Here is a 57,671-nt window from a genome sequence, read left to right on the forward strand (position 1 = left end):
CAGCCCCCAATAGACAAACTCCATTCCACCCAGCATAGGTATACATGTGAGTGGAGGTAATGGCTCCAGTGGCGCTACCGATGGAATAAAATATCATGTAGCCTGCGGTAAGTCGGCTCCGTGCTTCAGGGCGAACGTTAAAAATCAAGCTCTGGTTTGTGACATGTACAGCCTGTACGGCCAAGTCCAAAAGAATGACACCAAGAGTTAAAGCGAATAGAGAATGCTCGGTGTAGCCTATAGGTAGCCAGGACAGCAGCAATATAACTAGTGCGATACCTGTCGTTCGTTGTCCCAAGCCTTGATCGGCAAGCCGCCCTGCTTGTGCTGCTGCTAATGCTCCGGCGACTCCAGCCAAGCCGAAGGCCCCAATTGCAGTGTGTGAAAGAGAAAATGGGGGGGCACTGAGAGGTAATACAAGCGAAGTCCACAGTATGCTGAACGCTGTGAAAATGAGCAGCGCAAGGACAGCACGAATACGCAGAATTCGTTCTTGGACGAACAGTGTGATAACCGAGCGAAGTAGCTGCGCATAGGAAAGTGTGGCGCTTGTGGGTTCGTTCTTGGGGAGCACTCGCAATAGAGCCACAGCCATAAACAGCGTAAGTACAGCAGAAATAAGGTAAACTGAACGCCAGCCTGCCAGATCAGTTAATACACCAGCAACGGTTCGTGCGAGTAAAATGCCGATAACGACTCCGCTGGTTACCAGCCCTACGACCTGCCCGCGTTCAGTCGGATTAGCCAAGGTCGAGGCGAATGCCACGAGTGTTTGAGTCACAACAGCCAGCAGTCCAACCATTGCCATTCCCATAAGCAGTATTGTACGGGTAGGGGCAAAGCTAACCAGGATTAATGCCAGCACAGATAGCAGCATTTGTCCTGTAATCAATCGCCGTCTGTTCAAGAGATCGCCAAGCGGGACGAGCAGCAGCAGTCCTAACGCATAACAAATTTGCGTGACGGTAATAACGATACCGACTGATGAGTGTGTAATGCCAAACTCGTGCGCCAGCGCATCCAGTAATGGCTGTGCATAGTAAATGTTAGCGACAGCCAGCCCGCAGGCTATAGCAAACAAGAGTGCCACAGACCGGGACAGAACCGGAACGGGGGCTATTTCGGCAGTGTTTGCTATCGTTTGATGGGAGAGGGGGAGAGCGTTTTCTTCTGACGTCTTCATTTTCACATACCACGTCGCTTTCTGTGATTTGCATACTGATCAGTATAATATACTGATTGGTATGTAATGATTTTAGGTCAATGTAACTCTCATCCATAAGATTTGTCAAGAGTTTAACCCGTATATATTTGACAGCCGCTTCTGGAGATCATACAATCTTAATATACTGAACGATACGAAAAGAAGGGGAAAAGTATGGTTCGACCACGAGAATTTGATGAAGATCAAGCGTTGGATGCAGCGATGCAAGTTTTTTGGGAAAAGGGTTTTGAGGCCACATCTTTAAGCGAATTAACCTCGCGTATGGGAATACAACGCCCCAGCATATATGCTGCCTATGGGGATAAAAAGCAATTGTTCGAAGCTGCGCTGCGTAAATATACGCAATCTCATGCAGCTTGTGTAAGGGCTAAACTGCAAAATAGTTCATCTGTAAAAGAAGCATTTTACAATTTTTTTGGAGGAGTGGTGGCAGAAGAGTACGAGGAGGGGTCCAATAAGGGATGCTTTTGCATCAATACAATGGTAGAACTAGCCCCTCATGATGAGAGGTTTGAAATTTTAACCAGAGAACATCAGATGTATCTCTCTGCTGTCTTTCAGGAGACCCTCGAACGTGGTATTCAATCTGGGGAGCTTGAGGTGACTATAGATGCACGAGCTTTGGCACACACGTTGGTCTCTTTGTTAATCGGGATAACCGTGATGATGAAGTCACGCCCAGAGCGTTCTTTTGTGGATCATGCGGTTGCGACCGCACTTATGTTGTTGGATGAAAAATAACTTAGGACTGGAGAACACCTGGATGCCACACATAAAAGCTATTCAAACGCCGCTTGGCGAATTGCATGGGCGGGATGCGGTCTATTTGGATCAGGTTCATATGAATTATGCGAAGAAAGAGCTGGTTTTGAAGGGAGAGATTAATGGGGGGGTGGCGTCAGAAGCAGTAGACGATTTTGTACCCTATGAGCTTATATTTACAGGAATCTACTATTTTAATATGATTGAACTGGATGTGGCTTTAGACATGCCTGAGCAGAAGTATACGCAAGGTAGCAGTTTTGATGAGCTTACAGATACGCCATTATTAGCTACAATAGCTAGTGCACGGGGGAAGAATCTAAAACACTTTCTGTTGAAAACCTATGACGATGTTTTAGAAATCGCTTGTAGAGACTATAAGATGATTATATAACAAAGCTGGTTTTTAGAAGAGAAGGAGGACCAATGGATACCCAAATTGAACGATTTAACGTGATCATACGTGTGGTGCAAGGGGATATTACCTGTTGTAAGGCGGATATTATTGTCAACGCTGCAAATACAAGCTTGCTGGGTGGCGGTGGTGTAGATGGTGCAATTCATAGAGCTGGTGGTCCGGCTATATTGGAAGATTGTGTCCGAATCAGAAACAAGCAAGGGGGATGTCCGGTAGGAGGCGCAGTTTATACGACGGCTGGCAAGCTGGAAGCCCAATATGTTGTTCATACTGTCGGCCCTGTGTGGAATGGTGGCGACCATCAGGAAGAAGAGCTATTGGCGACATGCTACCGTCATACACTGCAATTAGCTTTAGAATTGAATGCACGCAGCATTGCTTTTCCCAATATCAGCACAGGCATCTACCGATTTCCGAAAGAAAAGGCGGCCGAGATTGCTATACAGGAAGTGACACGTTTTGTACAGGAACATGCTGGGTTGAATGAGATTATTTTTGTTTGTTTTGATGCGGAAAATGCTCAGTTATATAGCCGTAAGCTACAGTCACCTAAAGATTATTTTTTAGTATACATACTTAAGCTCCTCATTTAACTTAATCCAACGAATGAATTGATGTAAGAGTGCTCAACTGGAGGTGTGTTATGCTGGTTAAGCTGATAAATAAGATCCCGCGGGATTGGCTTGTATTCATGTATAAGCATACGCCGTTCATTCGATTGAAAAATGCATTGGTGTACCGGGCACAACATAAATTTTTAGTTGCTGTGCTGGGCATTTTCACGAACGATGCCGGGGAAGTGCTACTATTAAAGCACGTATACCGGAAGCAACCGTGGGGAATTCCCGGCGGCTGGATGGAGCTAGAGCAGCCGGAAACCGCCTTACGGCGCGAAGTCCGGGAAGAAACTGGGCTGGAGGTAGAGATCACCTCATTGGCGCAAGCCCAGTTTGGCCAGTTGCCGAACCGCGTGGATCTTATTTTTACAGGCCGGGTTATCCCGGGTACCTTTCGACCAAGCGCTGAAATCTCCGACATTTGTTACTGCCGCATAGGGGAATGGCCGGAAGGCTTGCCACCACACCAGAAAAAGCTTATTCAGAAGCTGCTGAAGTAAATGTTCACCTTATGCTCATGTTCAGTTCATGCGATGGAAAATCGGTTTACAGGCGTTTCAGGAATACGCTGATGCGTTCCAGAGCCGTTTCCAGCTGTTCACGTGATGACGCATACGAGCAGCGGATAAAACCTTCGCCGCCTGGGCCGAATGCGGAACCCGGGACCGTTATAACTCCTTGTTCTTCCAACAGTCGTTTGGCAAACTGTTCTGAGCTTAACCCTGTGTGCATAATGGAGGGAAAAGCATAGAAGGCACCATTTGGTTCATGACATGGAAGCCCTGTCTGACAGAGGGCAGCAACGAACCATTTTCTACGTTGATTGTAGGACTCCATCATACGATCTTTTTCCTCCAGCCCGTTGCGCAGGGATTCAATAGCGGCAATTTGCCCGATAATAGGCGCGCACATGGCTGTATATTGATGGATTTTCAGCATGGCCGAAATCAACTCTTTCGGACCGCATACATAGCCGACCCTCCAGCCTGTCATGGCAAATGCTTTGGAAAAGCCGCTGATGAGCAGGGTGCGTTCTTTCATTCCTGGCAGAGAAGCGAAACTTACATGCTGCTGTCCATAGGTCAATTCAGCATAAATTTCGTCCGATATGACGATCAGGTTATGCTCCTCAACCAAACGGGCAATGGGTAGCCAATCCTCATAGGTCATCACCCCGCCAGTTGGGTTGTTCGGATAACAGAGAATAAGCACTTTGGATCGTGGAGTCAGCTTGGATTTGAGCGCCTCAGCTGTCAGCTTAAACTGCTGGTCAGCAGACGTTTCAACCGTTACGGTATGTCCTCCGTTCAAAAACGTAATAGGCGAATACGAAATATAACAGGGAGCTGGGATGAGTATTTCATCGTGTGTTGTGATGAGGGCGCGTAGCGCCAAATCCAACGCTTCACTACTGCCAACAGTGACCATAATTTCATCTGCCGGGTTATAGGATGTGCTGAAGCTGCTCTCCAGATATCCGGCAATTTCCTCACGAAGCTCAGGGAGACCTGCATTGGGTGTGTATGAGGTTTTACCATTTTCCAGTGCTGCGATACAGGCTTTTCTCACATGTTGAGGAGTTACAAAATCAGGTTCACCAACACCAAGCGATACGATATCTTTTCTGCCTGCACTATATTCAAAAAACCGACGGATACCTGAAGGCGGCATTTCCCGTACAGCCGGAGTCAAAAAATCAGTTATAGATACTGCTGTCGATACATTTGTCATGTTGATTCCTCCTTATTGAAAAACAAAAAAACCCGCCCCTGTAAAAGGGACGAGTTTATACCCGTGTTACCACCCTAGTTTCATTCCATAGGAAATGACACTCTGTTCACGTATCCATCAATACGTGTTCCGGTTAACGCTGGAAAGGCGGCAGAGCTTACTTCAGGTTCAGCCCGCTTCTCAGAGATGGCGTTCAGCTACCCTCGGAATGTTGGCTTTCACCTGCCCCAACTCTCTGCAAATCCGCTGTATAGCTTACTCGTTCTCGTCATTGAAATTTGTTGCCGTATCAATTTAGGTGTAATTATAAGCACAACATTTCAGAATGGCAAGTCTTTTTTTATAAATTGTAAAGACAGGGGCATCATCATTGACGACTGGAAGATAACGTATATAGTGGTATCAAGGGGAACTGTACCCCAAAATTCACTGTGTTAAGACTATATTGGCTAGAGAGGGATGGTATCCATATGAATGTATTTGAAGGCTTTAACGACAAGGTTTTGCCTCAAGGATGGGGCTGGATCAACGAACCGACTGTATGGAGCTTCGATGAATTCAAGGCTTTACAAGTATCTGCACCTTCACAGGCAGATTTTTTTAGAGATCCGTCCGGCGCCGTTATCAAATCGTCCGCTCCTTTTTTGCATACCACCCTTCAAGGAGATTTTACAATATGGACGAGGGTTCGTGTCGATATGAAGCAGCCCTATGACTCAGGATGCTTGATGGTGATGGCTGATGATACTCATTGGGCTAAAGTGTGCTTTGAATACTTTGAGAATACCCCCTCGATCCTAAGTGTGGTTACACGGAATACATCCGATGATTGTATATCGGGGGCGATGGATGCTTCTAATCCGTATTTGCGAGTAACACGAGCTGGAAATTGCTTTGCCTTTCATTATTCATCGGATGGTCAGCATTGGAAACTGGCCAGATATTTTGGGATGAATGTTCCCAGCCAGCTAAAAGTTGGGGTTGTCGCACAATCTCCAGTAGGGGAGGGGTGTAATGTTACCTTTGACGCTTTGACAATAACAAACCATGTGTTCGAGGATATACGAAACGTGGAATAAATAAAAGCCCTCTCTATATATGAAAGCGCTATATAAGAAAGTTAAAAAGACGTAAATACGTGTTTTTAGGCAGGAGGTAGATGGAAGTTTGCTGTTAAGAAGGAAGGGTTACAAGCTGCCCGGTTTGTTGGGGGTGATGCTTGTAGCTACATTGGGCTGTTTCGGACTCATTATGTATCTACAGTCCACAAGCGGGACGAGGATATATCAATTTCTGTACTGGGACATATTCCTGGCCTGGGTTCCGGTGTTTATTTCATTGTTAATGGTGGCTTTATCCAAATTACGATATGCAAAAGTGAGAAATATTCTTTTATTTTTCGCCGCATGGGTATGGTTGTTCTTTCTGCCGAATGCTCTTTATCTAGTGACCGAGTTACTACATGCATTCCGTTTTTACGATGTGAACCCTGGTACGCGTTTTTGGTTGAACACTCAATTTTGGCTAATCTTATTTACGTCCTTTTCAGCCGCTGGAATTGGTCTTTTTCTTACATCTCTTTGTGTATTGATGATCCACCGTATGTTGAGGAAGATTTGTTCAGGGTGGCTCGCATGGGTTGTAGTCTTTGTGATGTTGTGGTTGGCCAGCATAGGTGTATATATAGGCAGATTTGCACGCTGGAATAGTTGGGATGTGTTGCTGCAACCGCTGGTGCTTTTTGCGGATCTTTGGAGCTGGGCAGTAAATGCAGGGGAGAAGCTTCATTTACTGTCTTTTAGCTGGCTGGTGTTTGGGATGGTGCTAATCTTTTATCTATTTATCTATATCTCTTTACGTGAGGATTAGGATTGAGGCCGAGGACCTGTATTCAATGAATACAGACTTCGGCCTTTTTATCTGTGACGAGTTAGGAGTTGGAGTTATCTTCTTCGTGTACATCATAAAGCACGCGCACAAGCAAATCTTGGCTGAAATTTCCGAATCTTTTACCAAAAATAGTGAGCCCTCCTTTGTTTTGCGATTGATCGGATACGGATAAACGCAGTGTAATATCGCTTTTGTAATCAAGTCCGATATCGTCTATTGTGACTTCTGATATACGACACCCGTCAATGAAGCTTCCATGTTGATTGATGCGAATTAACTTCAGCATGCCGTACTGATTCAAGTGTGGAGGCCACCAGTCGGGATTGAGGACCCCCGGAACAGCTCCAAAATCGCCTGGGCTCGTCCAGTGACCGATGGCAATACCATTTACATGAAAACAAATATCAGACGGATAGTCCTCACAATAACACGGTGCTTCTGACCCCAGCTCCGCGGAAAATTGAATTTCGGTAAAGGATTGATTCGCTTTCAAGTAGTTAGGAATGCGGTATTCCAGAAAACCTTCTGCCATCCAGATCATTTCAGAGTCCAGTCGCGCGGGATCTGCAAAATAGCGTGGGTCATCAAAATCGCCGATAATGCTGTCTTTGGTCACTAATCCACAAGTAGGAACTGCCTGGTAGTTACTATAATGACCGATGCGAATTTCTACCTCATATACATTTTTTTGTTCTCTGCTGCGCAGATCTACCATTAGCTTTTCCTTATTTAAATAACACATTTTTCGGGTCCCGTGTTTACCGCTTACGGTATTGATTTCCACAAGTCCGCATTCTTCCAGTTTGCGAATATGCATCGTAATGGTGCCGTTACTTAAATTCAGCTTGCTCGCAATATCATTCATACTTTGTCCTTGAACAGCAAGTAATTCAAGAATTTGAATGCGGATTTCCGAGCCCAATGCTTTGAAAATATCTAACCCTGACATTAAATCCTTAATATAAATCATAGCTATAGCCCATCCTTATCTATAAAAAGTGTGATGTAAGCGCTTATATTTTTACTTTGATTTATGTTAAAATAAAATCATAAAGAAGTAAACTGCTTTTATGTAAATTTTTTTTACTAAAAGAAGAAGAGAGGAAATCGTGTTCTAAAATAAAGCCTTTTTTATAAAATAGATCGCATTTAAGTTTTTTTAATTAGATTTTATTAATAAAAATACTTAAATGCGATTTAATTTCACTTTTTAAGTTAATCCAATCTATGTTTTATAATTATTTAAAAAGATTGAAAAATGCATTGACGAACCGTAGAATGGCGTGCTATATTTTATTTGTAAACGAATTCATTATTGATAAAGGTAAATGTTAATTATACGGTACATGAGAGGGATGATAATCACAGCGGCAATCAACAACGGGTTGTGTACCGCACAGTTAAAGATTAGGCCGAGTAGTATGAAGTTAATTTAACACTTAATGTATGCGGTTTCATTTTAATTTTAGGAGGGGTCGCGTTGACAAAGAAAAAAGGTTTTGCGCTAACAATGGTTGTTCTGTTGTTAATGGTTGCTGCACTGGCAGGCTGTAGTGGAGGAAGTTCCAGTAGCGATGGAAGCAAGGAATTGACTTTCATGTTCCGTGGAGGAACGGATGAGCAGAAGGCTTATAAGGATGTTATCAAAAAATTTGAAGAAGAACATCCTGGTGTGAAGGTTAAAATGGTTGTGACGGCAGCAGATCAATATGCTACAAAGCTTAGAGCTGCAATTACAGGTAATAATCTTCCAGATATTTTTTATTTTGCCCCTGGGGATTTGAAAGCTTATGTTAACAGTGGGGTGTTGAAGGATCTGACACCTTATATTGATAAGAGCAAGGATATAAATCTGGATAACATCTGGAAATACGGTGTGGATTTGTATCGCTATGACGGTAAAATGGCCGGTCAGGGAAATATTTACGGTATGCCGAAGGACTTGGGTCCATTCGCTTTGGGTTATAACAAAACCATGTTTGAAAAAGCAGGTGTTCCATTGCCTGACAAAGACAAACCATATACATGGGATGAGTTCATTAAGGTTAACCAAGAGCTGACCAAAGATACCAACGGTGACGGCAAGCCAGATCAATACGGAACAGGCTTTAACGTTCAGTGGGCATTGCAAGCCTTTGTATGGAGTAATGGTGCTGATTGGCTGGATGAGAGCAAAACCAAAGTAACAATTGATGATCCGAAATTTGCGGAAGCGCTTCAGTTCTTTGCTGATATGCAAAACAAATATAAAATTACACCTGGTATTGAACAATCACAAACATTGGACACATATCAACGCTGGATGAAGGGCGAAATGGCTTTCTTCCCAGTAGGTCCTTGGGATATGAGTACATTTGAAAAACTGCCATTCGAATATGATTTGTTGCCTTTCCCAACTGGATCGACTGGCAAACCGGCAACATGGATTGGTTCTCTGGGTATCGGTGTTTCCTCTAAAACAAAATACCCGGATGAAGCTGTAGAACTGGTTAACTATCTGACTACTTCCAAAGAAGGCATGAAGCAGCTCGTAGATGCCAAGGTACAAATTCCGAATCTGCTCGATATGGCTGATGAATGGGCCAAAGACACAAAAACAAAGCCTAACAACAAACAGGAATTTATTGATATCGTAAATGACTATGGACGCTCATTACCAGGTAACTATACGTATAACGCAGAATGGTACGATATTTTCTTCACAGATATTCAACCTGTGCTGGATGGCAAAATTACGGCAGCAGATTATGTGAAACAAGAACAACCGAAGATGCAGAAACTGCTGGATAAAGCGGTGGAGCAAGAGAAAAAATCACAGAAATAATGCGCAAATAGAGGAAAAAAGGATGATGTTAGTGGCTGAATATCATGCTGCTAACATCATCTTCATTCCAAATCAGAAACAGAGGTGAGCCCTGTGATAACCAAATCTAATCTCTACCGCAAAGAGAAGATATATGGATACTTATTTATTCTTCCGCCTATTCTCGGTCTGCTAATCTTTACGTTGTTCCCGTTTGTCTATTCGTTATACGGCTCTTTTACAGACTGGGACGGATTAGGACAAATGAACTTTATTGGGTTCGACAATTTTAAGGATTTATTTAGCGATGAACTCTTTTACAAATCGATGTACAATACTCTTTTCTTAATGTTGGGTATTCCAATTGGTCTTGTACTAGCTTTACTGCTGGCACTGGGGTTGAATCGCAAGATTCCAGGTACGACGACATTTCGTGTGATTTATTATATTCCGGTCATTTCTTCGTTGGCTGCTGTTTCTATTATGTGGAACTGGGCTTACAACGGAGATTATGGTTTGGTGAACCAATTCCTTGAACTGTTCGGTATTAAAGGACCTAACTGGCTGATGGATAAGGATACAGTCAAACCGGCCTTGATTCTCATGACTGTATGGAAAGGTCTCGGATATACAATGTTGCTGTATCTGGCTGCACTGCAAAGTGTATCTCGCTCTTATTATGAAGCAGCAGAGCTGGACGGAGCTAGCGGATTCCAAATGTTCCGCAATATTACATGGCCAATGGTGAAACCAGTAACCTTCTTCCTGGTCGTTACCAACATTATTGGTGGTTCGCAAATCTTTACTGAAATGAACATTATGACACCTACAGGAGGTCCGGAATATTCATCCGCCTCAATTGTCTTCTATATTTGGGATAAGGCATTTAAAAACCTGCAAATGGGATATGCCTCCGCGATGGCTATGATTCTCGGCATCTTCATTTTTATCGTAACTTTGATTCAATTTAAAATGAATGAAAAATCGTCCTTTGATGGGGATTGATTTTCGCGGAAAGGAGTGAAGCTGATTATGTCCCATAGTCAAAAAACGAAAGTTACCAATATCATTATCTTTATTGTACTGGCGATTGGAGCGATTGCGATGATCGCGCCGTTGCTTTGGATGTTGTCCACTTCGGTAAAAGAAAAGCAGGATGTCTTTGCACTTCCACCAGTATGGATACCAGAGGTGTTTCAGTTCGGTAAGTACAAGGAAATTTGGGAAGCAGGTCCTCTGTTAAGCGGGATCAAGAACAGCGTGATTGTGGCTGTAAGTGTCACGGTTGTGGGTACCTTCACATCTAGTGTGGCCGCTTTTGCATTCGCAAAGCTGAGATTCCCTCATAAAAATAAACTGTTTTTGGCACTCATCGCATCCATGATGATTCCTTACCCAACAGTTATGATTCCACAGTTTATGATGTTCTCCAAACTTGGCTGGATAGATACGCTGTTGCCTCTGATCGTTCCCGGCTTGTTCGGTAATGTAGTTATGATCTTTTTCCTGCGGCAGTATTTGCTCAGTGTACCAGATGCTATTATCGAAGCTGCTAAAATTGACGGAAGCTCTTATTTCCGACTTTATTCGTCGATTACGTTCCCACTCATTAAGCCGGCAGTTGCTGCACAGCTGATCTTATGGTTTATGGGGATTTGGAACGATTACTTGGCACCGATTATTTACTTGAACTCACCAGAAACGCAGACATTGCAGCTGGTTATCGCGAATTTTAATGCGACTTACGCCATTCAGACAGACTATCCGCTTATTATGGCAGCTTCCATTATAGCCTTGTTACCTGTGTTGATTATATTCCTAATCTTCCAGAAACAAATTATTGAGTCGGTTGCCATTTCAGGTGTCAAGGGTTAATTGACACTCGCACTTGGACGATTTGGATGAATGATGGAACGCAGTCACCATATGTATTGAGCAAAGGAAGGAGGAGAATAACAGTTATGGTTATGCTGCTAATGCTGGGCCTATCCGGCTGTGGGGATAACACTCCGGACCCTGTATATCCGCAGGCTCCGCCTCCTGATCACTTGTATGATCAAAGCACGGTAGACGATGAACAGCGCTGGACTATTAACAATGCTCATGACCCAGCAATTATCAAAACAGATCAGGGATATTATGTCTATTCGACGGATGTAAAGACAGGTGGAGAACTGAGGCCGGGTGTCATGGTGCGCAAATCGACCGACCTGATTCACTGGAACTGGGTTCAATATGCTTTACCCGGCATTCCAAAGGAAGCGGGGGCATGGTCATCAGCAACGAATCTGTGGGCCCCGGACGTCATAAAGATGGGTGATACCTATCGAATGTATTATTCTGCCTCTACATTTGGCAGCACACGATCAGCCATTGGGTTACAGACATCCCATTCCCCAGAAGGTCCTTGGAAGGATGAGGGACTGGTTGTTAAAACGGATGAGCATGACAAGCTGAATGCAATTGATGCTAATCCGGTATTGGATGCTGATGGAAATCCATGGATGGTGTACGGATCTTTTTTCGGCGGGATTTATATTACACCGCTTGATCCGCAGACTGGAAAGCTCAAAGAATCTGGTTATGGTAAAAATATCGCTGCCAGAGATCGGGCAACCGAGGACGGGGCTGTGGAAGGTCCGTACATTGTGTACAATCCTGTGTTCCGCAAATACTACTTGTTCGTCTCGTATGATTCTTTGTTCGAGGACTACAATGTTCGCGTAGCCCGCTCGGATTCCATCACAGGCCCGTACGTAGATATGAATGGACATGATATGGCAGATACCAGTTATTTGCCTCAATATGAGATTGGGACCAAGGTACTGGGCGGTTATCGTTTCAGTGAAGGAGAAGGCTGGGTTGCGCCAGGTCATAATTCCGTGCTGAAGGACGGAGACGATTACTATATTGTTCATCATGCGCGGGGAGAAACGGATAAGAGCTGGCCTTACTTGCATGTGCGCAAAATATTGTGGACGGCTGATGGCTGGCCTATCGTATCGCCGGAGCGGTATGCGGGCGAAAAGGAGCAGGATATACCCAAAAGATTATTATCCGGCAACTGGGAGCGCATCGTGATCAGGCAAGAAGTAGACGGTCAGGTGGAAGCTGAACCGCTTCGTCTGGAAGATGGAGGGCGGGCAACCAGTGGTTCTCTGGAAGGTCACTGGAGTTTTGATGGTAGACGTACTCTAACAATGAATTGGAGCAATGCGTCCGAAGGGTCAAAGGAGGAATTGCTATTGCTTCCTTCATGGGACTGGGAGCTTGGTCGCCATACTCTAATTTTCACGGGTATGAATGAAAATGGAATTTCCATCTGGGGAAAACGTATCAGCGATTAATCCTATGAACTACATATTACACATAGAGGAGAGAAAAACCATGAATCAAACTGTATCCTTTAATAATCCGGTCATTGAGCAACGTGCAGACCCTTGGATTTACAAGCATAGTGATGGGTACTATTATTTTACCGGATCTGTGCCAGAGTATGACCGCATTGAGGTTCGGCGGGCACGTACTATTCAAGGCTTGAATACAGCAGAGCCAGTGGCAGTGTGGCATAAATATGAAACAGGTCCGTTAAGCGCGAACATTTGGGCACCGGAAATTCATTATATTAACGACAAATGGTACATTTATTTTGCAGCAGCTCGTACCACAGAAACGAAGGAAGGTCTGTTCGACCATCGGATGTTCGTGCTGGAAAATGATTCAGCTAATCCTCTGGAAGGCGAGTGGGTGGAAAAGGGACAGATCAAAACTCGCTGGGAGACGTTTGCTCTCGATGCGACAACCTTCCAGCATAATGGCGTTTTATATTATGTATGGGCTCAGAAAGACCCGGACATCGTAGGCAACTCCAATCTGTATATTTCAGAAATGAGCAATCCGTGGACGCTGCGCGGTGAGCAGGTTATGATCTCTACACCAGAATATGACTGGGAAATCATCGGTTTTAAGGTGAATGAAGGAGCAGCGGTTCTGAAACGGAACGGCCGGATTTTTATCAGCTATTCAGCTAGTGCTACGGACCACAATTATTGCATGGGCCTACTAACGGCAGATGAGAATGCAAACTTACTTGACCCGAAATCGTGGGCAAAGTCTCCTGCGCCGGTATTCTGTACGAATGAGGAGACAGGTCAATTCGGACCTGGTCACAACAGTTTTACTGTTGCTGAGGATGGTAGTGACGTTATCGTATATCACGCCCGCAATTACAAGGAAATTACAGGTGACCCGCTGTATGATCCGAATCGTCATACACGTGTTCAGCCGTTGAACTGGAATGAAGATGGAACACCTAATTTTGGTATTCCAGTGCCAGATGGCGTTTCCGTTAATAACTAAGCAGAATATATGCTAGACGATTGACGTGTCATACAGCGACGCTATAACTTTATAAAACATCGCAGGAAAATGATTTTGCTGCGTCTAACAATAGCAATGAGATATCTTCGGCCTTAGGCTGGAAGGTATCTTTTTGCTTTTGGGAGGGAGAGACGTCTCGGAAACTATGGGAACTTTAAATCAGGTTATGTGAAGCCTAGAACATGTCAAGCGATTAATTGATACAAATGTTTAATATTTTCCACGAGATGGAAGCTACAAATGTATGGTAAAGTGTAGGGTATACAAGATATTTTCCAAAGTCTCCTGTGCATACCGAATCCGAATCACACGAGGTGAGAAAAATGTTACAATCGTTAAAAGCCATTGCTAATTACAGGAAAGAAAGTGATCTGGCTTGGGATACACCGACTTGGCTAAAGCTGCTTGTTTCGGCTGAGGAGCGTATTGTAAATTTGGAGCGCATTCGATCCATAGGTGAGTTAAAGGATGCCAATCCTGTACTGGATTATGTGGAGCGCACGTTGCTTATTTTGGACGGACTTCCATTGTCATTCTGGGTTAAAGAGCTACTGGAGGATGTATTGGTATGGTCTGAGACAGCCAAAGGAGGCACAGTCCGCGAACGGCTACGCTGGCAGCATGAGGGCATTAATTTATTTGTACATAATATTGGCTCCTCCCAACTGTATGTCAGACAGGCTCAAGCAGAGTCCCCTGCCTACCCGCGCAACAGCATGACTCGAATTTTGATTGAGACGCATGGATTGATCGGACAGTATATACGGGGAGAAATACCCTTTGCAGAAAATCGACTGCTGCTCGAAATCACTCGTAAGGGCTGGCTGAGCTCGGAGGAATTGGAGCTTGTGTTACGAGCACTGAACGAATGCATTATCGCCGGTGTAGATCCTGCATTATGGGAACAAGTACGCGGTGAAGTGGAGCAGCTAATCGGCTGGATTGCCTGGGATAACGCACCTGTAGTCTGGAGTGTAAAGGAACGACTGGAGAGATTGCGGTCGGTTTCGATTCATGAAGGTGAGCCGTTTGAGCAGGCTTACGCCGAGCTGGAGCGGGAGCTGAATGTAGAGAAGGCGCTGGCTCCGCTGGAGAATCGTACACTTTGGTATGTAGAATCAGCTTTGCAGGATTTTTCACTTCAAGAACTGGTTAAGGTATTTTTACTCACATTGAGGGATGGCACAGGGCAGGAACAGCCTGCAACGGTACGGCATATCAGTTTTGAATCACTTATGAATACGATGTATTATGACTATCGTGGTGTTAAGAAAATTAACGTATACAAAAAACGAATGATAGAAAAATATTTAAGCGCACTGTCTTGGCAGGATATCACAAAAGGAAAACGGAAGCATAATCCTCATTTGAGTGTAATCGTGGAGCATAAGGAGGAGCTGCCAAGTACCGTGTTTTTTAATTTTGTATTTTCATCAGCTGCTGAAAAATTGATCGACTTTTGTATTGAGGCAGAAAAGACGCCTCTGTATGACAAAGCAGTCCTGCTGCTGTTTGATCTGTTCGGATTACGGCGCGATGCTTATGATCGCTTTCACAATGAGGAGACGTACCTTACAGATATGAACCAGACCGCAGATTTCAAAAGGGTCATTCTGGATTACGTGACTGGAACCCGTATACTGGATATCGGACCCGGCGGGGGCGTACTGCTGGACCTGATCGAGCAGGAAAGACCAGACTCCAAGCCGTTGGGTCTTGATATTTCTGTGAATGTGATTGAGGCTCTTAAACGCAAAAAGCAATTGGAGCACCGTCGTTGGGATGTCATCAAAGGTGATGCGCTTCGACTGGAAGAATTTGTGGAAACGGAGAGCATGGACACGGTTATTTTCTCTTCGATTCTTCACGAGCTGTATTCCTACATCGAACGAGATGGAAAAAGGTTCAATTCACAAACAGTGGAAGCTGCTTTGCAAAGCGCTTATCGTGTACTTGCACCCGGCGGACGCATTATCATTCGTGACGGTATTATGACCGAACCAGTAGAGCAGCGCAGACGCATTCGATTTTTGGAGCCGGACGGAATGGAATGGCTGATGCGGTATGCGCAGGATTTTGCGGGTCGCCCCATTGAAATAGAGCGTATAGGTGAGCATGAGGCTGTTTTGCCGGTAAATGATGCAATGGAATTTCTATATACCTATACATGGGGAGCGGAAGCCTATGTGCATGAAGTGCAGGAGCAGTTTGGTTATTTTACTCCGTCACAGTATGAAGAATGTATTCGTAACACACTTGGTTCACAAGCGATTATCCGGGTGAGTCGCCACTATTTGCAGGAGGGCTATGCCGAAGCGCTGTCCAGTCGTGTTGAGTTCATGGATGAGCAGGGACAGCCGGTACCTTTGCCGGACAGTACCTGTCTGATCGTGATTGAGAAGCCAAATCCTAGGGATGAAGCAACTGAATGATTTTTAATTTGAACAAGAGAATGCCTTCTGAGGTGTGCCAAACGCACTGGGAAGGCATTTTTTTGAAAAACGAATGGAGGTGCGTTCATGTCCAAGCAGGTAGTGATATCCGAATATAATCCGCAGTGGGTAGCAGAGTATACACGAGAACGAGCAAAAATGATAGAGGCCCTCGGAGACGTATGTGTCGGCGTAGAGCATATTGGCAGTACATCCGTTCCTGGTTTGGGAGCCAAGGCTATTATCGACATTATGGTTGGAGTAGAAGATTTGGCGATTATTCAATCCGAACAGCGAGAGCGTTTACTAGGTATTGAATATGAATATGTACATAAGCCTGATTTTCCAGAGCGAGCTTTCTTTCGCCGTGGAGAATGGGGAGCTGGGACCCATCATTTGCATATTTACAAGTATAAAGGAGAACATTGGGAAAACCATTTATTGTTCAGAGATTACTTGAAAGCGCATCCTGAGAGCCTGCGAGCGTATGAGACTTTAAAAAAAGATTTGGCGCATCAATTCAAACATGACCGCGCAGCGTATACCGAAGCCAAGGGACCTTTCATTCGGCAGATCGTTGAGCAAGCGAAGCTTGAAAGACAAAAGCAGAGACAAATGGAATTTTAGTACGCATGGACAAGGTGGAGGTATGATGAAGAATATGATGCTTGATGCACAGGTAACGCCGAATGGTTTAAAAGAGAGAATGATGCTGCTGTCAGCGCTGGATATTATATTGTCTCCAGAAGATTGGTTACGCACGTATCGTATGCAGTCTGAATGGTCTGGTGATGTGTGTCTGGGTGAGGTGAACAACGGCGCTGGAGATACGATTCATATGCTATGGACACGTGGAGGTGTGTTGTTGAAGGGTTTTGACCACGAATCCCCTGTAAGTCCTCATGCAAGAGACGAATATGAGGTCTGGCCGGGCATGTACGACGGTGTGCCTGATGATATGATGGAGCTTTTGGAAGATGAAGCGCTAGAGAAAGAGGACGTTACCTTTTGTATGTGGAGGGAAGCGGGAGATAAGGAGTGGCGTATGGGCAACACGAACTTTCCTGAGGGATATGACGATGGCTCATCCTTTTTGCTGGGGAAAATTTTAGTTACACCGGAGGAATATCAGGATTGGGCTGAAAGTTACTATGAGCTGCCGATTTCTCTAGGGGTGGTAAGCCAGATTTTCAACGGCGTTCCGATCACTGCCCAGATGATCTCTGCGCTTCATCCACAGCGTAACGTTACGGAAGTGGTAAAGGAGCTAAAACAGCTTGGCATTCAGGTGCATGAAAGCTAAGAATGCAGATTTGTTTATCTTGACAAGTTTTGTATATAATACAGGAGAAATGGCTGGGTTAATCACCTCGAATTAAAGGAGCTGTGTTGAAGATGTCCAAACGTTTGATTCCTTACATCACGCTGGATGGAAATGCACGAGAAGCAATCGAATTTTATGAAGAGGCATTGGATGCCCAACTGCTTTTTATTCAAACCTTTGGGGAAATGCCGGAAAATCCCGATTTTCCCATTCCCGCAGAGGTCAAGGAACGTGTGGGACATGCTACCCTTAAAGTAGGTGAGACAGAGCTCATGTTTTCTGATACCTTTCCCGGCTCACCGTTTAGCAGCGGGAATCAAGTGAGTATCTGTATTACAACCGATAGTGTGGAGCAAGCTAAAAAAATGTTTGATGCTTTACAGCAAGGAGGACAGGTGGGAATGCCTTTGCAGGAAACCCATTTTAGTCCAGCTTATGGGAATGTAACAGACAAGTTTGGTGTCACCTTTCAAATGTTCACAGAAGCTCGATCGTAGTAAATAGAAAACGGCCCGATCCGCTACTATAGCGATCTGGCCGTTTTTTTGCGCGCATGTCCTTCGTCTGAAAAATAAATATACATACATAAAGGTATGGGGAGTGTTTGGATCTCTTTTTTTATGTATCGCTCAATTCCTAAAATAATCATTTTGTTATTGTTGAAATGGAAATAAAAATATATTATATTAAATTGTTAATGCACCAACGGGTGGGGGGACAGTCCATGAACAAAGAAGAACAGGTCATAATGGGTTTCAGGGACTTGTATAACAAGATGGTTTGGCTTAATAAGGATAAGATGGAGGACAGTCTTAAGGGTCATAAGCCTTCTGAAGTACATTGCATGGAATACATTGAAAAAAATGTACATTCCAACGTGACAACACTTGCAGAGTCCCTTTATATGACTAGCGGTGCCATAAGTAAAATAACTAAAAAGCTCATAAAAAAAGGCCTTATCGAAAGCTACCAGAAGCCGGATAACAAAAAAGAAATCTATTTTAGGCTTACTGAGCAAGGGAAAGTAATCTATAAAATCCATGAGGAACTGCACAAAGAGTTTCAAGAGCGGGATAAAGCCGTATTTGAGCAGGTAACTGATGAGCAATTTGACAGTATGCTTAGCTTCATAGATAAGTATAGCAGGCATTTGGATGCAGAAATAAAGAAAAAGGGTAACGATATTAAGTCGAAATAAAATTTGAATAATGAAAATCAAACCATAGGCAGCCGGGCTCTATTGAGAACGGACTGCTTTTTTTTATTTCCTGGGAAGGAAAAGTATGATACGATAATTTTGTTTCCTGGGAAGAAAAATCGCGACTTTTGAGGGGAGAATTGGAGTGTTCAAATTTAGATCACATAATGAACAGACCACAGAACAAACCGTAGATAAACACGCTTTAATATTCGGCCTTATCTCTGTGTTTCTTTGCGGAATAGGCTTCAGTATCATAACACCTGTCGTCCCATTCTTAGTGCAGCCTTATACAAGCAGTCCGGAAGAACAAGCCATAGTTGTTACGCTACTGACCTCTGTTTATGCATTTTGCGTGTTTTTTGCGGCTCCCGTACTTGGAGCTTTGAGCGACAAATATGGTCGTCGTCCATTGCTCTTAATATGCCTTTTGGTTCCGTAATCGGGTACTTAGTTTTTGGTATAGGAGGAGCTGTATGGGTACTATTTGCTGGACGCATCATGGAAGGTATAACAGGTGGGAGCATAAGCACGATCTTCGCATATTTTGCAGACATCATTCCTCCAGAACAGAGAACTAAATACTTTGGATGGGTGAGTGCGGTTGTAGGTGTCGGCACGGTCATTGGCCCAACCCTAGGAGGATTACTTGCCAAGTTTGGTTATTCTGTACCCATGTATTTTGGAGCAATAATCACTTTATTGAATGTTGTTTATGGATTCTTTTTTATGCCGGAGAGCCTTGACAAGAAACATAGACTGAAAGAGATCACCTTTGTAAAACTGAATCCATATACACAGCTTGCAAACGTACTTTCCATGAAAAACTTGAAAAGGCTACTTTTCTCAGCGTTCTTACTCTGGATACCCAACGGATCTTTACAGGCAGTTTTTTCACAATTTACAATGGATACCTTCGGTTGGAAGCCTGTATTAATCGGACTTATGTTTTCGATTATGGGATTCCAAGATATCATTTCACAAGGTTTCATCATGCCAAAGCTCTTGATAAAACTTAGTGATAAACAGATAGCAATTCTGGGAATGGTCTCGGAGATTATAGGCTATGGTCTTATTACGCTATCTGCTTTGTTCTCATTCTATCCACTTATTATCGCTGGAATGTTTATATTTGGTTTTGGCGATTCGATCTTTGGACCTTCATTTAATGGGATGCTCTCCAAGTCTGTCAATTCTAGTGAACAAGGAAGGATTCAAGGAGGTAGTCAATCTATTCAGGCTTTAGCAAGAATGATTGGACCTATCATTGGAGGTCAAATCTATGTATCATTTGGTCATGCCGCACCCGCTTTTATGGGTATGATTCTTATAGCGGTGGCCATACCAGTTTTATATAAGAGAACGCATGCGAATATGTAAACTACCGCTCGAAGCTTTCCGTAACCACCTGCATAGCAGGTAGTTTTAAGAAAATAATAGGGTTTCAGAACTTAGGAATAAGTTCTGAAACCCTATTTGTTTACAGTCTGAGCCATCCGCATGTGGATGGCTCTTTATAGTATCGCCTTTGCTAAATTCATTTTACGTATGTGTACTTATACGCCAAAGTTAAAATCATCATCTGTTAGCGGCTCTACATTCATCGCCCGCACATAGCCGTTTCCTTTTTTAGAAAAGAAATCGTGCTGCTTGGTGTGGGTGCTGATGCCGTTGAATACAATGGGATTGACTTCTTCTTCTTCAAAAAGTGGATCAAAGCCCAGGTTCATCATGGCCTTGTTGGCGTTGTAGCGCAAGAAGACTTTAACATCGTCTACAAGTCCAATAGGGGCATAAATTTGCTCGGTATACTGTTCTTCGTTATTGTGCAAGTAGCGCAGCAAGCCTACCAGCGTCTGGTAGAGATCGCGTTGTTCTTCCTCGTCCAGTTCCGCATAAATCTCCTGTGCCAGTACACCTACGTAGACACCGTGTATACTTTCGTCCCGCAGGATCAGATCGATAATTTCCCCGCTGCATGTCAGCTTGCCCTGACCCGCCAGATAGAGAGGGTAGAAGAAGCCGCTATAAAACAAATAGCTTTCTAATAGCACCGACGCTGCCATCGCGAGATACAGGTCTTTCGGTGTATGAATGTTCATATAATACTGACGAATGGTTTCTGCTTTCGTTTGGAGATGCGGATTTTCTTCCACCCAACGGAATACACCGTCAATTTCTTCCGTGGAAGCCAGGGTTGTAAAGATGCTACTGTACGACTTGGCATGAATTTGCTCCATCATCGCCATAAAGCTTAATACCGCTTTGCGTTGCAGTCCGTCCACATGCTCCATAATTTGCGGCATTCCCACGCCGCCTTGAATGGTGTCCAGCAGGGTCAAGCCACCCAGCACCTTCATGTAGGCTTCTTTTTCAATATCACTAAGGGTTACCCAGGACATTTTATCGTCAGACAGCGGAATTTCATCATCCGTCCAAAATTGCATAATATTCTGGTTCCAGAACATCAGTGTGAAATCATCGTCCGAGCGGTTCCAGTTTACAGCTTGTATACCTGTCATTGTTAGCATTCTCCCTTCAGCTTGCGAGATTCCCTGGAAACACACATTGAGAGGTTACCGGAGAGTCATCGTATGCTTGACATACGGAAGCTGTATCCGCGAGGGTCTTGTTCAATCCTGTAAAGGTCTGAACCACGCGCTGGATACAGCTTCTAATGCCAAGCATTCATATCTATTCAAAATCTCATTTTATTCTATAGCTTGTTACCATGTATGCATTAGATGGAGCAAGTGAGGCACTCTTCCACAGACAGTTTTTTGGTACGTGTGTAGTATAACGATTTAAGTCCTTTATGTGCGGCGTACAGATAGCAACGTGCTAACTGACGCGTAGTCACATCACTGTTCACATGAAGCACAGTCGAAATTCCTTGGTCCACGTGAGGCTGGATTTCAGCAATCAGATCAAGCACTTTGAATTGATCCATTTGATAAGCGGATTTGTAAAAGAATACATTATCCTTTTGCAAATACGGCATCGGATAGTAAGTTGTCGAATTCGCATAGGTACGAGTTTCAATCTGTTCGACAATCGGCATAACGCTGGACGTTGCATTTTGAATATACGAAATGCTGGCAGTGGGAGCAATCGCCATACGATAGGCGTGATACAGACCGTTCTTCATGACGTCTGCTTTAAGTGTGTCCCAGTCTGCTTGAGTCGGAATATAAATATCCTTGAACAGTTCTTGCACACGTGCCGTTGTCGGACGATAATCTGTGTTCAGATATCGGTCAAAATATACACCTGTCGCATAATCCGATTCCTCAAATCCATAAAAGCTTTGTCCGGCTGCTTTTGCGATTTCCATACTCTTTTCGATGGAATGATAGTTCATCGTCATGAAGAAGGTACGGACAAAATCCTTCGCTTCATTGCTTTCATATGCAATCTTGTTCTTGGCAAGGTAGCCGTGCAGATTCATGACACCCAGACCAACGGAATGCATTTCACGGTTCGCTTTCGCAACACCTGGTGCATTAGCCACTTGGGTCATATCGCTGACCGAAGTGAGAGCAATCATACCCTCGTGAACGGACTCGCGGATTTTGCCGTGCTCCATCACATTTACAATGTTCAGGGAAGCCAGGTTACAGCTTACATCCCGGCGAATAATATCCTGTTGTCCATAATCGGCAATCTCAGAAGTTTCCTGTAGCTGGAAGATTTCCGTGCACAGGTTTGACATTTTGATTTGGCCCACGTTTTTAAGAGCATGCGCCTGATTTGCGTTACTCTTATTCATAATATATGGATAGCCAGACTCCAACTGAATCATGGCAATTTTCGTCAGCATATCACGTGCGCTCATCGCTACTTTTTTCTTTACTCGATCGTCGGCGAGCAGTGTGTCGTACATTTCATCCAGATCCATGTCGTCCAAATGCGTTCCATAAGCCTTGAACACACTATAAGGTGCAAATACATGCAGAGGTTCATTATCTTGAGCCAGCTTGTAGAAGCGGTTTGGCACCAGCAATCCGATCGAAAGTGTCTTGAGACGTACTCTTTCATCAGCATTGATTTTTTTACTATCTAGGAACTCCAGCACGTCCCATCCGAATATGTTGTAATAGGCAGCGCCAGAGCCTTTACGTTGCCCCATTTGATCCGCGTAGGAGAAACCATCTTCCATCAGCTTCAGCACAGGCATAATGCCTTTTGCTGCGCCTTCTACACCTTTAATCGCCTCACCGCGTGACCGCAGCTTCGACAGGTTAACCGCCACACCGCCGCCAATTTTGGACAATTGCATGCAAGTGTTCAGTACATAGTTGATTGAGTTCAAAGAGTCGTCCATTTCGAGCAAGAAACAGGATACCAATTCCCCACGACGGCTTTTGCCAGCGTTCAGGAAAGTTGGTGTAGCTGGCTGGAGACGTTGCTCCATCATCGAGCGGGACAACAGGCGGGCCGTATCGGCGTTGCCGCGTCCCAAATGCAGGGCGACAGCAGCCACCCGGTCAGGGTAGTGTTCCAGGTAGACTTTACGGTCATTACTCTTCATTGCATAATCGGTATAAAACTTGGATGCTGCCATATAGGAAGGAAATTTAAAATTATAGCTATGAGTGATATGGAAAATATCATTAATTTCATCAGCCGTGTAGCTGTTATAGAAATTTTCGTAATAATCATTCTCAATCATATACAGCACTTGAGCAGCTGTGTCAGCAAACTTCAAACTCCGTTCTTGAACTTCCTTCATAAATTCTGCTACAGCCTCTTGGTCCTTTTCCAATTGGAAAAAGCCGTCTGTATCGCGTTTCATCAACATGTTGTTCAATTCAATATGCCGCAACTCGGCTCACCTCCTGTTTAAAACGCTCTACATCTCCGAACGTTCCAGATAATTCAAATTTGCTAATCACGGGGACATTATAATGGTCGGCAATCAAATCCGCACTTTTGGCAAATTTATCACCCCAGTTACGGTTGCCGCTTGCAGCTACACCAACAAGGTTTTGTGCATTTTTTTTCAAAAATGAAGATACCCTCTCAGGTATCTGTCCAAACCCGGTTGTATATGTAATGAGTACGTAAGGTTCTTCTATAGTCATTTGTTCCTCAATCTGAACAGCCGGAAGCTTGAGCTTGTTTATAAATCTTTTTACATTGCCGGTCTTGGAATCATAAGCAATCAGCATGGTGTGCAACCTCCTTAACAATTAACGAAAAAAAGAAAACGGCATTGCCAAGAGACCCATTATAGCTGTAATCCCTTGCTGGCTGCGCCATTTAAGATTTTTGACTCTATATTTACATGTATTTTCATACCTTTATCTTCAAGATATCGGGCATAAATACGTTTTTTACACTATATTTAGAGTACATTCTCTATTTTATATCTATATATAGTTTTGTCAATCGGTCTAGAGAGGCTCAGATGACCTAGATCCGGTGTAAGTCCAAGCAGGGTGCGGAAAAGAGCGAAAGAACTTTTTTTTCGTAAGTATGTTAAAAAAGTATTGGAGTTTTTGAGGCTGGAGATGTACGATTTGTCAATGGGCAATAGAATGTAAAATTTACATTTTACTGTAGAAAGGATGAAGTGGCTGGAAAGTGGTTTTATGGAGGGGGTGAACGTAAGGAGCTGAAGGTAAAGGGTTCGGATTTCGGAATGATTGTAATCGGGGATCGCGGGGAGGTTCATTATAAAGGTACACGTTTTCTGGAGTTTGTGAGATTAATGGGAGCGTAAAGGGATGGCGAGGTGTTAGAGTATTACCAGAACAAATACATATAGGGAGGAAGCTGACGATGCCACATATCATTGGAGCACAAATTGTTTTAAGAGAGTACCGTCAGGAGGATATACCTGATATCCGAAGATGGGTCAATGACCCGGAAATCACACATGGTTTAAGCGACGTATTTATCTATCCGCATTCACTGGCTAATAGTGAATCGTTTGTACAGATGATGATTGACGGCAACTCTGAGATCAAGGGCTTTATCATTGCTCATAAAGACACATTGGACTATATTGGACAACTCGATTTATTCAAAATTAACTGGGTGAATCGGCATGCCACCCTTGGGATTGTAATCGGGCGTGACGGTGACCTGGGCAAGGGCTATGGGCGGGAAGCAATCCGGCTGATACAAAAATTTGCGTTTCATTCGCTGAACCTGCATCGGCTGGAACTGGAGGTGTATGCGTTCAATGAACGTGCATATCGTTGCTATCTGGCATGTGGCTTCAAGGAGGAAGGGCGGCTACGGGAAAAGCTATTCAGGGAAGGACAGTACTATGACATTATTCAGATGGGAATGTTGCGAAGTGAGTATGAGGCTGTAGAGAAAACAAAGGAATCCTGAAAGTGAGGCCACATAAGCTATTTTACTCCGTCAGCTTTCTGCAATTTTTTATGAGTGAAATCACGGGAACTACGCTTATTCTATTTCTATTAGCTAAAGGACTTTCTCTGCAAAGTGCGAATTTCTTGCTGGTTGTATTCTTTGTAAGTATTTTTCTGTTTGAAATACCAACAGGGGCTATTGCAGACAAGTATGGAAGGAAAATTTCTGTTGTTCTGGGGCTTTGTTGTTTTCTAGTCTACAGTGTGTTGTTCGTTTGGGTAGATCACATGTGGCTGCTTGTGTTCGCACAAGTCTTTGGGGGTCTGGCAATATGCTTGCAATCAGGCTCGTTGGAATCCTGGGTTGTGGAAAACAGCGATAAGCCGATGGAAGTTCTTTTTACAACCTCTAACAGTATACAGTACATTTCGGGATTTATTTGCGGTCTGTTGGGGGCCTTCCTCGCAGCTTTTAACTATTCACTTCCCTGGGCAGCCAGCATTGTATCTATTATCCTATGTATATTTCTATGCTGCTTTTATATGGATGAGAAGAATATTATCCATCGAAAAGCATCAACTACTCACATTAAAACGATTATCGGGGAAAGTGTCCGTATCGGTTTTGAAAATAAGTCGATCTGGATTGTGTTTATCATTGGTTTATTTATCAGCTTTTCAAACTCGGCGGGGAATACATTTCAACAGCCACGTCTGGTCGGTCTTTCTGAACAAGGGATTTGGATTATGGGATTGATCAAGGCAGGTTATTCACTATGTATGACTTTGGGAAGCTATCTGGTTCGAAAGCTAGGCGCCCGTTATAGTGATGTACATATACTCATGTATGCTTGCGGGATGATTGGGATATGGCTCATTTTAGCGGGTGCTTTCAACACGTTTTATCCTGTACTGCTTACCTTTTTAATCTATGAAATTGGGCGAGGGATGTATCCGGTTGCCAAACAAATTTTTCTGAACAAAAGGATCTCTAATGAGTATCGTTCAACACTGCTATCTCTGGATTCTGCCATTTCCCAACTAGGCATGTGTATAGGTTTAATCGTGACAGGCATCGTAAGCCGTAATTTTACCAATCTTGCTTCAGATCAAACACCTATTCAGATATCGTGGATGCTGTGTGGCGGGATCGCATTGATCCCAACTTTTTGTTGCTTTATGTCCATCGGGGGTCAAGGAAAAATAGTTCTTGGAATGAAAAAGCAACAAAGCAGAATGTTTAGTGCAAAAAGGGCTAAACAGGTTCTGGCTGTCAGCCCCTATGCACCTTCATTAGCAATCAGACTCTACTTCTCCCCGTACCATAGCTTCAGACGATTTTGGATCAGGCCAGTGAAGATTTCTTCAGCCTTTGGTACACCCGCCTGATCCAGCTCTTGGAGCATGCGGTCATACACGGCATCGAATTGATCTGGCTTGGCGAGTACGGCCTCAGGAATCCGTTTGCGTACAATGTCCTGCGACTTTTGATAAATAACATTGTAATTTGTATTGGTCGGAACAGGCATGTTGTAGGCGGCTCCCCACTCTTTTACCGGAAAATCCTTTTCGTTCGGGAATAAGTCTTTCCATGTCCGGGCTTTATATGCCTGAAGGGATTCTTTTTCCGCTTGACTATAATTTTCGGTAATCATCTCCGGATAATTGGTTGTGTAATAGTTGCCAGTAGGGTCTTTAACGCTATCGCCGTAATGTGGTCCCCATATCCAATACAAACCGATACCTGACTCTCTGCTAAAAGAAGCATTATCTTTGTTTTTGCGTTCTTGCACAGCTGCAGGAATGACTCGTTTGCCATTCTCTACATTGTAATGCTGGCCTTCAATTCCCCAATTACGCAAAATTTGTCCTTCGTCCGAGGCCAGGAAGTCCAGAAACTTGATCGCTCGCACCGGGTTTTTGCATGAAGTTGTGATGCCGATCCCGGACGCAGTATCGAAACCAATGGGCTGGAGGGAATGATCCTCGTATTGCTCATTTAAAGTGACTGGAAAGTGGGAGTAGGTGTATTCATCCTTACCTGCTGCCTTGAGCGCATTTTCGGCATCCTGGTAGTTCCATTCCTGATCAATCAGTCCAATGACACGACCTGCGGCGATTTTGGATTTGTACTGATCGCTTTTTTGTACAAAAGTATCCTTATCCAACAGACCTTCATTGTACATATGGTTTAACCAACGGAAATACTCTCGCTCTTCTGGGCGTTTGTAGTGAAGAGTGGCTTTGTGTGTTTTAGGATCAATATAATATTCGCCATCGTCTGGTCCACCTGTAGCCGTAACTGCCGGGTTTGTCACAGTAATCTGCATTTTCCAGTCCTCGGCATCGAGCGATAAGGGAATGGTAGGCTGGCCATTAGTAGTAGGGTATTTGGCGACATAATCTTTAAGTGCTTTTTCAAAATCTTGAACGGTGCGAATTTTGGGGTATCCGAGCTTCTTAAGGGCTTGATGCTGGATTTCGAAGCCTGCTTGTGCATCAAACGCGATGTGATCTACGCCCAAATTGGTTGGGATGGTGTAAATGGCGGGATCTTCACTACTATATTTAATACGGTTAAAATAATCTCCATACACTTTCTTAATGTTAGGACCGTATTTATCAATCAGGTCGGTTAAGTCAATGAGTGCTCCGGCATCGACCAGCTTTCCAATGTCTCCTTTGGGGTACACGAGATCAGGGTACTCTCCGCTAGCAGCCATTAAAGCAAACTTTTCCTCGCCTCGACCGTTGACAGCATGTTCGGCATTGAGTGTAACACCCGTTTTCTTGGTTATTTCCTGCCCGACAGCGTCCTTCATGTTGTTCCAGTTGGAGCTTGAGTCACCGCCAAAGAACGTAAATGTAATGGGACTGGTGTCATTGGGGTCTTCCTTTTCTGCCGTACCGCCTTTGCCATTCGCGCAGCCCGTTGTAACAAGCAGCAGCAAAGCCAGGAGCAGGATAGAGCATTGTTGTACCGACCTGTTCGTGAACATCTGCAAATCCCCCTTAATAAGTATGATTTACACAATGTAAGTGCTTTCAATAGTAAATTGTAGGAAATAAAGAACCTTACGTCAAGTTATTTATGTTTATTTGTTATGTGTTTTGTTTTTTATTAAGCAAACATATTTAAATGAAAGGTGTGGATTTGTGCAAATCCATCGTTTGATGATCTAAAACAAAGTATGCTACGATGGTACCAGTTTATAGGCATACCTGTATATTTAGAAGACTAAGGTAGAAAAAGATTTCGAATAGGGTTGGGTGAGGAGATGCGTGGAAAAGTAACATTACAGGAAATTGCGGATGCGGCGGGCGTTTCAAAGTTTGCTGTTTCGCGTGCACTGTCAGGCAAACCCGGTGTGAGTGAAGAGACAAGGGCGCTGCTGGTTAAGCTTGCTGCCCAGATGGGCTATTTTCGCAGTCATCCCAAAATGACTGGGGTAGAGCCTCGGGACACAGATGCCAGAGAATGGTCGGGTACGGTGCTGGTGTTATTTCCGAATATTCGACACCAGAATCGGGAGTCCAAGTACTGGGGACCTGTATTTGAAGGGATTTCCGAGCGTCTGAACCGCAGGGGATTGGATATGATCACGCTAACGGAGCCTTCAACTGACGATATGTTTTCTTTACTGAATCCAGAGGCCATTAAAGGGATTATCACTGTAGGAACGATTTCAACTACGTTATTGCTGAACATTTATCGAATGGGTATTCCGGTTGTCATGGTGGATCATTGGGACTCTGCATTTTTAAGTGATGCGGTGTTCACGGATAATCGCACATGCATGAATGAATTAATGAAGGATTTGCTGTGCAGGGGCTATGCCCACTTTCAGTTTGTGGGTCATATTGATGACGCTCACAGTTTCTATGAACGTTGGGAAGCTTTTCGGTCTGCACTGGAAATGAGCGGAGTAGAATTACGGCAAAACAAAGCCCTTATTTATGGGGGAGCGCAGGCGCTTGCTGAGGAAATGGACAAGGTGCCCGAGGATGAGCTGCCAGAGGTTTTTGTTTGTGCTAATGATGTGACTGCTTCGCAAGTCGTGGAAGTGCTGAAAGGAAAGGGGATTGACGTGCCGAGGCGGTGCGGGGTGACCGGGTTTGACGATACGAATGATCAAATGCCGATTTATGCCACGGTGAGAGTGGATAAGGAACTGCTGGGGATGCGGGCGGTAGACCAATTATTATGGCGCATCATGAACCCAAACTCACCTGTGGAAAAAAAATTGCTACACGCTGATTTACTCGTACGGGAAGTTCACGCGCCACGGCTCAGCCAGGAAAATGATGATCGTGATCGTCCCTTTAGCACAATCAAATATAGTTGATGTCCGGATATGTGGGATGAATTCGATCCACAGTGAAGACGAGGGAAGTCGCTTTTAGCCTGTTTAGGGGTAGAGGGCGACTTTTATTTTGTGTTTTACCGATTGTTCCAAAAAAACAATTGACTGATTTGTTAGCTTGGTGTTATTTTTGTTATGTTAATGAGTGATCCAGATGTTCCCAATCATCCTTATAGGAGGCTTGCGACGATGATTAATGTGATAGGGTTGGATGGCTGGAGGTTTAGGGTTGCACATAGTGATGAGTGGCTCAGTGCGAAAGTGCCGGGTTGTGTGCATACCGATCTTTTGCGACATGGCAAAATTCCTGATCCTTTTATCGGTATGAACGAGATGGAGGTACAGTGGATTGATAAGCAGGATTGGATATATGAAGCCTATTTTGAGATAGATGCAAATCAGCTTCAATGTCAATGTGTAGAGCTGGTGCTGGAAGGTCTGGACACATATGCAGATGTAAGAGTGAATGGTCAAACTGTCTTATCGGCCAATAATATGTTTCGGGTATGGAGACAGGATATGAAGGCATTTGTTCAGCAAGGGAAAAATCGGCTTGAAATCCATTTTCGCTCTCCGATTGCGGAAGATGTGCCTAAGCTGGAAAGGTTGGGCTATGGACTCCCCGCACCGAATGATCAGTCCGAGATAGGTGGCTTGTCCGATAAAAAAGTAAGCGTTTTCGCTCGTAAGGCTCCCTATCACTATGGTTGGGATTGGGGACCGAGGCTGGTGACGAGCGGGATCTGGAGAGAGGTCCGAATTGAAGCTTGGTCTGGTTTGGTCATAAGAGACTTGTTTATTCGACAGGACAAAGTGAGTACCGAGAGGGCTGAACTCACAGCAATGGTAGAGATTGAAAGTGCAGATGAGATTAGAGATGCCGAGTTGTGTATTTCTGCTGATGGCAGGGTGTGGTCCAAGCCGGTTCGTCTTCTGAAGGGAAAGCAAACAGTAGAGCTGGAGCTGGATATGAAGGATCCGAAGCTGTGGTGGTGTCGTGGGCTGGGGGAGCCGCATCAGTATACGTTTGTAGCCGAATTGAAGGAGCAAGCACAGGAAGCAGTAATTGCGGAAAAATCAGTGAAAACGGGACTTCGTTCGATCCGTCTTATACGTGAGCGGGATACGGCAGGGGAGAGCTTCTATTTTGAGCTGAATGGAATCCCCGTATTCGCAAAGGGAGCGAACCATATTCCGAATGACAGCTTTGCTGCCGAAGTTACGTTGGAACGATACCGGCATGAAATTGCCAGTGCGGCTGCCTCACATATGAATATGTTGCGGGTGTGGGGTGGCGGTATTTATGAAGAAGACGTATTTTATGACCTTTGTGATGAATACGGCTTGCTCGTGTGGCAAGATTTTATGTTCGCATGCAGCATGTATCCGGGGGATCAGGCTTTTTTGGATAATGTAGCGCAGGAAGCCGAAGATAACATCAAGCGTTTGCGCCATCATCCTTGCATTGCGTTATGGTGCGGCAATAATGAGATTGATTCCGCATGGGCGCATTATGAAGAGAATGCAGGCTGGGGCTGGAAAAAGGCCTACACGCCTGAGCAACGGGAGCGTCTATGGGAAGATTATGAAACGCTTTTCCACCGGATTTTACCGGAGGCGGTAAATGCCTGGACTCCGCAGACGGCATATTGGCCCTCCTCACCGCTAATTGACCTGACCGGAGATCGAAACCAGCATGCTCATCCGTCCTCCACAGCGGGAGACATCCATTATTGGGGAGTATGGCATGCGTCTGAGCCGTTTGAAAATTATCACGTACATGTGGGCCGTTTTATGAGTGAGTATGGTTTTCAGTCCTTTCCTGAATACAAGTCTGTTCGCGCTTATGCGGAAGAGAAGGATTTGGAACTGGAATCTGAGGTGATGCTGGCACATCAGAAGAACGGCTCGGGCAATCGCCTGATTCAAGAATACATGGGACGGTACATGCGGCAACCCAAGGATTTTCCATGTTTTCTGCTCATGAGCCAGGTTTTACAGGCAGAGGCGATGAAAATGGCCATTGAGGCCCATCGTCGTCACAAGCCCTATTGCATGGGGACATTATACTGGCAGATGAATGACTGCTGGCCCGTTGCTTCCTGGTCAAGTATGGACTATTTTGGTCGTTGGAAGGCGCTTCAATATACGGCTAAACGCAGCTTTGCCGATGTGCTGTTGAGTGCAGTAGATACGGAACAGGGGAGTAAAGAGCTGCATCTGGTTAACGATACGCTAGAGCCGATAGCGGGTACGCTGCAGCTGACACTTTTGCATATCCGTGGCAGTCAGGCTATTCGTGAAGAGAACATTAAGGTAGAACAGCAAGCAGGCGGCGCAGGGATCGTACATATACTGCCTACTGACAAATGGCTGAATGGCCTGGATCGTACGGAGCATATGCTGGTCGCACGTCTGATACAAAACGGTGAACAGGTGGCCGCCAGCGAAATTTATTTTGCAGGTACGAAAGAGATGGATTTACCGCAGGCGAAAATTGAAGTGACGGAGATACCGGGAAGTGGAGGCAGTAGGTTCACGCTTTGTTCGGATGTACTTGCCAGACATGTGTGGCTGACCGCAGAGCAGGAGGGGATTTTCAGTGACAACCATCTGGATCTGGCTCCCGGTGTTCCTAAAACCGTGGAATTTCTGGCCTTGCGTAACGGTGCCTCCGCATTTGAGGTAGCAGCGCCAGGTGCATTGACGGTACAATCATTGGTCAATTGGATACAAGGTTAGAGGACAGTTAAAGCTCATCCGCCTTGAAGTAGATGATGGACAATGAAGTTCCTCTTCATCCGGCCGGCTGAGAGCATGTAGAGAAATCCGTGAGTAGTGTTTGAGCAGGGGGAGCTGAATTACAGCATTACCCGGGAAATGCTGCCTAAGATTGAGCCTATTGGAGGGCTCCTTTTGATCAGAAGATCCGCATTCGTATATCGCTTTACCTGTGAAATGAAGTCTGAAATACAGTAAGCATCTGTCTCCCAGGGACATGAGGTCAACCCCGGGAGAATAGATGCTTTTTTATCTTCATTTTATGCAGAGTGGAGCGCTTCCATTGAGCTTGAAGCCATTGTGGTGTACACTGTCCAGAATAGGTGTAAATTGGAACGTCAAGAAGGATGGACGGTTACAAGGAGGGAAAGAAACATATGTATGACCGTTTAAGATCGTTAAATTATCCAGTTAAACTTTATATTTTTATTGCACTGGCCTTATGCTCCGTAATTAGTACATTGTGGATCATTAACGTGCGACTGCCCTCAGGGGGCCGCCCTTATCTTTTTATTTGGTGGAATATGATGCTAGCCTGGATTCCTATGCTGTTGACGCTTTTGCTAGATGTCATTCATTGCTCGTGGAGAAGGGGAACAAGGACATTTTTGCTCTGGGTCATAGGGGCAGGTTGGCTTTTCTTTTATCCCAATACGCCTTATTTGATCACAGATTTGCTGCATGTATTTGCCAGGTATCCATTTCTCGGAGAGCAGCGTTTCTGGGGCAATCCGTACTTTTGGAATCATGCATTAGGGATGCTGCTGGTAGCTGTGCTTGGTCTCACCATGGGGGTTGTATCGCTTGAATCTGTACGACAGTTGGTGCAACGTGCACGGGGCGGGCTTGTCAGCTGGTTGTTTATGCTGGCGGTACTCCTGCTAAGTAGCCTAGGTATTTATATTGGCCGTTTCTTTCGAGGAAACACATGGGATATTGTGTCTGCACCGTCCCAGTTGTACACACAAGTATCCTCCATATGGGCGGATTCCTTGCAACGCACTCATTTTGTGGAGTTTAGCGGGATGGTCTTCGTTATTTTGCTCGTTAGCTATATATCCATGATGTGTGTGGCCTGGATGGGGAATAGCCGCCGGGACGAATGGCATCGCTGGTGATTACGATGGGGCTGAGTGGCTAAATATCATCATAAGATAAAATGTAAAAGCAAAGGAGGAATAGCTACAATGAACGGACAGAATCGATCTGATATCCGCGCTGGTCTTCAGGTGGATATTGTGCTTAAAAAGGATCAGCCTACGGGTAAACTGACGCGAGGAACGGTGAAGGATATATTGACCAATTCTCCACGTCATCCGCATGGAATCAAAGTGCGTTTGGTAGACGGACAGGTTGGACGTGTCAAACATATTGTAATGAATGAAGGATAAGAGCTTTGGGCTTAGGAGGAATAATGTATGAATGAGGCAACGGCATGGTCTAAAAATGATCGTTATCCGCTTATTTTACTTGTACTGCTGGTGCTTGCTCTCATTTGGTCCTTGGTTCGTCCGGCGGATTATTTTACATGGGTACTGGAAGTTCTCCCAGCTGTTTTAGGAGCTATACTGCTGGCGGCTCTTTACCGTCGATTTCGGTTTACCAATCTGGTATACACCCTAATCTGGCTACACGCACTCATCCTGATTGTCGGGGGGCACTATACCTATGCCGAAATGCCTCTGTTCAACTGGATTCGGGATACGTTTGGGCTGGAGCGCAATTATTATGATCGACTTGGGCATTTTGCGCAAGGTTTTGTGCCTGCACTCATTGTCAGGGAAGTGCTGCTGCGTAAGACGGCTTTGGGAAGCGGGAGCTGGCTCACTTTTCTAACGGTTAGTGTGTGTCTTGCGATCAGTGCTGTGTACGAACTGATTGAGTTTGCCGTAGCCAAGGCAACCGGTACGGCGGCAGAAGCCTTTTTGGGGACACAGGGAGATGTATGGGATACTCAATGGGATATGCTCCTTGCGTTCATCGGTGCCCTGACAGCGGTGATTTTGTTAAGCGGGGTACATAACAAGCTGCTCAAACAGCTAAAGGTATAGCAGGGTTTCTTTTTAAGCCGCTTTTTATTACCGTAGTTTTAAATTTTTTTTAGGGTTATATTCGCGTCACAGGGCGGCTGTCGAGATGCAGGGTCGCTGCATCCATGTAGCTGTCCAGTAGCCGCTCAAAAATACGGTCCCACGTCTGCTCCAGACTGTATGCTCTACCAGTTCTGGACAGAAAGTCGCGAAGTGGGACATCCTCGTACAACAGGTGTACAGCTTTGGCAAAGGCAGCGGCATCTCCAGCTGGACACAGTAACCCCGTTTTCCCATGGATTACATTATCTTTGACCCCGCCTTCATTGGCGCCGATCACGGGTGTGCCGGAGGCCATAGCCTCCAAAACGACGTTACCGAAGGTTTCCGTAGTGGAAGGAAAGAGGAATACATCGGCTGCAGCGTACAGTTCAGCTAATTCCGGTCCTTTTACAAAACCAAGCCAGTGAACTGCGTGCTCTGGCACTCCGATATCTGCTGCAGTTTTGAACTTAAACAATGGGCCATCTCCTGCAATGACCAGCACTGAGGCTGCGCGGACGTCGTCGGGCAACTGGAGATAGGAATCCAGTAACGTGTCTATCCCCTTTTCCGGTGCTAGTCTGCCCACATACAAAATCACAAATGCGTCTGCACGAACGCCCCATTTTTCCCATATCGCTTCGCGATTCACTGTGGGCTGGAAGCGGTCGGTATCAATTCCTCTACCCCAGATTTCGAGCTGTCCCATTCCTTTATTGCGTAACAATTCCATGGTTGACCGAGAGGGGACATATACCCTTTCACAATGTCTGTGAAACCAGAGTATGTATTTCCATAACGCAGGTTCAAGCCAACGAAGCTTGTAATATTCGAGGTATTTATCAAAGTGGGTGTGATAGGAGGCGACAAGTGGAATATGGTGTTTGGCAGCGTAGCTTGTTCCATACAGGCCAAGGTTAAACGGAGTAGCGACATGAATTAGATGCGGGGAAAAGGCTGACAGGCGCTCGTTGATTTGTTTGGCGTTAGGGATCGCTAGTCTACATTCCCGGTACAATAAAAAGGGAATACTTCGAAAACGCTCCACGCCCGGCCCCGAGGACAGATGATGGTCTGCCTCCGGTGCGAAGACAAGCGTAGATACCCCGTGTGTCTCCAAATAGCCAATCCATCGTTCCAGTGTCAGAGCAGCGCCATTGACATCAGGCGTATACGTGTCTGTAAATAATGCGACTCGAAGCATGCCTTCATTCCTCCCTCGCCATTCTCATTTATCCTATGACGTTCCAGGGGAGTCCGCTTGGAGGCTCCGGCTTTTATTGTGTCATAATTTTGTTTACGGGCTTGCCGGGTTTTGTAAAAGTTGCCCTGCGGACGGGCGCTCTTCTCAGATTTTACTAATCCATGGCACGATGAGATCCTTCTGCGATGTTGATGCAGATAGGGAAATTCTGTTGATATGTATCCTAGCAGGAACTATACATTTCATAAATATTCCTGATCTCCGATGGTTTTGGGTAATAATAAAACATGGACTTTGTCTTGAAATTTCATTATAGTAATTCGGTATGAATAAATTTGAAGGGTAAGCAGGAGGGATGGCTTTGGCTTTTGGAGCACGGGTGTTAAAAACGGGAATCGCAGTGACGCTCGCCCTTTTTCTGAGCACGCTTTTGAACACCCATTCGCCTGTGGGGGCAGCGATAGCCGCTATTTTTGCCATGCAACCGTCGATATATAGGTCGTGGCGTTATTTTCTGGATCAACTCCAAACAAGCACATTAGGTGCAGTCATGGCGTTGCTGGGCGGAATGGTATTTTCGAATGAGCCGATTGCGGTCGGACTGGTATGTGTATTGGTACTTATGATATGTCTGAAAATAAACATGGCTGATACGGTTGGATTGACACTCGTGACCGTTGTTTCTGTCATGGAAGCTTCAGGGGACTGGAAATTTGCAGTAACCCGCTTTGCGCTGACTCTGATCGGGATTGTGTCTGCTTTTGTCATCAACATTACTGTTTTTCCTCCCAAACCGAAAAGGCAGTTTATCAATCAAATTCAAAATGTATTTAACAGCATGTCCTTGCTGCTGCGAACTGCCATTTCAGATGAGATTAAGGAGTCTGTCTTTAGAGAGGAAAAGGGAAATTTGCAGGGAGCTATTAAATCACTCTCGGACAAATATCATTTGTTCGAAGAGGAGCAGAAAAAGCTCAAGCGCACCAAGTTTAGTCAGACCAGACAAATGGTCGTATACAAACAAATGCTCGAAAGTTTGCACAAAGGATACGAGGTCTTGGATGCGGTTGAAAGGCACTACTTCCAGTCTTTACGTCCAAAGGGAACAGATGCGTTTTTTGACGATCATCTGGAGCGGCTGATTCGTTTTCACGAGCACGCTCTGCTGAAATTCGAAAATAAACTGAAACCAAATGAGGATGAAAGTGAATTGTTTCAGCAGGCCAACGGCGATTTTATGAAGCATGCCATTACACGTTTTGACCATTGTGAGGAGGGAATGCTGCGGCTTTCCATCGTAGCTGCGACGATGTACGACTATGGTCATCAGCTGGAGCGATTAAGCAGACTGGCCGATCATATTCATCCTGTGGAAGAGAGTCGATAGGCAATTTCGAAAAAAAAAGAAAAAGCGACCGCATTCATCAATCAGATGGACGGTCGCTTTTTTATGTCATGAATTCAAGGATGTAGGAACAGGCTAATGGAAGATTGCCAGAAAATACAAAAAAAGCCCACTGGTTGCGAACAGGGACTGAACTTGCTACAATAGAGGATGCTATGTTTTACATCGTAAAACCGTATTGCATAAGTTGTTAACACACTTCTTGTTACATTATAGCATGCTTCAAAGGAATAGTCAATTTTCCCGGATCAGGGGGATGCGATGAGTATGCCCGGGTCCATAATAGAGCATAGTTTGTACGCAAGGGAGCCCTGCGCGGAGCAGGAGGAAACGGAACAGGAGCGATGTCAGTGACTACTGAGCAGCAATGGAATGAGGAACAACGAAGAGTAGAAGATGTGACCGCAGTCATTAGCGGGCGTATTCGGAAGCTGGAGACAGAGGTTGGTTCTGTGCGCGGCGATGTCGTCGATATGCGTAAAGACTTCTGGGATGAGGTAACGATCAATTTCAGTGAGGCGGATGATGTGGGAGAGACGTCCACCAGTTTGCGTCAGCAGTCTGAGATTTTGTCTGAGCGGGAACGAAGACACAAGCATTCCACTGAGGCGCTAGGGCGTTTGAAAAAGTTGCTGGACTCACCCTATTTTGCACGCATTGATTTTGCTGAGGAAGGGCAGACTGCGGAACGCATTTATCTGGGGATTGCCTCCCTGCTGGATAATCAGGATGAGGAATTTCTGATCTACGACTGGCGTGCGCCTATTTCGAATCTTTATTACGATAACATGCCAGGTCCCGCTTCTTATAAGACCCCAGAAGGGGAGATGGAAGGAGAACTGACTCTCAAACGCCAATTCTCAATCCGTGACGGACAGATTCGCTTTATGTTCGATACAGGGGTGACCATTGGAGACGAACTCCTTCAAGCCGTATTAAGCCGGAGCTCGGATGCTCAAATGAAAAGTATTGTCGCTACCATTCAAAAGGAGCAGAATCGCATCATCCGTGATGACCGAAGCCGTATGCTTATTGTTCAGGGAGCGGCAGGAAGTGGCAAAACCTCTGCAGCGCTTCAGAGAGTAGCGTATTTGCTGTATAAGTATCGGGATCGCTTGCGAGCGGATCAGGTCGTGTTATTTTCGCCAAACCCCATGTTTAACAGTTATGTTTCGACGGTATTGCCTGAATTGGGTGAGGAAAATATGCTTCAGGCCACGTTTCAGGAATATTTGGAACGACGTTTGGGCCGGGAGTTTCAGTTAGAAGATCCTTTTGAGCAGCTGGAATATGTGCTATCAGCGTCGTCACAGCCTGGGTATGAAGCTAGGATGGAAGGTATCCGTTTTAAGTCATCCAAGACGTTCTTACATGTGATTACAGGCTACAAGGCGCATCTGGAACAGGAGGGAATGCGTTTTAAACCTGTTCGTTTTCAGGGACGTGAGGTGATTTCAGTAGAGCAAATGGCAAGCAAGTTTTATGAATTCGACTCGGCTGTGCGGCTGGCGAACCGATTGGAACTGCTACGCGATTGGATGCTCAAAGAGCTGGCCCGCTTTGGTAAGGAAGAATGCTCCGCTCCTTGGGTGGACCAGCAGATGGATCTGTTGGAGCCGGAGGATTATCAGCGTGCATATAACCGCATGCGCCGTAAATTCAAGAATAAAGGCGATACCTTCGACGACTTTACACGTGAAAGAGAAATATTGGCGCGTATGGTGGTCAGTGACCGCTTAAAGCCCTTGCGCAAGTGGATTAAGGCACTCCGCTTCGTGGATACAACCCGTCTATACAGCGAGTTGTTTATGAACGAGACGTTATTAAGCCAACTGTCGAATCATGCAGAGCTACCCGTCAACTGGAGTGAAATTAGTCGGCAAACTCTGAAACGAATTCAGGCTGGAGAATTAGCGTATGAGGATGTGACGCCCTTTTTATATTTGCGTGAGCTGATGCTGGGCTTCCGTTCCAATAGTAACATCCGTCATGTGTTTATTGATGAGGCACAGGACTATTCACCATTCCAGCTGGCTTTCTTTAAACGATTATTTCCACAGGCTAAAATGACGGCACTCGGCGATTTTAATCAGGCCATCTATGCCCATGCTTCGGTGCTTCAGGATGCAGAACCATTGTATGACCTGTATGGAGCAGACCAGACCGAGATGATTTCCCTGACACGCAGCTATCGCTCAACACAGGAGATTGTAGAGTTTACCCGGGGGATGGTAGCAGGGGGAGAGCATATTGTTCCGTTTAACCGTAAGGGTGAGAAGCCTCTGGTAACCGAGGTGAACTCGCGTGAAAAGCTACACCAACTGATTGCCGGGAATGTTACAAAATTGCTGGCAGAGGGTTATGAATCCATCGCAGTGATCTGTAAAAATGCTGATGAAAGCGCGGCAGCCTACGAAGCACTGGAAGGACAACTGCCAGTAAAGCCAAAATTAATTAAGAAAACAACCCCTGCTTTTGAAAAGGGGATTCATATCATTCCAGCCTACCTGGCGAAAGGCGTGGAGTTTGATGCGGTTCTCATTTATGACGGATCAGTCCAAGAATACCAGCGTGAGAGTGAGCGTAAATTGTTCTACACGGCCTGTACGCGAGCGATGCATTTGCTGCATATATATAGCATAGGGGAGATTACGCCATTCGTGAGTTCGCAGGAATCGGAGACGTATATCCGTAAAGTGGAATAAAGTGACCATGTTCTTTAGGGGCGGCTGGCATTGTTGAGCGTATTCCAGTAACATAAGCAAATAAGCCAAACAGGTAAGAAGCATAAACGGAGGTTACAAACGTAATGGACATGAAGAGAGTATTTCAACGCCCGCCGCTGGCGGACTGTGTACCCGAGTTGATAGCTACAGCTAGAGGGGAGCGCAAGGCATCGCTGGTGATCCGCGGAGGAACGCTGGTCAATGTGGTATCGGGCGAATTGTTACCGGGCATGTCTATTGCTGTGCAAGGCTCTCGTATCGCATATGTCGGTAGAGACGTTAGCCATACGATTGGAGAAGACACCGTAATCATTGAAGCGGAAGGCCGCTATATGGCACCGGGTTTGCTGGACGGACATTGTCATATCGAAAGCACACAGCTCACCGTAACTGAATTCGCGAAGGCTGTACTGCCGCTGGGCGTGACGGGCGGTTTTTTTGACCCACATGAAATTTCCAATGTGCTGGGTCTAAAAGGGCTTCGTCTGATGCTGGACGAAGCCCGCACGACACCGCTGGCTGCTTACATGCAGGTAGCTTCGTGCGTGCCTTCCACAGGCCCAGAGCTGGAAACGACAGGTGCCTCTTTCGGTCCGGCGGAAGTCGCAGAGGCTCTAAGCTGGGGCCCGGATATGATCGGGCTGGGCGAAGTTATGAATTTCCCTGGCGTCGTCTATGGCGACGACGTGATGATCGGGGAAATTCAGGCCACGCTGCGCGCCGGCAAAGTGGCGGATGGCCATTTTACATGGGCCTCCGATGATTGGCGGCTGCCGGTCTATGCAGCCGCAGGAATTACGGGCGATCACGAATGTGTCACGCCCGAAGATGTAGCCGAGCGTATCCGGCTCGGCATGTATGCCAAGATGCGGCAAGGCTCCGCATGGCATGATGTGGCCGAGACGATCCGTGCCAGCACGGAAATGGGTCTCGACACGCGCCGCATGATGCTGGTGACGGATGATCGCAGCGCCGAATCCTTGCTCCATGAAGGGCAGATGGATTTCGTTGTCCGTCATGCCATTGCGCAGGGCGTTAAGCCAGTGACTGCCTTTCAAATGGCAACGCTGAATACGGCAGAGCGCTTCGGCGTGGCACGGGACATTGGCTCGATCATTCCCGGTGCGATTGCCGATATTATCTTGCTTGATGGCCGCTTGGCCGAAGTGAATGTGACGGCTACCATTGCAGCGGGTCAACTGGTGGCCGAGTACGGTCAAATGGTCGCCGACTGGGACGGCTTCGTTTATCCTGCGGAAGTAATGGACACAGTCCATTTGGGTCGAGAGCTGAGTGCCGCAGATTTCCGTATTGTGGCTCCAGTGCAGGAAGGGAATGTACCTGTACGGGTAATTCGTGTCACGGAAAATCATGTAGATACGAAGGAAGTGCGGATGACCGTTCCGGTGCGTAATGGTGAAGTTGCATCAGATCCTGCGCAGGATTTGTGCAAAATCGCCGTTTTCGAGCGACATCATGCCAGTGGCAGCCACGCGGTGGCACTTGTGACAGGCGTCGGCTTCACCGAGCCAGCCGCAATTGCCATGACCGTCGCGCATGATAGCCACAACCTGCTCGTCATCGGCAATGATGACGAGCTCATGACCCAGGCGGCGAAGCAGGCCGTTGCCCTGCGTGGCGGCGTGGTGGTCGTATCCGCCTCGGGTGAGACGCGCTTCCCGCTTCCGATCGCCGGGCTGATGTCCCCAGCTCCGTTTGCTGAGGTAGCTGCGCAGTCCGAAAGCATCAGCCAGGCACTTCAGCAATCCGGCTGCATGTTGAACAACGCGCTAATGACACTGTCGCTGCTCGCACTGGTCGTAATCCCTGAAATCCGCCTGTCGGATCAGGGTCTTGTCGTGATCGGAGCCGACGGTATACGCAAGGTGTCTCTTTTCGTGGAAGAGGATGCTTCGGAAGCCTGATAGAATACATCACTGGGGTTGTCCTGCAGGTCTACCCAGACCTGTGGGATAGCCCCTGTTTTCTTATATAGTCCTAAAGGTATCTTTGATTCCTTAATCAACGTTTTGTGGGGTGGTGAGGAGATGCAATTATATTATCGTTCATTAGAAAATATGGCTCATCAAGCCTCAATTATAGATCAGGATTGGAACAGGTTTGTAGAGCAAACCCGTGTGAGGCATGTTCAGCAAGGGACATATCTTATTGAAACAGGGGAACCTGTGAAACACGCTTATTTTTGTTCGGAGGGATTATTCCGTTTGTTTTATACTTTGGCAGATGGCAGAGAGTATAATGTTGGTTTTTCACCAGAAGATGATTATGTAACCTCTTATGGCGCTATGGTTCAAGGTAAACCATCCACTTTTACGATTGAGGCCATGGAAGATTCGGTTGTTATTGAAATTCCATATTACGTATTAAAGGAGCTTATGGATACAAGCCATATGTGGGAAAGATTCGTGCGTAAAAGCGTAGAAAGACTGTACATTCGCAAAGAGGAACGGGAACGCGAATTGTTATATCTTTCTGCTAGGGAACGTTATGATGCCTTTCTTCTCAAGTATCCCGGGTTAGACAAACGAGTTGCACAATACCATATAGCTTCGTACATAGGTGTATCCCCCGTCTCACTTAGTCGTTTGCTGCGCAGCAAGCCGCATTAACCTATGTTAATGCGGCTTGGCAGACAAGCAGCGTACAATAACGATAAATCCATTCAAGCTTCACTAAAAAGGAGATAGGCATATGCGTTATATGATGATTGTATTATTGGAATTCTACCCTTCTTGGTTGGCTCTTCCTCGGGAAGAACGCCGCAAACATGCGGGGGCCTTGCAGGCTCGTATTCAGAAGTACAGCGAACATGTTCAGGTTCGTTTTTTCGATGCAGAAGCACTGCCCGGAAAGGACTATACGGATTTCGTTGTATGCGAAACAGAGGATATGAAGCAATATCACTATATGTGGGAAGAAATTCGTGATTCGGAGCCGTATACCAAAGGATATATGAAGATTAAAGATGTAGTAATGGGGATGGAAAATGCATTTCAGTCCTATGAGTCCGAAATGCTACAGATGGACAAATAACTCCCCGTACTCCTTTACTATGTAAAAGTAGGAGTTGAGCTTGTACAGGTTTTAAACAAGGCGAGTTCCCATGCTGTTTTATTCAGCTGGGAATTCGCCTTTTATCTAATAGAGACGATAATAAGATAAAATCGTATTATGCAACTGTATTACTTATAACCGTCATAAAACCATTATTTGTAGCATTATTAATTAACTGATTAATAGATTTTGCTGCGCTATCGCTAAACAAGTACCACTCATCTTTGGATACGTCATGAATCAAAAACTTGGGATACCCGATTAAAACTTCGGATGGAAAGGACTGGATTAAAGAATACACATCAAAACGAGCTAAGCTTTTCCCTTTTTGGTCTAAAAAATCGTATTGTGCATTTTTATAATAAGACCCAGGTGTGTCAATAGTGAGTCTCCAAGAATAGTTTTCAGGTGCTTCGACTTTTTCGCCTTTGTTTTTTGCAAAAATATTATAAATGGCTTTGTTATATGCATTGCCATGAATATGCTGAACTACGCCGCCCATAATCATATGGTATTCCTGTTGAAGTGCCTTTACTTGTACACCGTCTATGAGCAATGGTTCAATATTAATAGTCACTGCAAAGTTGCTGTAATTGACATTACAGCCAAATGTCTCTGCAATAAAACGAAGTGGAACATATATGTTGTTATTTTTCAAGTATGGTTTTACATCAAGCTGTATCTTTTGACCGTTTTTCTCCGCTGTGCTTTTGTTTACTGCTAATTTTACTTTCATATCGCTTTTAGCGAGAATAACCTCGGAATCGGACCATTCGACGTTAGCCCCCAAACTTTCGCTAATAACACGTAGAGGCACCATTGTACGTTTGTTCTTCATTTGTGGCTTTGCATCGGTTGCTATAGCCACACCGTCAATTTTGATTTGATTTTGTGCTGCATAAGCAGTGGACGATGAAATACATAAAAAGATAGCAAGAAAAGCCCCAAAGAATGCCTTGTTCATAAAAGATTGCTCCTTTTTTTGATTAATTTGTTGCACAGTAACTTTCCCCCATATTAAGACGCGACTGGATAAAAATTTGTTGCGTTTTCCTGTTCATCAACTTGACGTAACAACCAGTTTGTACTATTCAACTGAATTCCGATATTTACCACCCAAAAAATTCTAATCTTCCTGGGGAATTATGTCGATAACATTGAATATTGTTCATAAAATTTACAAAGTAAATCCTTAGGGGGAAAGTTAATGAGAAAACAGCTAAAAGTTGCGATTTCTCTAGCATGTTTAATGATGTTTATAGGTTGTTCAGCATCACCAGTATCACAGCAGACGACCAAGATTACATTTTTGAATTCTAAATCTGAAATAAAAACCCAATTAGAAGAAGTCGCAAAACAATACAATCAAGAGCACCCTGAAGTATCTTTAGAAATTATAACCGCTCCAGAGGGAACGTCTGCATATCAAAAGCTGATGTCGATGTACGGCTCAGGAAGCCCAGCAACGATGTCGATGCTTGACCCGGGTGACACGCAGACATTCCTGGATAAAGCCGTTGACTTAAGTAAAGAGAAGTGGGTAGCCGATACGATAGAAAATGGACTTGATGCAGTTAAGAAAAACGATGCTGTGCTGGGATTCCCATTTGCAGTGGAAGGCTACGGATTAATCTATAACAAAAAAGTATTGGACAAGGCAACAGGGGGTCCTTTTGATCCTTCTTCGGTCAACAGTAGAAGCAGCCTGAATTCATTAATGGCTAAAATTCAGAAGTCGGGAGTAGCACCAGTCATGCTTTCACCAATGGACTGGTCTCTTGGCTCTCATCTTCTGGCTCTGGCTTATTCTGTTCAACCTGGAGGTTTTCCAGAGTTTGTTAAAGGTATGCAGAACAACTCCATCGATATGTCCCAAAACAATGTAATGTCTGGATGGGTACAAACTTTAGATCTGCTCAAGGATAACAACATCAATAAACACGCGCCTTTGGACAGTACGTATGAGGATGGATCCAAAGCTTTGGGAGAGGGCAAGGTAGGGCTTTGGTTTATGGGCAACTGGGCTTGGAATGGAATAAAGAGCAATGATACGGCAAATGAGGAATACGGGTTCTTGCCTCTTCCGCTAAACGATAATACAGATGATCCCAACAATTCAAAGATCACAGTTGGTGTGACAAAGTATGTATTCATTGACTCCACAGCTACTACGCCACAGCAGCAAGAGGAAGCAAAGAAATTTTTAAACTGGCTGGTATACGAAAAGTCGGGACAGGAACTTTTGGTTAACAAGGCTAATGTTATACCAGCCTTTAAGAATATTGACTTAGTGCCTTCCGATCCCTTGAGTAAATCGATCAAGTCATATATGTCGAACGGAAAGACGCTGCCGTTTATGGCAACCCTTCCACCTGATCATGGGGCCATCACAGGAGCATCTATCCAAAGCTATATCAGTGGAAAGATAGATAAGGCTGAGCTCTTACGCCAAATACGCATATACTGGAAAGCTCAGCAGGGATGATACGAGACCAGTCACGGGAGGAAGATAAGGGTGTTTAAATTAACATTAAAGAAAAAAATAATTAGTGCAGCGCTCATACTGGTAATCGTACTGTCCCTTTCAAGTGTTATAGGCGTCATTAAGATGTCGGAAATGGGGGAGGCTTCTGATAAGGTAAATAACAGGTCGTTACCTGCGGTTATTCTTCTTCAAGGTATGGATAAGCAGATTACAGAAATCGATAGACTCACCGTTCGAATGATACTCGAAGAGGATGCAGCTGCTCGCAGCACTTATCAAGAAGAACTAGCCAAAGCTACAGATTCAATGGATAAGAGTGTAAATAAATATCAAAGTTTGGCCTCTACGGCAGAGGAAAAAGAACTGTTCACCAACTTTTATGGTCAGTGGGCAATGTATCTTCGCCATCTAAAGGTGGTTTCTGCGGCCATGGAAGAAAACGACAAAGTGATGGCCTACATGATCATTCATGGAAATTCTTCTATTTATAAGGCAGCATTAGACGATGTAAATAAACTGAAGCTGCTTAATGAGCAGTATGCCACTGAGGCAGCTAATCAATCGAGTCAATCTTACCATTCAGGTAGACTTTTGATGATTTCTTTGACTATCATATGTACGATCCTTGGAATTATCGGTTCTTTTTTATTGGCTCAATCGTTCACTAAGCCCATATTAAAAATAGCAGAACAGATAAAGCTGGTAACGAGAGGGGACCTGCAAGTGGAACCCCTTAGGGTCCGATCCAAAGATGAGGTCGGGGAGCTGGCATCCGATTTTAATGAAATGTGCGATTCGCTACGTAACCTTTTAAAGGAAGTTGTGGATAATTCCTTACTGGTTGCCTCTACGGCTGAACAGCTAACGGCCAGTGCAGAACAGACAAGCATTGCTACCGAGCAGATAGCTATAAGTGCCACTCAGGTTGCGGAGGGTTCTCAGACACAGCTTGCAGATATAGCTGAAACGCTGAATTACACGGTAGGCGTTTCTAAAAGTGTAGAGAGCATAACCAATCGCTTTGTGAATGTGGCGAACCTCACAACCCAAGCACAAGAAAAAGCAAACAACGGGAAAACCCAAATGTCTTCCACCGTCTCTCAAATAAGAGATGTGCATACCAAGGTAACTCAATCCGCTGAAGTGGTAAATATTCTAGGCGAAAAATCTGCAGAGATTAGACAGATCACAGCTATGATTAGCGATATATCTGCCCGAACCAACTTGCTTTCACTCAATGCGAGTATAGAAGCTGCACGAGCGGGAGAGCAGGGAAAAGGATTTGCGGTTGTCGCTTATGAAGTACGTAATTTGTCGGCACAAGCAAGTGAAGCAACGGGCAAGATTTCCTCTCTGGTCAACGAAATCGCATTAAGAACAGACGAAGTTGTGATTTCGATGAATGAAGGTGTTCAATCTCTAAATGAAGGTATGATGCTTGTCGAAGGTGTCGGTAACGTCTTTTCTGAAATTGTCGGTGCCGTGGAAGAGGTGAGCGGTGAGGTAGATACTGCGGCTGTAGAAGCAAGATCCGTAAATGAAGGAACCGTTTCTATGGTGGAATCTATGAAGAAAATTGCCGAAATCTCCGAACGTGCAGCCGACTCTACTCAAACAGTCGCAAGCGTAGTCGAGGAAACTACTGCCTCCATGGAGGAAGTGTCCGCAGGTGCTAACATGCTTGCCAAGCGGGCGGAAGAGATGAATCAAACGGTGTCCGTATTCAAAATTTAAAGTAAGTTAGCGGTAGTCTTGGACGAGAAAAACAAGTCCTAGACTACCGCTGTTGTATTCAACTCTTGTGTCTGATTTAATTTGCGTATAATTACGAATGAACTGCTTCAGCTTGTTTAGCAGCTTTTTTCAGATTCTGTTTGCGGCGTTCCTCTAGATATCGTTCTCCATTTTTCTTGTCAGCTGTTAGCGTAAAGCAGGAAATGATGGTGAACAGACCTGCAATGGAACCCAAAATAACATAAGTGATTGGGAAATTCAGAACTTCATACATATGTCCGACAATAGGTGAGAAAACAGATACCACCAGGGAGCCCATAAACAAATACAGTAGGTACATGGTGGACGATAAGCGCTGGTCAAAGTTGACGGTAATGTACTTGAAGATGGCTACCAGAATCAGCGGTTTTTCCAGGGAGTGAATCATCTTCATCGCAGCCACCCATATGGAACCGAACGGCAGCGAAGAACCGATAATACGCAACGACATGATCGTTCCGGCAATAATCAATGCCCATTTGGCAGTCGTTTTGTTCACAAACCATGGGGTAACAAACAGGAACACAAATTCCAGGAATACCTGTACAGCACTTAAATCGCCAAGGAATTGATTTCCTTCTGCTTTGGAACTGAACTGAGATACGAAATAGGTGGCAAATTGCTGGTCATATACCTCATAAATTTGGGTCACGCCAACCATGAATAGCATAAGAAACCAGAACTTTGTGGTGCGTACGAGATGTAGTACGTCAATGAGCTTCAACGATTCAGTTTTCTGCTGCTCCTGTCCAGAAATTTCGACTTTGGTCAAGAAGATGCAGATCATGGCAACAACAGCAGATACGGAGGCAATCCAGAAGGTCAGATTTACATTGATGTTGATGACCCGCCCCGCAACAAAAGTAGCGGCCGCCCATCCGAGTGAGCCCCACATACGAACTCGTCCGTATTCAAAGCCGTATTTGCGCGATACTTTGTCCATATAGGAATCGACGACACCGTTACCTGCATTAAACACCAGACCGATAAATAGTGCACCGACAATGGCACCAATGACGAACTGCGTTTGAAGCAATGGACCGTACACATAGATAAAAAAGGGTCCGACGAGCAAAAGGATCGTAAAGAGTATGTACAGCAGATGTTTTCTCAAGCCCAGCTTGTCGGATAAGTACCCAAACAGGGGTTGCATGATCAAGGCGACGATAGAGTTAGCCGCGTATAAAAACCCTGTGTAGGTTTCTGAAATCTCCAGGCTTTGTCCTAGCCAAATGACAAAAAAAGACATGGCGGCAGACCATGTAAACAGATAAGCGAAGTTAAAAACGCTCAAAGACCAATAGTTGCGTTTTGCCAAATTCCTCATGTTTAAGCACCCCTTCAAATTGTAGCCGCTCAATGTGTTGACAACGTCATTAAGAATTGTCTGTACTATTAATTGTAAGGATGATTCAATTGAATCCATAGGGCATTTTCCCAAGATTTCCTGTGCTTATTGCAATCAATTCTAGATGGGTTATACAGAGCTTTTATTATCTTGTAAGAATTAAGTCCTACGTGTAAAATTGTTCATAGTTCATTAGGCTCATTTAGTAGGAGGAGAAACATGGCAAGAAGCAGAAGTGTTCTAAGGTCTGGCTGACATGGTCATACTGATAGCATAATAAATTGTTAGAGCAAGGGGATGAAGTGGTTCTTTTGCAAGTACAAAGTTACTTGAAACCGTGAACGTATATAGAGTATTGTGTAATGATGAGTTATCGAAACTCACATCTTGGATAATGTTCTTACACCGATCGGGAAGGGTTAGCGAATGGCTATCCCTACTTGGTGCTGCTATGCCCTATTGACATGTACTATACAAAATAAAAAGAAAATGAATGATAACAAATTGTTGTGATTTCATGGTTGGAGGATTTATTATGTCAAAAAGTGTTTCTTCGTCCTTTATTATTATTATAGGATCGATGCTATTTGCCTTATTTTTTGGTGCAGGGAATCTAATCTTCCCACCTATGCTTGGTCAAATGGCTGGAGAGAATGTATGGATAGCCAATGCGGGTTTCTTGGTTACCGGAGTTGGTTTACCGTTACTAGCCATCACTGCCTTTGTTTTTTCAGGCAAAAGCAATTTACAAACTTTAGCGAGTCGGGTACATCCTGTATTCGGGATTGTCTTTACAACGATCCTTTATCTAGCCATTGGCCCTTTATATGCAATTCCAAGAACCGGTAGTGTGTCGTTTGAAATTGGAGTAAAACCTTTTTTTTCAAACCATACTGATCATCCTGTCGCACTTTTTGTATTTACAATTCTTTTTTTTGGAGTTGCATGCTTGTTATCACTTAACCCTACAAAAATTATTGATGTGATCGGAAAGTTTTTAACCCCCATTAAATTGACATTCATTGGAATCCTGGTGGTTGTAGCTCTTATTCACCCCATAGGAGCCTTCCAAGCACCTGCTGAAGGCTATACTTCGCACGTCTTTTTCAAAGGTTTTCAAGAAGGTTATTTAACATTGGATGCTCTTGTAGCCTTTATTTTTGGAATTATCATTGTGAATGCAATTAAGGAAAGAGGAGTTACTGCCAAAAAAGAGCTGATGATTATTTGTGCCAAATCGATAACCATCGCGGTTGTCCTCTTAGCATTTATCTATACGTCTCTTGCCTACATGGGAGCTTCTAGCGTTGAAAAACTGGGTGTTTTAGAAAATGGTGCTGAGGTGTTAGCCAAGGTTTCATCCTATTATTTTGGATCTTACGGCTCCATTTTATTAGGCTTAATGATTACAGTAGCGTGTTTAACGACAAGCGTAGGGCTTATTACGTCCTGTTCTTCCTTTTTTCATACCTTGTTTCCGAAAGTTTCTTATAAAAGAATTGCTCTCATGTTATCCATATTTAGTACCATTGTAGCCAATATAGGTTTAACACAGCTCATTAAGGTTTCAACGCCAGTGTTAATTGCAATATATCCTATTGCGATTTCTCTAATATTTTTAACATTTTTACATTCCGTGTTTAAAGGAAAATCAGAAGTATATCAAGGCAGTTTAATATTAACCTTCATTGTTAGTCTATTTGACGGCTTGAATGCTGCTGGAATAAAAATTAAAGTAATTAATGACTTTTTCACTCAAATTCTTCCGTTATATGATGTAGGATTAGGCTGGTTAATTCCCTCTGTTTTAGGAGGAGTAGGAGGTTATATATTCTACTATATTAAACGAAGAAAAATTGTCCTTATACTTATGAAGCCAAAAAATAAATGATTTGCTTATTCGGTGAATTGGACATGTATAACAAAAAAGAAAGAACGAACGGAGAACTGGATCTTCCGTTCGTTCTTTCTTTTTTGTAACTTTACTGGCTGCGATTCAAATCAAAATCATGCTTTTTAGTCTGTTATAGAAGGGACAGCAGGCGCCTGATCTGCTTCGTGCTGTTTGCGGTATAGCGAAGGAGTCAGACCGTTCCATTTTTTAAAGGTTGCAATAAAATAGCTTAGATTTTCAAATCCCACATCCAGCGCAATATCAACTACTTTGCGGTCACTTTGCTCTAGCAACCTGCAAGCCTTCTGAATCCGCTGATAGTTGATATATTCAACCGGACTTTTCTGCACCATTTGCTTGAAGAAACGACAGAAATGTCCCTCGCTCATCCCAACCTCATCTGAGATCTCTCGCAAACGAATGGGCTCATGCGCATGACTGTTGATGTACGCCAGTGCTTTTTTGATCCGTTCGACCTTGTTGCGTTGACTCGCCATAACCACGTCTTCTCCGTTAGCCGGAGTCATATGCGGGAACAGGCAGGCGATTATGCTATAGAGTTGTGCTTTGGTGGTCAGCTCACGGGCAGGCGCATTCTGTTCATGGCTGGTGATAATACGTTTCAACGCGGTCAATAGCTCCTGCTCCCAAGACTGTACACCGCGAATGTGAGGGGGAGGGACGAGCTTTTTATGGATAAACGGTTCAATAAACTGGGTCTGAACTGTATCTTGCGTGCGGCTGTGCAGCATGTCCGGGTGAAACACCACCGCAGAAAATACACAGCGAGGACTTTTTTGTAAATAACCGGCGTGAAGCTCGCCACTGTTTACAAAAAGGGCTTCACCTTCGCTAACCTCCGTATAGACCATATCCGTCTGAAATACAGCACTCCCCTGTTCTACTACGATAAACTCCATTTCCTCATGCCAATGGGACTCCAATATACGATTTCCGTTCAATTGCTCTATACTAGGATATACGCTGACTGGATACATGGGATTGCCGTGAATGCGGTTTTCTCGTAACATTTCCTTTTGCATTTCATTGATTCCTCTCGGCAAACTGATTTATATAGGAAACATCAAAATATTGATACTAAACGTCAAAATAAAAGAAGTAAACCCTTACATAAATCAATATTATTATAGTAAGGATTTCGAAAAAATCCAATAAGCGATTTGGGAACAAGGAATATAAAAGTCGAGACGGAGGAAGAGACAGATGAAATTTACTGATGGCTATTGGTTGGTTCGCAAGGGCTATGAAATACAAAATCCTGCTGACATCCGTGATATCGTGACGGACGATGCTTCCATGACGGTATATGCAGCAACCCACCGGATCGAGCACAAAGGGGATACGCTGAACGGGGCGTTATTGAAAGCGACCTACAGCTCTCCCATGCCGAATGTTATTCGGGTGCGTCTGAACCACCATAAGGGACGGGTGCATCATGGACCAGATTTTGAAATTCACACCTTGCCGACAGAGGTGGCTATTACGGTGGGTGAGGATGTAGCGGTGCTGAAAAGCGGCGATCTGAGTGTGCGAGTCGGTCGTGGAAAGAGCTGGGACGTAGGCTTTTATGTCAAGGATCGTAAAGTCACAGGCAGTGGGCATCGGGGACCAGGCTATATTACGGACCCACAGGGTCAGCCTTTTTTCCGGGAGCAGCTGGAGCTGGGCATGGGAGAGTACGTATACGGTCTTGGAGAGCGTTTCACTCCGTTTGTGAAAAATGGTCAGGTCGTTGATATTTGGAATGAAGATGGCGGGACCAGCAGTGAACAGGCGTACAAAAACATTCCATTTTATTTATCCAATAAAGGGTACGGTGTATTCGTCAATCATCCGGAAAAGGTATCCTATGAGATTGCATCGGAAAATGTTTCGAAGGTACAGTTTAGCGTTTCTGGCGAATCGTTAGAGTATTTTATTATTGGTGGAGCTAATCCTAAGGAGGTACTGGACAATTATACCAAGCTGACAGGCAAGCCTGCATTGCCGCCGGCCTGGACCTTTGGTTTGTGGCTGACCACTTCGTTCACGACTGATTATGATGAAGCGACAGTAAACCATTTTGTGGACGGGATGGCTGAACGGGATCTGCCACTCTCGGTATTCCATTTTGACTGCTTCTGGATGAAGGAATACCAATGGTGCGATTTCCAGTGGGATCAAGATATGTTTCCAGATCCGGAAGGCATGCTGCAGAGATTGAAAGCTAAAGGTCTCAAAATTTGCGCATGGATCAATCCGTATATTGCAGAAAAGTCCATATTGTTTGATGAAGGCATGGAGAATGGCTACTTGGTTAAAACAGCCGATGGCAGTGTGTGGCAGTGGGACATGTGGCAGGCGGGAATGGGGCTGGTTGACTTCACGAATCCGGCTGCAGTTGCCTGGTATCAGGATAAGCTGAAGGTGCTGATCGATCAAGGCGTGGATTGCTTCAAAACCGACTTTGGTGAGCGTATTCCAACAGATGTAGTTTATTTTGATGGCTCTGATCCAATGAAAATGCATAATTACTATACGCATTTGTACAACAAAGCTGTGTTTGATGTGCTGGAGGAAAAGCTGGGCAAAAATGAAGCCGCATTATTTGCACGTTCTGCCACAGCCGGGGGACAACAGTTCCCAGTTCACTGGGGCGGAGACTGCTCGTCCACGTATGAGTCGATGGCAGAATCCTTGCGGGGCGGATTATCGCTTGGCTTGAGTGGTTTTGGCTTTTGGAGCCATGATATTAGCGGCTTTGAACTAACGGCTGCGCCGGACTTATACAAACGGTGGGTACAGTTTGGACTGTTATCCTCCCATAGTCGTCTACACGGAAATGTGTCATATCGTGTTCCTTGGCTGTTTGACGAAGAGTCAGTCGACGTAGTGCGCAGCTTTACCAAACTCAAATGCTCGCTGATGCCACACCTGTATGCAGCTGCTGTGGAATCCTCGGTGAAGGGACTGCCGATGATGCGGGCTATGGTATTGGAATTCCCGCAGGACCCTACCTGTGCCACGCTGGATCTACAATACATGCTGGGGGATTCCATTTTGGTAGCCCCGATCTTTAATAAAGAAGGCAATGTACAGTATTATGTACCAGAGGGTCAATGGACGAATTTGCTAACGAATGAAATCGTATCTGGCGGTCGTTGGGTCAACGAGCATCATGATTTTACAACCTTGCCTGTGCTCGTGAAGCCAAACACATTGCTGGCCATTGGTCATGAGGATCGTCGTCCGGATTATGATTATGCAGATCAAGTGACGCTTCATTTGTTTGAGCTCGGTGAAGGGCAACAGGCCCGCACGGTCGTCGTGAATACATCAGGTGAAGAAGAGCTAACGGTTACTGCCAGCCGCAAGGATTCTGTCATTAGGGTGAAGGCCGAAGGGGCCGTTAAACCGTGGTCGTTAGTACTGCGCGGTATCCATGAGGCTGTTCAAGTGAAGGAAGGCAGCAGTCTGGCGGGAGAACAGGGGTTAATCATTACACCAGCCTCCAGCGGACAGCAAGAGCTCACTATTCACTTGGCCTAGGTTAGGAGTTCATCCGTGGATGGATAGATTATATTGTAGCGATTATCTTGCAAAAAAAAGGGCTTGCCTGATACAAACAGGCAAGCCCTTTTTGATGTGGCATCCGATAAAGAATATCTTCAACTTTAGCATTGATATCATACCCTATGCATTTTGCTGAAGTAGTAGTGGTACAAGGTACTGCCGGAAAATATCCACAGGAGTCCGTTTCTTTTTAAATTTATCAGCCGTGAGGACAACTACCAAGTCATAAGAGGGGACCACAATAATGTATTGCCCACCAAAGCCGAGTGCGTAAAAAAAGCCTGTTTCCGTTCCTGTCTCTCTCTCATCTGAAAAGGAAGAAGCCCACCAGTGACAGCCGTAATATGCTTTTTGTGGTTTGGAGGCTGGAAGAAATGGACGGGTCGAATATCGGACGGTCTCTGTCTGGATGATCTGCCGTCCTTCCCAGCTTCCTTCGTTCAGATAAAGTCGCCCGAATTTGAGCATGTCCAGCGGTCTGAGATGCAGCCCAAAGCCCCCGGTGTGAGTGCCTTGCGGATCGGTTTCCCACTGATAGTTATCGATACCAAGTGGCTGGAATAATTGCTCCTCGGCAAATTCAGCAACGGCTTGTCCAGAGGCAGAACGCAGCAAGGTGGCCAAAAGTTGAGAACAGCCAGAGCTGTACTCCATTCGCGTACCTGGTATATCCGATAATGGCTGTGAAAGCACAAATTGCACCCAATCGGACGTTTTGCTCATGGTAGGAAAAGAATTTTGTCCCCCAAATTCCGTCCAGTTAAAGCCAGCAGACATTGTCAGCAGGTGTTCAATCGTAATATCACGCTTTCGAGGGTCACTGTCTTTGGCTAACTGGGGGAAAAATTCGAGGATCGGTGTCTCTGGTTTGGGTACCAGTCGTTGATCCATAGCAATACTAACTAATGCAGAAATCACACTTTTGGTACAGGAATTTATTTTATAGAGTTCGTTGGCGAATTGAGGCTCACGGTAGTAATCCATGATCGTATGTCCCTGTTGCTCAATAAGACAGCTACGGGTTTCCAACTCGTTAAGCACGTGAAAAAGTGGTTTGAGCTCCAAACTTTTCATGCAGATCCTCCTTGAGGCTTATAGCATACCATTACATAGTATATCATTTTTAATCATCCGAATCCGACAAGTATAAACGAATAATGGTTCTTATCTTTTTCCCTAATTTGAATTTTTTTGTTTTTTGATATTAATAAATATATATATGTTCACTAAAAAGACACAAATATATTTGAAAATCTATACACTTTTTCGGTTTCATTTAAAAAAACAGATCAATAAAACGATATATAGTAAGTTGAACATTTTATTTTGAAACAACTGGGGGACCAATTCATGAACTTAACAATTAAGACCAAAATGATTCTCAGCGCGATACTGATCCCAAGTGTGATTGCTGCCATGCTGCTGACCAATTACATTTTAAGTGTACATAGTGAGAATGAGTACAAAGATATTATGAACCGTGAAGAGGCGATTGCGTATAACTCCAAGTCTCTGCAATTTTTGTTAAACGGGATATCCAATGATGAGCGGGCATATTTGTTGACTCGTGACGAACAGTATGGGAACGAGATCGGAAACAAGCAAAATGAAGTTGCAAAGTTGTTACAGGAGACAGAAGCTCTGCTCAATACAGGCAATGAGGATACAAAGAAGAAGATGACTGATCTCAAAACAGGGATTAATACCTATATGAATCAAGTTCATAGTCTACTGACTACAGCGGGGTATAAGAGTACAAGAGATGATGCCTTCCCGCCATTTTCTGAATTGCTCGATGATTTTGAAAACGAACGGGTTTTGCGCAAGCAACTTGATACCAAGGTGGTAGCATTTGTCAAAGCGCAGGAAGATATGGTAACGGTGAAAATACAGCAGGCGCATCAAACGATGACGAATACAACCTTAATTACGAGCATTGTAGGGCTTTTGGTTATTATTTACAGTATTGCTCAATCTATCGTTTTGATTCGTTCTATTCGTCCATTACACCATATGAATGAGCAGCTGTTGCAAATGTCTCAAGGTGGAGGAGATTTGCGAAGTAGACTGGATATTACGTCCAAAGACGAAATCGGTATGATTGCGAGCTCCTACAACAAGCTTATTGAAGGATTCCGCAATATCATTGTGGATGCTCAGGATACGGCTCGTACATTAACTGTAACCGCAGAGCGTGTTAACGTGAGTACTGAGGAAATGAATCAGGCCAATCGTCATACCTCCGGTGTAATGGAAGAGCTTGCGACGGGTATGGAGCATCAGGTCGATGATATTACACAAACTACAGATACCATAAAAGAGCTTGCCAACGAGCTTGAACGGATTGCTGCCACAAGCGAGCAGGTATATGAATTGTCTGATACAGCTGCTAAAGATGCAGAAGCAGGGGAACAATCGATTGGTAAGGCTATGCGTCAGATGGAGAAGGTAAGCGAAAGTGTAGACAGCTCTGCACGTGCTGTACGTTCACTTAGTGAACAGGCGGAGCAGATTGGCATGATCGGATCTGTTATTACCGGATTTGCCAAACAGACTGGAATGCTGGCGCTTAATGCGTCCATTGAAGCGGCAAGAGCGGGAGAACAGGGCAAAGGATTTGCTGTTGTGGCCTCTGAGGTAAGAAGATTGTCCGAGCAAGTATCGGTTTCAGCAGCAGAAATCACACAGTTTGTGCAAAATATTCAGGAGCATGTTGGGCATGTCGCTTCAACCATGCAGTCTGGAACAGTTGAAGTGCAATCTGGCGTAAAGGTCATGCAATCCGCTGAAACTGCATTTCGTCAGATTGGAAGTTCCATTCAACAAGTCAGCGAGCAGATTCACAGTGTAAACCGGTCTGTAGAACAAATGTCCGGTGGATCTGAGCGAATGGTGAAGGCCGCGGAACGCATCCGTGAAGTAGCGGAGCAGACGGCGGGAGGAACCCAAAGCGTCAGTGCGGCGGCTGAAGAGCAACTGGCTTCCATGGAGGAAATTGCATCGTCCATTCATACTGTGGCGGATATGTCGCAATTGCTAAACGCAAGGGTCGGTGGTTTTAAAGTATAGCCGTATAAATTCCCACCAATGTAAACACAATAACATCTGTTGAACGAATCTGGACAGCTGTGTGTTATTACTTTTGCAAAGGTGGTAACGGGATGCAACAAAATAAAGGGAATCTGGTTGCATTAGGTTCCATCCCGCTGATGATGACGCTGGGTAATTCCATGCTGATTCCGGTTTTACCGGAAATCGGACGTAAGCTACATGTAAGCTCCTTTCGGATTAGCATGTTGATTACAGTGTATGCGGTGGTGGCCATTTTACTGATACCGATTGCGGGCTATCTATCCGACCGATTTGGCCGTAAAGCAGTGATTGTTCCCTGTCTGATTCTGACTGTGATCGGAGGGGGAATTTCTGCGGTGGGAGCATGGTTGCTTCATGACCTGGCAGCATACTGGACCATTATTGCAGGTCGACTACTTCAGGGCGCAGGAGCTGCAGGGGCTTTTCCTATAGTCATTCCGCTTGTGGGCGATCTGTACGAGAACGAGGATGAAGCCAGCAAGAACCTGGGGGTAGTCGAGACCTACAACACATTCGGTAAAGTATTAAGTCCGATTCTCGGTGCTGCGTTGGGCGCTATGCTATGGTTTTTGCCATTGGCAGTGATTCCGGGTCTCTGTCTGATTTCGCTTATTTTGGTCATTTGGCTGATCCATGTGCCCAAGCGTAAAAATCAACCGATTATGTTTCGAGAATTTGTGGGGAATGTGAAGCAGGTGCTTGCCGAAAAGGGACGCTGGCTCTACGCTATTTTTGCTATGGGCGGTATTTGCATGTTTGTCATTTTTGGCGT

47 protein-coding genes, 1 pseudogene and 1 other annotated feature (2 of these 49 running past the window's edge) are annotated in these 57,671 nt (G+C 44.8%); of the genes and pseudogenes, 36 read left to right on the forward strand and 12 right to left on the reverse strand.

Annotated features, from left to right (window positions below):
• A protein-coding gene (locus tag ACU1JV_RS10680; RefSeq protein ID WP_090735665.1) for an MFS transporter crosses the window boundary here: on the reverse strand, positions 1-1,183 show its 5' portion. It extends 53 nt beyond the left edge of the window; the window shows 1,183 of its 1,236 coding nt (coding positions 1-1,183); the start codon lies at positions 1,181-1,183; the stop codon falls past the left edge of the window.
• Between the two features lie 195 nt (positions 1,184-1,378).
• Between ACU1JV_RS10680 and ACU1JV_RS10685 the strand changes: the two genes are divergently transcribed.
• The 4 genes from ACU1JV_RS10685 to ACU1JV_RS10700 are packed head-to-tail and all read left to right on the forward strand — an operon-like array spanning position 1,379 to position 3,522.
• The gene (locus tag ACU1JV_RS10685; protein ID WP_413985925.1) at positions 1,379-1,966 is read left to right on the forward strand and encodes a TetR/AcrR family transcriptional regulator; all 588 of its coding nucleotides are present in this window, start codon (positions 1,379-1,381) and stop codon (positions 1,964-1,966) included.
• A gap of 22 nt (positions 1,967-1,988) precedes the next feature.
• Positions 1,989-2,381 (forward strand): hypothetical protein, encoded by a 393-nt coding sequence (locus tag ACU1JV_RS10690; RefSeq protein WP_040101636.1) that lies wholly within the window; start codon positions 1,989-1,991, stop codon positions 2,379-2,381.
• A gap of 32 nt (positions 2,382-2,413) precedes the next feature.
• On the forward strand, positions 2,414-2,998 hold the full coding sequence (locus tag ACU1JV_RS10695; protein WP_413985926.1) for an O-acetyl-ADP-ribose deacetylase: 585 nt from the start codon (positions 2,414-2,416) through the stop codon (positions 2,996-2,998).
• 50 nt (positions 2,999-3,048) lie between these two features.
• On the forward strand, positions 3,049-3,522 hold the full coding sequence (locus tag ACU1JV_RS10700; RefSeq protein WP_413985927.1) for an NUDIX hydrolase: 474 nt from the start codon (positions 3,049-3,051) through the stop codon (positions 3,520-3,522).
• Positions 3,523-3,568: 46 nt separating this feature from the next.
• On the opposite strand, the gene ACU1JV_RS10705 is transcribed toward ACU1JV_RS10700, so the two are convergent.
• Entirely contained in the window at positions 3,569-4,753 is a 1,185-nt protein-coding gene (locus tag ACU1JV_RS10705) for an aminotransferase class I/II-fold pyridoxal phosphate-dependent enzyme (RefSeq protein ID WP_413985928.1), read from the reverse strand.
• Positions 4,754-4,795: 42 nt separating this feature from the next.
• Positions 4,796-5,034 (reverse strand) — a binding site (T-box leader).
• A gap of 189 nt (positions 5,035-5,223) precedes the next feature.
• Here ACU1JV_RS10705 and ACU1JV_RS10710 point away from each other — a divergent pair.
• A complete protein-coding gene (locus ACU1JV_RS10710; RefSeq protein WP_413985929.1) occupies positions 5,224-5,832 on the forward strand; it encodes a DUF1349 domain-containing protein in 609 nt (202 codons plus the stop codon).
• A gap of 88 nt (positions 5,833-5,920) precedes the next feature.
• A complete protein-coding gene (locus tag ACU1JV_RS10715; protein WP_413985930.1) occupies positions 5,921-6,622 on the forward strand; it encodes a DUF1361 domain-containing protein in 702 nt (233 codons plus the stop codon).
• A 61-nt stretch (positions 6,623-6,683) separates the two neighbouring features.
• Here ACU1JV_RS10715 and ACU1JV_RS10720 read toward each other — a convergent pair whose 3' ends face one another.
• The gene (locus ACU1JV_RS10720) at positions 6,684-7,613 is read right to left on the reverse strand and encodes an ArsR/SmtB family transcription factor (protein WP_013370546.1); all 930 of its coding nucleotides are present in this window, start codon (positions 7,611-7,613) and stop codon (positions 6,684-6,686) included.
• A 510-nt stretch (positions 7,614-8,123) separates the two neighbouring features.
• Between ACU1JV_RS10720 and ACU1JV_RS10725 the strand changes: the two genes are divergently transcribed.
• The 11 genes and pseudogenes from ACU1JV_RS10725 to ACU1JV_RS10775 all read left to right on the forward strand — a co-directional run bounded on the left by ACU1JV_RS10725 (position 8,124) and on the right by ACU1JV_RS10775 (position 20,160).
• Complete coding sequence (locus ACU1JV_RS10725) at positions 8,124-9,467, forward strand: ABC transporter substrate-binding protein (protein WP_013370547.1); 1,344 nt, start codon at positions 8,124-8,126, stop codon at positions 9,465-9,467.
• A gap of 93 nt (positions 9,468-9,560) precedes the next feature.
• On the forward strand, positions 9,561-10,451 hold the full coding sequence (locus ACU1JV_RS10730) for a carbohydrate ABC transporter permease (protein WP_013370548.1): 891 nt from the start codon (positions 9,561-9,563) through the stop codon (positions 10,449-10,451).
• 27 nt (positions 10,452-10,478) lie between these two features.
• A complete protein-coding gene (locus tag ACU1JV_RS10735) occupies positions 10,479-11,321 on the forward strand; it encodes a carbohydrate ABC transporter permease (RefSeq protein ID WP_013370549.1) in 843 nt (280 codons plus the stop codon).
• Positions 11,322-11,407: 86 nt separating this feature from the next.
• Entirely contained in the window at positions 11,408-12,793 is a 1,386-nt protein-coding gene (locus ACU1JV_RS10740) for an arabinan endo-1,5-alpha-L-arabinosidase (RefSeq protein ID WP_413985931.1), read from the forward strand.
• A 40-nt stretch (positions 12,794-12,833) separates the two neighbouring features.
• A complete protein-coding gene (locus tag ACU1JV_RS10745; protein WP_058829425.1) occupies positions 12,834-13,805 on the forward strand; it encodes a glycoside hydrolase family 43 protein in 972 nt (323 codons plus the stop codon).
• A gap of 344 nt (positions 13,806-14,149) precedes the next feature.
• On the forward strand, positions 14,150-16,258 hold the full coding sequence (locus ACU1JV_RS10750) for a class I SAM-dependent methyltransferase (protein ID WP_025676900.1): 2,109 nt from the start codon (positions 14,150-14,152) through the stop codon (positions 16,256-16,258).
• 87 nt (positions 16,259-16,345) lie between these two features.
• On the forward strand, positions 16,346-16,885 hold the full coding sequence (locus ACU1JV_RS10755; protein WP_165080125.1) for a GrpB family protein: 540 nt from the start codon (positions 16,346-16,348) through the stop codon (positions 16,883-16,885).
• 22 nt (positions 16,886-16,907) lie between these two features.
• The gene (locus ACU1JV_RS10760) at positions 16,908-17,561 is read left to right on the forward strand and encodes a hypothetical protein (protein ID WP_413985932.1); all 654 of its coding nucleotides are present in this window, start codon (positions 16,908-16,910) and stop codon (positions 17,559-17,561) included.
• 92 nt (positions 17,562-17,653) lie between these two features.
• Positions 17,654-18,079: a VOC family protein gene (locus tag ACU1JV_RS10765; protein ID WP_013370555.1), complete on the forward strand. Its 426-nt coding sequence runs from the start codon at positions 17,654-17,656 to the stop codon at positions 18,077-18,079.
• 227 nt (positions 18,080-18,306) lie between these two features.
• Positions 18,307-18,780 carry a MarR family transcriptional regulator gene (locus tag ACU1JV_RS10770; protein WP_040101624.1) on the forward strand — a complete coding sequence of 158 codons (474 nt, stop codon included), beginning with the start codon at positions 18,307-18,309 and terminating at the stop codon, positions 18,778-18,780.
• A gap of 145 nt (positions 18,781-18,925) precedes the next feature.
• Positions 18,926-20,160, forward strand: a pseudogene (locus ACU1JV_RS10775) (MFS transporter).
• Between the two features lie 176 nt (positions 20,161-20,336).
• On the opposite strand, the gene nrdF reads toward ACU1JV_RS10775, so the two are convergent.
• The 3 genes from nrdF to nrdI form a co-directional block, all read right to left on the reverse strand.
• Entirely contained in the window at positions 20,337-21,302 is a 966-nt protein-coding gene (nrdF, locus tag ACU1JV_RS10780; RefSeq protein ID WP_013370558.1) for a class 1b ribonucleoside-diphosphate reductase subunit beta, read from the reverse strand.
• Positions 21,303-21,520: 218 nt separating this feature from the next.
• Positions 21,521-23,605, reverse strand: a complete 2,085-nt coding sequence (gene nrdE, locus ACU1JV_RS10785) for a class 1b ribonucleoside-diphosphate reductase subunit alpha (protein ID WP_192443059.1) — start codon at positions 23,603-23,605, stop codon at positions 21,521-21,523.
• The gene (gene nrdI, locus ACU1JV_RS10790) at positions 23,592-23,951 is read right to left on the reverse strand and encodes a class Ib ribonucleoside-diphosphate reductase assembly flavoprotein NrdI (protein WP_013370560.1); all 360 of its coding nucleotides are present in this window, start codon (positions 23,949-23,951) and stop codon (positions 23,592-23,594) included. The genes nrdE and nrdI overlap by 14 nt, the downstream gene beginning before the upstream one ends.
• Positions 23,952-24,355: 404 nt before the next feature.
• Here nrdI and ACU1JV_RS10795 point away from each other — a divergent pair, with 404 nt between their 5' ends.
• The 3 genes from ACU1JV_RS10795 to ACU1JV_RS10805 are packed head-to-tail and all read left to right on the forward strand — an operon-like array spanning position 24,356 to position 26,495.
• Positions 24,356-24,505, forward strand: a complete 150-nt coding sequence (locus ACU1JV_RS10795; protein ID WP_413985934.1) for a DUF2500 family protein — start codon at positions 24,356-24,358, stop codon at positions 24,503-24,505.
• Positions 24,506-24,564: 59 nt separating this feature from the next.
• Positions 24,565-25,125, forward strand: coding sequence for a GNAT family N-acetyltransferase (locus ACU1JV_RS10800; RefSeq protein ID WP_413985935.1), 561 nt, complete (start codon positions 24,565-24,567; stop codon positions 25,123-25,125).
• Between the two features lie 2 nt (positions 25,126-25,127).
• Positions 25,128-26,495 carry an MFS transporter gene (locus ACU1JV_RS10805; protein WP_413985936.1) on the forward strand — a complete coding sequence of 456 codons (1,368 nt, stop codon included), beginning with the start codon at positions 25,128-25,130 and terminating at the stop codon, positions 26,493-26,495.
• On the opposite strand, the gene ACU1JV_RS10810 is transcribed toward ACU1JV_RS10805, so the two are convergent.
• Positions 26,414-28,105, reverse strand: a complete 1,692-nt coding sequence (locus tag ACU1JV_RS10810) for an ABC transporter substrate-binding protein (protein WP_013370564.1) — start codon at positions 28,103-28,105, stop codon at positions 26,414-26,416. The two genes, ACU1JV_RS10805 and ACU1JV_RS10810, sit on opposite strands and share 82 nt — an antisense overlap.
• Positions 28,106-28,384: 279 nt before the next feature.
• Here ACU1JV_RS10810 and ACU1JV_RS10815 point away from each other — a divergent pair, with 279 nt between their 5' ends.
• From ACU1JV_RS10815 to ACU1JV_RS10835, 5 genes are all read left to right on the forward strand, one after another.
• On the forward strand, positions 28,385-29,452 hold the full coding sequence (locus ACU1JV_RS10815) for a LacI family DNA-binding transcriptional regulator (protein WP_058829432.1): 1,068 nt from the start codon (positions 28,385-28,387) through the stop codon (positions 29,450-29,452).
• Between the two features lie 207 nt (positions 29,453-29,659).
• A complete protein-coding gene (locus tag ACU1JV_RS10820; RefSeq protein WP_413985937.1) occupies positions 29,660-32,212 on the forward strand; it encodes a beta-mannosidase in 2,553 nt (850 codons plus the stop codon).
• 416 nt (positions 32,213-32,628) lie between these two features.
• Positions 32,629-33,369: a DUF1361 domain-containing protein gene (locus tag ACU1JV_RS10825; protein WP_025676882.1), complete on the forward strand. Its 741-nt coding sequence runs from the start codon at positions 32,629-32,631 to the stop codon at positions 33,367-33,369.
• 69 nt (positions 33,370-33,438) lie between these two features.
• Entirely contained in the window at positions 33,439-33,642 is a 204-nt protein-coding gene (locus tag ACU1JV_RS10830; protein ID WP_013370570.1) for a YwbE family protein, read from the forward strand.
• 27 nt (positions 33,643-33,669) lie between these two features.
• Positions 33,670-34,302, forward strand: a complete 633-nt coding sequence (locus ACU1JV_RS10835; RefSeq protein ID WP_058829434.1) for a DUF2238 domain-containing protein — start codon at positions 33,670-33,672, stop codon at positions 34,300-34,302.
• Positions 34,303-34,357: 55 nt separating this feature from the next.
• Here the strand turns inward: ACU1JV_RS10835 and ACU1JV_RS10840 are convergent, their stop codons facing one another.
• Positions 34,358-35,527, reverse strand: coding sequence for a glycosyltransferase family 4 protein (locus ACU1JV_RS10840; protein WP_413985938.1), 1,170 nt, complete (start codon positions 35,525-35,527; stop codon positions 34,358-34,360).
• Positions 35,528-35,882: 355 nt separating this feature from the next.
• Between ACU1JV_RS10840 and ACU1JV_RS10845 the strand changes: the two genes are divergently transcribed.
• The 5 genes from ACU1JV_RS10845 to ACU1JV_RS10865 all read left to right on the forward strand — a co-directional run bounded on the left by ACU1JV_RS10845 (position 35,883) and on the right by ACU1JV_RS10865 (position 42,712).
• Positions 35,883-36,914, forward strand: a complete 1,032-nt coding sequence (locus tag ACU1JV_RS10845; RefSeq protein ID WP_014599646.1) for an FUSC family protein — start codon at positions 35,883-35,885, stop codon at positions 36,912-36,914.
• A 362-nt stretch (positions 36,915-37,276) separates the two neighbouring features.
• Complete coding sequence (gene helD, locus ACU1JV_RS10850; RefSeq protein ID WP_413985939.1) at positions 37,277-39,637, forward strand: RNA polymerase recycling motor HelD; 2,361 nt, start codon at positions 37,277-37,279, stop codon at positions 39,635-39,637.
• Positions 39,638-39,741: 104 nt separating this feature from the next.
• A complete protein-coding gene (locus ACU1JV_RS10855; RefSeq protein WP_337682363.1) occupies positions 39,742-41,583 on the forward strand; it encodes an adenine deaminase in 1,842 nt (613 codons plus the stop codon).
• A 123-nt stretch (positions 41,584-41,706) separates the two neighbouring features.
• On the forward strand, positions 41,707-42,288 hold the full coding sequence (locus tag ACU1JV_RS10860) for a Crp/Fnr family transcriptional regulator (protein WP_013370577.1): 582 nt from the start codon (positions 41,707-41,709) through the stop codon (positions 42,286-42,288).
• 82 nt (positions 42,289-42,370) lie between these two features.
• Entirely contained in the window at positions 42,371-42,712 is a 342-nt protein-coding gene (locus ACU1JV_RS10865) for a darcynin family protein (protein WP_013370578.1), read from the forward strand.
• A 136-nt stretch (positions 42,713-42,848) separates the two neighbouring features.
• Here ACU1JV_RS10865 and ACU1JV_RS10870 read toward each other — a convergent pair whose 3' ends face one another.
• Positions 42,849-43,697 carry a copper amine oxidase N-terminal domain-containing protein gene (locus ACU1JV_RS10870; protein ID WP_040103747.1) on the reverse strand — a complete coding sequence of 283 codons (849 nt, stop codon included), beginning with the start codon at positions 43,695-43,697 and terminating at the stop codon, positions 42,849-42,851.
• Between the two features lie 243 nt (positions 43,698-43,940).
• On the opposite strand from ACU1JV_RS10870, the gene ACU1JV_RS10875 reads away from it, so the two are divergent.
• Both ACU1JV_RS10875 and ACU1JV_RS10880 read left to right on the forward strand, forming a co-directional pair.
• Positions 43,941-45,218 carry an ABC transporter substrate-binding protein gene (locus ACU1JV_RS10875; protein WP_013370580.1) on the forward strand — a complete coding sequence of 426 codons (1,278 nt, stop codon included), beginning with the start codon at positions 43,941-43,943 and terminating at the stop codon, positions 45,216-45,218.
• A gap of 30 nt (positions 45,219-45,248) precedes the next feature.
• Entirely contained in the window at positions 45,249-46,952 is a 1,704-nt protein-coding gene (locus tag ACU1JV_RS10880) for a methyl-accepting chemotaxis protein (RefSeq protein WP_013370581.1), read from the forward strand.
• 91 nt (positions 46,953-47,043) lie between these two features.
• Here the strand turns inward: ACU1JV_RS10880 and ACU1JV_RS10885 are convergent, their stop codons facing one another.
• On the reverse strand, positions 47,044-48,318 hold the full coding sequence (locus ACU1JV_RS10885; protein ID WP_040101614.1) for an oligosaccharide MFS transporter: 1,275 nt from the start codon (positions 48,316-48,318) through the stop codon (positions 47,044-47,046).
• 556 nt (positions 48,319-48,874) lie between these two features.
• On the opposite strand from ACU1JV_RS10885, the gene brnQ reads away from it, so the two are divergent.
• On the forward strand, positions 48,875-50,230 hold the full coding sequence (gene brnQ, locus ACU1JV_RS10890; protein WP_025677948.1) for a branched-chain amino acid transport system II carrier protein: 1,356 nt from the start codon (positions 48,875-48,877) through the stop codon (positions 50,228-50,230).
• A 125-nt stretch (positions 50,231-50,355) separates the two neighbouring features.
• Here brnQ and ACU1JV_RS10895 read toward each other — a convergent pair whose 3' ends face one another.
• Positions 50,356-51,276, reverse strand: a complete 921-nt coding sequence (locus tag ACU1JV_RS10895) for an AraC family transcriptional regulator (RefSeq protein ID WP_337682365.1) — start codon at positions 51,274-51,276, stop codon at positions 50,356-50,358.
• A 181-nt stretch (positions 51,277-51,457) separates the two neighbouring features.
• On the opposite strand from ACU1JV_RS10895, the gene yicI reads away from it, so the two are divergent.
• A complete protein-coding gene (yicI, locus tag ACU1JV_RS10900; RefSeq protein ID WP_413985940.1) occupies positions 51,458-53,782 on the forward strand; it encodes an alpha-xylosidase in 2,325 nt (774 codons plus the stop codon).
• A 144-nt stretch (positions 53,783-53,926) separates the two neighbouring features.
• Here yicI and ACU1JV_RS10905 read toward each other — a convergent pair whose 3' ends face one another.
• Positions 53,927-54,880 carry a serine hydrolase domain-containing protein gene (locus tag ACU1JV_RS10905; RefSeq protein WP_025677942.1) on the reverse strand — a complete coding sequence of 318 codons (954 nt, stop codon included), beginning with the start codon at positions 54,878-54,880 and terminating at the stop codon, positions 53,927-53,929.
• 276 nt (positions 54,881-55,156) lie between these two features.
• Between ACU1JV_RS10905 and ACU1JV_RS10910 the strand changes: the two genes are divergently transcribed.
• Positions 55,157-56,875, forward strand: coding sequence for a methyl-accepting chemotaxis protein (locus ACU1JV_RS10910; protein ID WP_064963143.1), 1,719 nt, complete (start codon positions 55,157-55,159; stop codon positions 56,873-56,875).
• A gap of 92 nt (positions 56,876-56,967) precedes the next feature.
• Positions 56,968-57,671: the 5' portion of an MFS transporter gene (locus ACU1JV_RS10915; protein ID WP_413985941.1), read on the forward strand. It continues 613 nt past the right edge of the window; the window shows 704 of its 1,317 coding nt (coding positions 1-704); its start codon is at positions 56,968-56,970; its stop codon lies beyond the right edge, outside the window.

It is taken from the genome of Paenibacillus sp. T2-29, assembly GCF_052921365.1.

Coding starts and splice junctions, on each gene's coding strand:
- ACU1JV_RS10895 (WP_337682365.1), bottom strand. CDS start 51,276: ATGCAAAAGGAAATGTTACGAGAAAACCGCATTCACGGCAATCCCATG.
- ACU1JV_RS10865 (WP_013370578.1), top strand. CDS start 42,371: ATGCGTTATATGATGATTGTATTATTGGAATTCTACCCTTCTTGGTTG.
- ACU1JV_RS10735 (WP_013370549.1), top strand. CDS start 10,479: ATGTCCCATAGTCAAAAAACGAAAGTTACCAATATCATTATCTTTATT.
- ACU1JV_RS10825 (WP_025676882.1), top strand. CDS start 32,629: ATGTATGACCGTTTAAGATCGTTAAATTATCCAGTTAAACTTTATATT.
- ACU1JV_RS10695 (WP_413985926.1), top strand. CDS start 2,414: ATGGATACCCAAATTGAACGATTTAACGTGATCATACGTGTGGTGCAA.
- ACU1JV_RS10905 (WP_025677942.1), bottom strand. CDS start 54,880: ATGAAAAGTTTGGAGCTCAAACCACTTTTTCACGTGCTTAACGAGTTG.
- ACU1JV_RS10910 (WP_064963143.1), top strand. CDS start 55,157: ATGAACTTAACAATTAAGACCAAAATGATTCTCAGCGCGATACTGATC.
- ACU1JV_RS10705 (WP_413985928.1), bottom strand. CDS start 4,753: ATGACAAATGTATCGACAGCAGTATCTATAACTGATTTTTTGACTCCG.
- ACU1JV_RS10810 (WP_013370564.1), bottom strand. CDS start 28,105: ATGTTCACGAACAGGTCGGTACAACAATGCTCTATCCTGCTCCTGGCT.
- ACU1JV_RS10755 (WP_165080125.1), top strand. CDS start 16,346: ATGTCCAAGCAGGTAGTGATATCCGAATATAATCCGCAGTGGGTAGCA.
- ACU1JV_RS10700 (WP_413985927.1), top strand. CDS start 3,049: ATGCTGGTTAAGCTGATAAATAAGATCCCGCGGGATTGGCTTGTATTC.
- ACU1JV_RS10800 (WP_413985935.1), top strand. CDS start 24,565: ATGCCACATATCATTGGAGCACAAATTGTTTTAAGAGAGTACCGTCAG.
- ACU1JV_RS10820 (WP_413985937.1), top strand. CDS start 29,660: ATGATTAATGTGATAGGGTTGGATGGCTGGAGGTTTAGGGTTGCACAT.
- ACU1JV_RS10840 (WP_413985938.1), bottom strand. CDS start 35,527: ATGCTTCGAGTCGCATTATTTACAGACACGTATACGCCTGATGTCAAT.
- ACU1JV_RS10690 (WP_040101636.1), top strand. CDS start 1,989: ATGCCACACATAAAAGCTATTCAAACGCCGCTTGGCGAATTGCATGGG.
- ACU1JV_RS10845 (WP_014599646.1), top strand. CDS start 35,883: ATGGCTTTGGCTTTTGGAGCACGGGTGTTAAAAACGGGAATCGCAGTG.
- ACU1JV_RS10815 (WP_058829432.1), top strand. CDS start 28,385: ATGCGTGGAAAAGTAACATTACAGGAAATTGCGGATGCGGCGGGCGTT.
- ACU1JV_RS10830 (WP_013370570.1), top strand. CDS start 33,439: ATGAACGGACAGAATCGATCTGATATCCGCGCTGGTCTTCAGGTGGAT.
- ACU1JV_RS10835 (WP_058829434.1), top strand. CDS start 33,670: ATGAATGAGGCAACGGCATGGTCTAAAAATGATCGTTATCCGCTTATT.
- yicI (WP_413985940.1), top strand. CDS start 51,458: ATGAAATTTACTGATGGCTATTGGTTGGTTCGCAAGGGCTATGAAATA.
- ACU1JV_RS10750 (WP_025676900.1), top strand. CDS start 14,150: ATGTTACAATCGTTAAAAGCCATTGCTAATTACAGGAAAGAAAGTGAT.
- ACU1JV_RS10765 (WP_013370555.1), top strand. CDS start 17,654: ATGTCCAAACGTTTGATTCCTTACATCACGCTGGATGGAAATGCACGA.
- ACU1JV_RS10745 (WP_058829425.1), top strand. CDS start 12,834: ATGAATCAAACTGTATCCTTTAATAATCCGGTCATTGAGCAACGTGCA.
- ACU1JV_RS10720 (WP_013370546.1), bottom strand. CDS start 7,613: ATGATTTATATTAAGGATTTAATGTCAGGGTTAGATATTTTCAAAGCA.
- helD (WP_413985939.1), top strand. CDS start 37,277: ATGTCAGTGACTACTGAGCAGCAATGGAATGAGGAACAACGAAGAGTA.
- ACU1JV_RS10770 (WP_040101624.1), top strand. CDS start 18,307: ATGAACAAAGAAGAACAGGTCATAATGGGTTTCAGGGACTTGTATAAC.
- brnQ (WP_025677948.1), top strand. CDS start 48,875: ATGTCAAAAAGTGTTTCTTCGTCCTTTATTATTATTATAGGATCGATG.
- ACU1JV_RS10685 (WP_413985925.1), top strand. CDS start 1,379: ATGGTTCGACCACGAGAATTTGATGAAGATCAAGCGTTGGATGCAGCG.
- ACU1JV_RS10740 (WP_413985931.1), top strand. CDS start 11,408: ATGGTTATGCTGCTAATGCTGGGCCTATCCGGCTGTGGGGATAACACT.
- nrdI (WP_013370560.1), bottom strand. CDS start 23,951: ATGCTGATTGCTTATGATTCCAAGACCGGCAATGTAAAAAGATTTATA.
- ACU1JV_RS10710 (WP_413985929.1), top strand. CDS start 5,224: ATGAATGTATTTGAAGGCTTTAACGACAAGGTTTTGCCTCAAGGATGG.
- ACU1JV_RS10885 (WP_040101614.1), bottom strand. CDS start 48,318: ATGAGGAATTTGGCAAAACGCAACTATTGGTCTTTGAGCGTTTTTAAC.
- ACU1JV_RS10860 (WP_013370577.1), top strand. CDS start 41,707: ATGCAATTATATTATCGTTCATTAGAAAATATGGCTCATCAAGCCTCA.
- ACU1JV_RS10855 (WP_337682363.1), top strand. CDS start 39,742: ATGGACATGAAGAGAGTATTTCAACGCCCGCCGCTGGCGGACTGTGTA.
- ACU1JV_RS10875 (WP_013370580.1), top strand. CDS start 43,941: ATGAGAAAACAGCTAAAAGTTGCGATTTCTCTAGCATGTTTAATGATG.
- ACU1JV_RS10870 (WP_040103747.1), bottom strand. CDS start 43,697: ATGAACAAGGCATTCTTTGGGGCTTTTCTTGCTATCTTTTTATGTATT.
- nrdF (WP_013370558.1), bottom strand. CDS start 21,302: ATGACAGGTATACAAGCTGTAAACTGGAACCGCTCGGACGATGATTTC.
- ACU1JV_RS10760 (WP_413985932.1), top strand. CDS start 16,908: ATGATGAAGAATATGATGCTTGATGCACAGGTAACGCCGAATGGTTTA.